56 protein-coding genes and 2 pseudogenes (1 of these 58 running past the window's edge) are annotated in these 57,671 nt (G+C 41.1%); 10 read left to right on the plus strand and 48 right to left on the minus strand.

Translation table 11 applies throughout. From position 1 onward, the window contains the following. Positions 1-461 precede the first annotated feature (461 nt). The 7 genes and pseudogenes from CUU66_RS02570 to CUU66_RS02600 all read right to left on the minus strand — a co-directional run bounded on the left by CUU66_RS02570 (position 462) and on the right by CUU66_RS02600 (position 7,612). The gene (locus CUU66_RS02570) at positions 462-1,358 is read right to left on the minus strand and encodes a sulfite exporter TauE/SafE family protein (RefSeq protein WP_101640122.1); all 897 of its coding nucleotides are present in this window, start codon (positions 1,356-1,358) and stop codon (positions 462-464) included. Positions 1,359-1,874: 516 nt separating this feature from the next. After that, positions 1,875-2,246, minus strand: a pseudogene (locus CUU66_RS02575) (PEP-utilizing enzyme); the annotation flags it as partial. 333 nt (positions 2,247-2,579) lie between these two features. Next, complete coding sequence (locus CUU66_RS02580) at positions 2,580-3,146, minus strand: DUF4256 domain-containing protein (protein WP_101640123.1); 567 nt, start codon at positions 3,144-3,146, stop codon at positions 2,580-2,582. 188 nt (positions 3,147-3,334) lie between these two features. After that, positions 3,335-4,405 (minus strand): copper resistance D family protein, encoded by a 1,071-nt coding sequence (locus tag CUU66_RS02585; protein WP_101640124.1) that lies wholly within the window; start codon positions 4,403-4,405, stop codon positions 3,335-3,337. Positions 4,406-4,408: 3 nt separating this feature from the next. Further along, entirely contained in the window at positions 4,409-4,957 is a 549-nt protein-coding gene (locus tag CUU66_RS02590) for a copper resistance CopC family protein (RefSeq protein WP_180955130.1), read from the minus strand. A gap of 170 nt (positions 4,958-5,127) precedes the next feature. After that, entirely contained in the window at positions 5,128-7,251 is a 2,124-nt protein-coding gene (locus CUU66_RS02595) for a heavy metal translocating P-type ATPase (protein ID WP_101640126.1), read from the minus strand. Continuing rightward, a complete protein-coding gene (locus tag CUU66_RS02600; protein ID WP_101640127.1) occupies positions 7,244-7,612 on the minus strand; it encodes an ArsR/SmtB family transcription factor in 369 nt (122 codons plus the stop codon). The genes CUU66_RS02595 and CUU66_RS02600 overlap by 8 nt, the downstream gene beginning before the upstream one ends. Positions 7,613-7,768: 156 nt before the next feature. Between CUU66_RS02600 and CUU66_RS02605 the strand changes: the two genes are divergently transcribed. Beyond that, positions 7,769-8,092 carry an ArsR/SmtB family transcription factor gene (locus CUU66_RS02605; RefSeq protein WP_257967876.1) on the plus strand — a complete coding sequence of 108 codons (324 nt, stop codon included), beginning with the start codon at positions 7,769-7,771 and terminating at the stop codon, positions 8,090-8,092. A 463-nt stretch (positions 8,093-8,555) separates the two neighbouring features. Here CUU66_RS02605 and CUU66_RS02610 read toward each other — a convergent pair whose 3' ends face one another. Next, positions 8,556-9,482 carry a cation diffusion facilitator family transporter gene (locus tag CUU66_RS02610; protein ID WP_101640129.1) on the minus strand — a complete coding sequence of 309 codons (927 nt, stop codon included), beginning with the start codon at positions 9,480-9,482 and terminating at the stop codon, positions 8,556-8,558. A gap of 309 nt (positions 9,483-9,791) precedes the next feature. Here CUU66_RS02610 and CUU66_RS02615 point away from each other — a divergent pair, with 309 nt between their 5' ends. Then, positions 9,792-11,477, plus strand: a complete 1,686-nt coding sequence (locus tag CUU66_RS02615) for a DUF2339 domain-containing protein (protein WP_180955131.1) — start codon at positions 9,792-9,794, stop codon at positions 11,475-11,477. Positions 11,478-11,523: 46 nt separating this feature from the next. On the opposite strand, the gene CUU66_RS02620 is transcribed toward CUU66_RS02615, so the two are convergent. Then, positions 11,524-11,868, minus strand: coding sequence for a YckD family protein (locus tag CUU66_RS02620; protein ID WP_180955132.1), 345 nt, complete (start codon positions 11,866-11,868; stop codon positions 11,524-11,526). Positions 11,869-12,114: 246 nt separating this feature from the next. Further along, positions 12,115-12,408 carry a hypothetical protein gene (locus CUU66_RS23735; RefSeq protein WP_180955133.1) on the minus strand — a complete coding sequence of 98 codons (294 nt, stop codon included), beginning with the start codon at positions 12,406-12,408 and terminating at the stop codon, positions 12,115-12,117. 87 nt (positions 12,409-12,495) lie between these two features. Between CUU66_RS23735 and CUU66_RS02625 the strand changes: the two genes are divergently transcribed. Beyond that, entirely contained in the window at positions 12,496-13,455 is a 960-nt protein-coding gene (locus CUU66_RS02625) for an MBL fold metallo-hydrolase (RefSeq protein WP_180955134.1), read from the plus strand. Positions 13,456-13,490: 35 nt separating this feature from the next. Here CUU66_RS02625 and CUU66_RS02630 read toward each other — a convergent pair whose 3' ends face one another. The 8 genes from CUU66_RS02630 to arcA all read right to left on the minus strand — a co-directional run bounded on the left by CUU66_RS02630 (position 13,491) and on the right by arcA (position 22,830). Further along, complete coding sequence (locus CUU66_RS02630; RefSeq protein WP_101640133.1) at positions 13,491-15,056, minus strand: fatty acid--CoA ligase; 1,566 nt, start codon at positions 15,054-15,056, stop codon at positions 13,491-13,493. A gap of 65 nt (positions 15,057-15,121) precedes the next feature. Continuing rightward, positions 15,122-16,279 (minus strand): thiolase family protein, encoded by a 1,158-nt coding sequence (locus CUU66_RS02635; protein WP_101640134.1) that lies wholly within the window; start codon positions 16,277-16,279, stop codon positions 15,122-15,124. A 17-nt stretch (positions 16,280-16,296) separates the two neighbouring features. After that, positions 16,297-17,439: an acyl-CoA dehydrogenase family protein gene (locus tag CUU66_RS02640; protein WP_101640135.1), complete on the minus strand. Its 1,143-nt coding sequence runs from the start codon at positions 17,437-17,439 to the stop codon at positions 16,297-16,299. Positions 17,440-17,473: 34 nt separating this feature from the next. After that, positions 17,474-18,241 (minus strand): 3-hydroxyacyl-CoA dehydrogenase, encoded by a 768-nt coding sequence (locus CUU66_RS02645; RefSeq protein ID WP_101640136.1) that lies wholly within the window; start codon positions 18,239-18,241, stop codon positions 17,474-17,476. An 890-nt stretch (positions 18,242-19,131) separates the two neighbouring features. Further along, entirely contained in the window at positions 19,132-20,049 is a 918-nt protein-coding gene (locus CUU66_RS02655) for a WD40/YVTN/BNR-like repeat-containing protein (protein WP_101640138.1), read from the minus strand. 134 nt (positions 20,050-20,183) lie between these two features. Continuing rightward, positions 20,184-21,041 carry a VOC family protein gene (locus tag CUU66_RS02660; RefSeq protein WP_101640139.1) on the minus strand — a complete coding sequence of 286 codons (858 nt, stop codon included), beginning with the start codon at positions 21,039-21,041 and terminating at the stop codon, positions 20,184-20,186. A gap of 105 nt (positions 21,042-21,146) precedes the next feature. Continuing rightward, a complete protein-coding gene (locus tag CUU66_RS02665; RefSeq protein ID WP_101640140.1) occupies positions 21,147-21,374 on the minus strand; it encodes a hypothetical protein in 228 nt (75 codons plus the stop codon). Positions 21,375-21,597: 223 nt separating this feature from the next. Beyond that, positions 21,598-22,830: an arginine deiminase gene (gene arcA / locus CUU66_RS02670; RefSeq protein WP_101640176.1), complete on the minus strand. Its 1,233-nt coding sequence runs from the start codon at positions 22,828-22,830 to the stop codon at positions 21,598-21,600. Between the two features lie 532 nt (positions 22,831-23,362). On the opposite strand from arcA, the gene CUU66_RS02675 reads away from it, so the two are divergent. Further along, positions 23,363-23,578, plus strand: coding sequence for a hypothetical protein (locus tag CUU66_RS02675; protein WP_101640141.1), 216 nt, complete (start codon positions 23,363-23,365; stop codon positions 23,576-23,578). A 58-nt stretch (positions 23,579-23,636) separates the two neighbouring features. Here the strand turns inward: CUU66_RS02675 and CUU66_RS02680 are convergent, their stop codons facing one another. From CUU66_RS02680 to CUU66_RS02710, 6 genes are all read right to left on the minus strand, one after another. Then, complete coding sequence (locus tag CUU66_RS02680; protein ID WP_101640142.1) at positions 23,637-25,277, minus strand: M4 family metallopeptidase; 1,641 nt, start codon at positions 25,275-25,277, stop codon at positions 23,637-23,639. A 517-nt stretch (positions 25,278-25,794) separates the two neighbouring features. After that, positions 25,795-26,652, minus strand: a complete 858-nt coding sequence (locus CUU66_RS02685) for a DUF421 domain-containing protein (protein WP_257967877.1) — start codon at positions 26,650-26,652, stop codon at positions 25,795-25,797. Positions 26,653-26,665: 13 nt separating this feature from the next. Beyond that, positions 26,666-26,860: a DUF1657 domain-containing protein gene (locus CUU66_RS02690; protein WP_101640143.1), complete on the minus strand. Its 195-nt coding sequence runs from the start codon at positions 26,858-26,860 to the stop codon at positions 26,666-26,668. A 551-nt stretch (positions 26,861-27,411) separates the two neighbouring features. Further along, positions 27,412-28,236 (minus strand): ammonia-dependent NAD(+) synthetase, encoded by an 825-nt coding sequence (gene nadE, locus CUU66_RS02700; protein WP_101640145.1) that lies wholly within the window; start codon positions 28,234-28,236, stop codon positions 27,412-27,414. Between the two features lie 436 nt (positions 28,237-28,672). After that, positions 28,673-29,335: a hypothetical protein gene (locus tag CUU66_RS02705; protein ID WP_101640146.1), complete on the minus strand. Its 663-nt coding sequence runs from the start codon at positions 29,333-29,335 to the stop codon at positions 28,673-28,675. Between the two features lie 66 nt (positions 29,336-29,401). Then, positions 29,402-29,839, minus strand: coding sequence for a hypothetical protein (locus CUU66_RS02710; RefSeq protein WP_101640147.1), 438 nt, complete (start codon positions 29,837-29,839; stop codon positions 29,402-29,404). A gap of 894 nt (positions 29,840-30,733) precedes the next feature. Between CUU66_RS02710 and CUU66_RS02720 the strand changes: the two are divergent. Further along, positions 30,734-31,899, plus strand: a pseudogene (locus tag CUU66_RS02720) (IS110 family transposase). Positions 31,900-32,753: 854 nt separating this feature from the next. On the opposite strand, the gene CUU66_RS02735 reads toward CUU66_RS02720, so the two are convergent. From CUU66_RS02735 to CUU66_RS02780, 11 genes are all read right to left on the minus strand, one after another. Continuing rightward, entirely contained in the window at positions 32,754-34,196 is a 1,443-nt protein-coding gene (locus CUU66_RS02735) for a nicotinate phosphoribosyltransferase (RefSeq protein WP_257967878.1), read from the minus strand. A gap of 406 nt (positions 34,197-34,602) precedes the next feature. Continuing rightward, complete coding sequence (locus tag CUU66_RS02740) at positions 34,603-35,070, minus strand: hypothetical protein (RefSeq protein WP_101640150.1); 468 nt, start codon at positions 35,068-35,070, stop codon at positions 34,603-34,605. A gap of 112 nt (positions 35,071-35,182) precedes the next feature. Then, a complete protein-coding gene (locus CUU66_RS23940; protein ID WP_162144758.1) occupies positions 35,183-35,323 on the minus strand; it encodes a hypothetical protein in 141 nt (46 codons plus the stop codon). After that, on the minus strand, positions 35,310-36,506 hold the full coding sequence (locus tag CUU66_RS02745) for a DUF4062 domain-containing protein (protein ID WP_101640151.1): 1,197 nt from the start codon (positions 36,504-36,506) through the stop codon (positions 35,310-35,312). Before CUU66_RS02745 ends, CUU66_RS23940 begins: the two co-directional genes overlap by 14 nt. A gap of 764 nt (positions 36,507-37,270) precedes the next feature. Continuing rightward, positions 37,271-37,456, minus strand: a complete 186-nt coding sequence (locus tag CUU66_RS02750) for a CsbD family protein (RefSeq protein WP_374702959.1) — start codon at positions 37,454-37,456, stop codon at positions 37,271-37,273. Between the two features lie 108 nt (positions 37,457-37,564). Then, positions 37,565-37,966, minus strand: a complete 402-nt coding sequence (locus CUU66_RS02755; RefSeq protein WP_101640153.1) for an anti-sigma regulatory factor — start codon at positions 37,964-37,966, stop codon at positions 37,565-37,567. Beyond that, positions 37,963-38,319 carry an STAS domain-containing protein gene (locus tag CUU66_RS02760; protein ID WP_101640154.1) on the minus strand — a complete coding sequence of 119 codons (357 nt, stop codon included), beginning with the start codon at positions 38,317-38,319 and terminating at the stop codon, positions 37,963-37,965. Before CUU66_RS02760 ends, CUU66_RS02755 begins: the two co-directional genes overlap by 4 nt. Positions 38,320-38,461: 142 nt before the next feature. Beyond that, the gene (locus CUU66_RS23945; RefSeq protein WP_180955135.1) at positions 38,462-38,623 is read right to left on the minus strand and encodes a hypothetical protein; all 162 of its coding nucleotides are present in this window, start codon (positions 38,621-38,623) and stop codon (positions 38,462-38,464) included. A 429-nt stretch (positions 38,624-39,052) separates the two neighbouring features. Continuing rightward, complete coding sequence (locus CUU66_RS02770; RefSeq protein WP_101640179.1) at positions 39,053-39,853, minus strand: DUF2935 domain-containing protein; 801 nt, start codon at positions 39,851-39,853, stop codon at positions 39,053-39,055. Between the two features lie 230 nt (positions 39,854-40,083). Next, on the minus strand, positions 40,084-40,890 hold the full coding sequence (locus CUU66_RS02775; RefSeq protein WP_101640155.1) for a chemotaxis protein: 807 nt from the start codon (positions 40,888-40,890) through the stop codon (positions 40,084-40,086). Between the two features lie 118 nt (positions 40,891-41,008). Beyond that, the gene (locus CUU66_RS02780) at positions 41,009-41,275 is read right to left on the minus strand and encodes a hypothetical protein (RefSeq protein ID WP_101640156.1); all 267 of its coding nucleotides are present in this window, start codon (positions 41,273-41,275) and stop codon (positions 41,009-41,011) included. Positions 41,276-41,539: 264 nt separating this feature from the next. Between CUU66_RS02780 and CUU66_RS02785 the strand changes: the two genes are divergently transcribed. Further along, positions 41,540-42,337: a VOC family protein gene (locus CUU66_RS02785; protein ID WP_180955136.1), complete on the plus strand. Its 798-nt coding sequence runs from the start codon at positions 41,540-41,542 to the stop codon at positions 42,335-42,337. A gap of 146 nt (positions 42,338-42,483) precedes the next feature. On the opposite strand, the gene CUU66_RS02790 is transcribed toward CUU66_RS02785, so the two are convergent. The 3 genes from CUU66_RS02790 to CUU66_RS02795 all read right to left on the minus strand — a co-directional run bounded on the left by CUU66_RS02790 (position 42,484) and on the right by CUU66_RS02795 (position 43,394). Next, positions 42,484-42,672, minus strand: a complete 189-nt coding sequence (locus CUU66_RS02790; protein WP_101640158.1) for a DUF378 domain-containing protein — start codon at positions 42,670-42,672, stop codon at positions 42,484-42,486. Positions 42,673-42,887: 215 nt separating this feature from the next. Further along, positions 42,888-43,022, minus strand: coding sequence for a hypothetical protein (locus CUU66_RS24670; RefSeq protein WP_257967879.1), 135 nt, complete (start codon positions 43,020-43,022; stop codon positions 42,888-42,890). Between the two features lie 129 nt (positions 43,023-43,151). Continuing rightward, positions 43,152-43,394 carry a YkuS family protein gene (locus CUU66_RS02795; protein WP_101640159.1) on the minus strand — a complete coding sequence of 81 codons (243 nt, stop codon included), beginning with the start codon at positions 43,392-43,394 and terminating at the stop codon, positions 43,152-43,154. A gap of 112 nt (positions 43,395-43,506) precedes the next feature. On the opposite strand from CUU66_RS02795, the gene CUU66_RS02800 reads away from it, so the two are divergent. Further along, positions 43,507-43,644 (plus strand): YuzL family protein, encoded by a 138-nt coding sequence (locus CUU66_RS02800; protein ID WP_101640160.1) that lies wholly within the window; start codon positions 43,507-43,509, stop codon positions 43,642-43,644. Positions 43,645-43,775: 131 nt separating this feature from the next. Continuing rightward, on the plus strand, positions 43,776-44,219 hold the full coding sequence (locus tag CUU66_RS02805; RefSeq protein ID WP_101640161.1) for a YueI family protein: 444 nt from the start codon (positions 43,776-43,778) through the stop codon (positions 44,217-44,219). Positions 44,220-44,540: 321 nt separating this feature from the next. Here CUU66_RS02805 and CUU66_RS02810 read toward each other — a convergent pair whose 3' ends face one another. Then, entirely contained in the window at positions 44,541-46,328 is a 1,788-nt protein-coding gene (locus CUU66_RS02810) for an ABC transporter ATP-binding protein (protein WP_101640162.1), read from the minus strand. Then, positions 46,325-48,064, minus strand: a complete 1,740-nt coding sequence (locus CUU66_RS02815; protein WP_101640163.1) for an ABC transporter ATP-binding protein — start codon at positions 48,062-48,064, stop codon at positions 46,325-46,327. The genes CUU66_RS02810 and CUU66_RS02815 overlap by 4 nt, the downstream gene beginning before the upstream one ends. 310 nt (positions 48,065-48,374) lie before the next feature. Between CUU66_RS02815 and CUU66_RS02820 the strand changes: the two genes are divergently transcribed. After that, the gene (locus CUU66_RS02820) at positions 48,375-50,354 is read left to right on the plus strand and encodes a S9 family peptidase (protein ID WP_101640164.1); all 1,980 of its coding nucleotides are present in this window, start codon (positions 48,375-48,377) and stop codon (positions 50,352-50,354) included. Between the two features lie 48 nt (positions 50,355-50,402). Here CUU66_RS02820 and pyrH read toward each other — a convergent pair whose 3' ends face one another. The 8 genes from pyrH to CUU66_RS23950 all read right to left on the minus strand — a co-directional run bounded on the left by pyrH (position 50,403) and on the right by CUU66_RS23950 (position 57,178). Then, positions 50,403-51,137, minus strand: coding sequence for a UMP kinase (pyrH, locus tag CUU66_RS02825; RefSeq protein ID WP_101640165.1), 735 nt, complete (start codon positions 51,135-51,137; stop codon positions 50,403-50,405). Between the two features lie 616 nt (positions 51,138-51,753). Beyond that, a complete protein-coding gene (locus CUU66_RS25185; RefSeq protein WP_101640166.1) occupies positions 51,754-53,145 on the minus strand; it encodes a TerD family protein in 1,392 nt (463 codons plus the stop codon). 121 nt (positions 53,146-53,266) lie between these two features. Then, positions 53,267-53,635, minus strand: a complete 369-nt coding sequence (locus tag CUU66_RS02835) for a VOC family protein (RefSeq protein ID WP_101640167.1) — start codon at positions 53,633-53,635, stop codon at positions 53,267-53,269. 34 nt (positions 53,636-53,669) lie between these two features. Further along, positions 53,670-54,650, minus strand: coding sequence for an ABC transporter permease (locus CUU66_RS02840; RefSeq protein ID WP_101640168.1), 981 nt, complete (start codon positions 54,648-54,650; stop codon positions 53,670-53,672). After that, on the minus strand, positions 54,643-55,545 hold the full coding sequence (locus CUU66_RS02845) for an ABC transporter ATP-binding protein (protein WP_101640169.1): 903 nt from the start codon (positions 55,543-55,545) through the stop codon (positions 54,643-54,645). The genes CUU66_RS02840 and CUU66_RS02845 overlap by 8 nt, the downstream gene beginning before the upstream one ends. A 16-nt stretch (positions 55,546-55,561) precedes the next feature. Next, the gene (locus tag CUU66_RS02850; RefSeq protein WP_101640180.1) at positions 55,562-56,347 is read right to left on the minus strand and encodes an SGNH/GDSL hydrolase family protein; all 786 of its coding nucleotides are present in this window, start codon (positions 56,345-56,347) and stop codon (positions 55,562-55,564) included. Between the two features lie 123 nt (positions 56,348-56,470). Continuing rightward, positions 56,471-56,902 carry a CBS domain-containing protein gene (locus CUU66_RS02855; RefSeq protein ID WP_101640170.1) on the minus strand — a complete coding sequence of 144 codons (432 nt, stop codon included), beginning with the start codon at positions 56,900-56,902 and terminating at the stop codon, positions 56,471-56,473. Between the two features lie 99 nt (positions 56,903-57,001). Further along, positions 57,002-57,178, minus strand: a complete 177-nt coding sequence (locus CUU66_RS23950; protein WP_180955137.1) for a hypothetical protein — start codon at positions 57,176-57,178, stop codon at positions 57,002-57,004. Positions 57,179-57,385: 207 nt separating this feature from the next. Between CUU66_RS23950 and CUU66_RS02860 the strand changes: the two genes are divergently transcribed. Continuing rightward, positions 57,386-57,671 carry the 5' portion of an NUDIX hydrolase gene (locus CUU66_RS02860; protein ID WP_101640171.1) on the plus strand. Its footprint extends 164 nt past the window's final position, so 286 of the gene's 450 nt are visible here — the first part of the coding sequence; it begins with the start codon at positions 57,386-57,388; its stop codon lies off the right edge, out of view.

Below are 57,671 nucleotides of genomic sequence, written 5' to 3' on the forward strand. Positions count from 1 at the left end.
TCACCTGATCGAAAAGCGGAGGACGGTGCTTTTCAAGAAAAGATCCATCCAAAAGCTGAATGATGATTTTTTTAATTAGAGGCAAAACGCTAAAAGAAAAGCAGACACCTGACCGGCATAAGACTAGCGGCAGTAAAAGGCCGATTTTGCCTTTTAATGGCGATTGGCTAGACCCGCGGTGTCAGTCCGGAGCTGGACAATACCCGCTGCTCCCGCAGGAGTCTCGCACCTTACGCTCCAATCGACCTGACGAACAATAGGGTGCCGTAAAAAACTTATTAAAAAAACAACAATCTTTTAGAAAAGAGCCTTTTAAAAACAGAATGAGCTGTCTACTTTATTATTGCCTTTTTGACTTTATCTAAGAATTAATTTTCATGGGAGTTGATTTTCCACTCTATTTTCCAATCAAAAAAGGTTCCAAGCACCTTTCTTTTTATTTAGATGAGGGGATAATTGTCTTAGCTAATTAATTTTACACTTCCTTTTTTAATCGTTTTGTTGTTTTTCATCCTTTGAACACCAAGTATAATAGCTGCTCCCCATCCTAGCACAATAAAACCATAAATAAGGAAATAGTGATCTTCATTTGAGATCCATGTATGTAAAATAGTTCGAGCATTAACTATAATAATAAATCCACCCACTAAAACACCCATTAGTTGAGCAGGAACCTTTCGGACGAGCCATGCTGCAAGTGGGGCAGCAAAAATTCCCCCTAGCATAAGGGCTCCAACCCAAAGCCAATTTACAGCTTCCCAGCCTAATGAAATAATAAACCCAACTGTTGCAGAAACAGCAATAGCAAATTCACTTGTATCAACGGTTCCAACAACTTTGCGTGCTGTCATTCCTTTTTTTGATAAAAGAACGGGCGTAGCAATGGGTCCCCAGCCTCCACCGCCTGTTGCATCCGCAAAACCGGCTATTAATCCTAAGGGTATAGATTGTTTAATTGATAGTGGTCTGGTTTCCTTTTCCTCATTCATCTGAAATTTAAATAGAAAACGGAAAATAACATAGAAACCAAGAAGTAAAAGAAAAATTGAAACATAGGGTTTAACGATATCACCTGGTAGATTACTTAAAAAACAAGCCCCTGTGAAAGCACCGATTGAGCCCGGAATAACAAGACGGTACACCATTCTTTTATCAACATTTCCAAATTTGATATGGGATACCCCCGATGCAGCGGTAGTTACAACTTCAGAAAGATGGACGGAGGCAGAGGCTACAGCTGGTGCAATGCCAAATGCCAATAATAGAGATGATGATGTGACGCCATACGCCATTCCTAAAGCACCATCAATTAGTTGGGCAAAAAAACCGACAAAGGCTAGAATAATTAATTTCTTCATATTTATCCCCCTTTATTAGAGAACTTCCTACAGGTATACACTAGCATTCCTAACATACAGGCTAATCCAACCTAATTTCTCTGTTAGGATTAATTTGTATACGTTTTCTTGTTATAGTTAGTTTAAACGCACTTTTCCTACCTGTCAACTTGGTTTTTAGGTGATTAATATTTTATTATAAAAACAGCTCATTCTTACTGCTAAGTGCTGGATTTAAATAAAGTTATGGCTGGTCCCTCAATCTGTATTTATAGTTTAATCCCAAAATGATATAGAAAAGCCGACTTCCACATTTGGCAAGTCGGACAAATTAATTTCAAATGCCCAAAACAGACAATCGAACACATCACCAAAAGAACTAACAAACTGTTATCCAAGTCTCCTATGTAAAAAGCAACGCAAAGAGTTGTTTTGCGTCGCTTAATTTATGAACGGAGATTTATTTGTATTGGCGTTGTCTTATGTTTTGATAACCACTGGAGCGATGCTTTAAATTAAAATTACACGTATCGATCGTTACACTAATTCGATAAACCCTTCTGTTCCATGCACGCGAATTCGTTGTCTATCTTTGATCAGTTTGGTAGCCTTTTCTACTCCGACAACTGCGGGCAATCCATATTCACGTGCGATAACTGCCCCATGTGCCATTAGTCCACCAACTTCAATGACTAATCCTTTTATGGATACAAACAATGGTGTCCAGCTAGGGTCAGTAAAGGAGGTGACTCATATATCTCCTACTTCCAAATCAGCATCTTCCATGTTTAAGATAACACGTTCTCTTCCCTCTATCACCCCAGAAGAAACAGGCAAACCTACAATCGCTTCGGCTGGGAGATTTTCACGTTTGTACTTTCCTGTAATGATTTCACCATCAGATGCTAACCTAAACCCCCTTCAACTAAACTATTTTCCAATAGTGAAACAAAGAAAAAAGGTGCTAATGCAAATTAAATACTCTCAACTAACGAGTGTGACTCCTTATAGTTCTAAGTAAGCAATTATTTCTTTTGAGAAATCTAATAGGGTGTCCAGTTAATTGCTCGATATCTGAGTTATCCACCATGTACTTTTAAGTTTTGTGAGGGAAAAATCCTCATCTTTTTTCATCAATAATTAGTAATTAAGAACAACTAATGTAATGTCCCTCTTAGTTTCAGGGTCGAGTTAAAGAATGAAAATGAAAGCCAAGCCAGGTAATAAATCCTTGTTCAAAATTTAGACCCTTAGCGAGCCGCGGAAACCTCTTGCAGCATAATAGGAGTCCGCTCCATTGTGGTACACAAATACAGTGTCATAGCGATAATCACAAAAGATGGCCCCGCCAAGTTTTCTAATCTTCACAGGCGTCTGCACCCAGCTGGATGTTTTCATATCGAAATTTTCAAGTTTCTGCAGCTCTCGGTATTGTTCTTCCGATAAAAGTTCAATTCCCATGGCAGCTGCCATATCAATAGCGCTATTTTCTGGTTTGTGTTTTTTTCTTGATTCCAGTGCTTTACGGTCGTAACAAACACTTCTCCGGCCTTTAGGACTTTCCGGTGAACAATCAAAAAACATGTATTCGCCCGTCGTTTTATCATACCCGACAACATCCGGTTCACCGCCAGTTCCCTCCATTTCGCTGAGCGAGCACAGTTTTTCAGGTTCCGCTTCGATATTAGCTTGGACTTTAGCCCATTCGAGACCTTTATGCCGGTGCATGTTCTTCTCAAAACGTGCCTTTAAAGTTCTGAGTAATTCTTCACGATGTTCTAATGACAACTCCTGATTTCTCTTAGTCATAATAGTTTCCTCCCTTGGTTTTCCTTATTATTTAATGGAAATTAAACGAATCCTTCATACAGTAACTTCAACAAATAGACGCGTTATCCTTCTCGGAAAAAACACCTTTATCAGGAAACCTGTCTTTAACAGTTTTAAGGATGTGCAACAGATAAAGCGGACTGCTGCCAGGCTAGTCCTCTTTATGACTACAGTTGCAGATTCATCATCAGCCCCAGATACAGCGAACCAATAAATCCCAGACCAAAAAGCAAGGCAAGAATTGGCTTATCCTGTTTTAGAAAACTAACCAGAATAAGTGCAATAAATACAATACTCATTACAGTTAAAAGCACCCCGCTTAATGACAAATCCAGTTGAATATCTAAAGGAATTGATAGTACATCTCCAGTTATCCATTTCAACCAAGGTGATACAGCTGATGTCAAAGTTGTTTCATGAGGGGGCGAAAGGGTACTCAACACTCCAGTAAGGGAGAAAACAATTAGAAGTAGTAGACCCTCCATCCTTACCCAAGGTAGCGGATTAAAGGTTGGGTCCTTAATTATCTTTCTTGAAAGAACGCCATTCAAGAAGGCAAATACTACTACAGCCGCAGCACTAATGTGCTTCAATAATAGGACTTGTCCGTAAGGAATTCCCCAGGAATTGAGATATTGCCCCGGTTCTATAATATATGTCATAAGGACAAAACCACTAGCCGCAGCCAGCAGAAAGCAAGTTAATGCAAAAAGATTAAACCACTTCAAGAACTCTGACCAATTATTTATATCCTTGGCAAACCATCCAACATGCAATAGAATCCCTACCCATAGTATGACAGTAAGAAAATGCATGGAGTGAAACACAAAACCTTCCTTAAAACTAAGAGAGGCAACGTGACTTGCTGAACCTACCGCACCAACTAAGAGAAGGAGCCAGAAGGCTTGAAGATATTTATTTCCTTCGACATATAAGGTCATCCAAAAGAAAGTGGCAACAAACCCCGATAAAAGCCACACCTTTCCTATTGTAAAGGTAGTGATAACAGAGAGGAGCATCGGGAGTAAGTCTGGACCCTCCGAGAAGTATGCTGCTGCTCCTATAACGGGGACTAGAGAACAAACAAATATTCCCAGCGTTGAGAGAAGCAGCAATGGTTTAGGAACTCGTGTAGACGGCTTCATGGATTCTGGTACAAACAACAGAATAATGTGACCAGCTAATATGGAGAAAAAAAGATAATTAAGGATTTCAGAAGTTGGAACAAGAATATTCATGGTTTATTTCTTCTTCCTGAAGAGGATTACCAGCCCTGCTATCAAAATAACCCCGAGGATCACCACTAATATAGTCCGGCCATCTGTCCCAGTGTTGTCTTTTGATGTCGTCGTATCTGCAGATTCACCTTTTGTGGGCTTTTCCTCTTTTTTAGGTTCTTTAACCTCGCTGGGAGCTGCCTCATGGTCATTATCCATTTTTTCTTCTTGTTCAACAGTAAAAGGTATATTCCCTTCAATTGGATGACCATCTTCTCCCACGATTCGCCAATTCATTTTATAAGTTCCGTTCTCTAAAGGAGCAGAAAGACTGCCGATTAATTGAAATTCAGATGCCCGGACTTTAGTGAAAGGAATCTCGGTATTATTCTTATATAGTTTTATAGTACTTAGATCCTCTATAGCCGTCTCAAAAACCAGTTGTACTTCCGTTAAATCCTCTTTCACCACTTCACCTGATTGAGGATTAGAAGAGACAAGCCCCGTATGTGCAGAGGTATAGGTTGGCACTATAAGAAAAATCGAAAGTATCAGGAAAATCATTTTTTTCATTATGTATCTCCTCTCATTTATTATCCCGTTCATAATATCACTCATTTATCCCTTATATTTTGGTTCAATGTGAACATTTTATTAAAATCCCAGGGAATCCGGTACTCAACAATCTGTTATGTATCTTTAAATGCTAAGAGGCTTTCAAAAGAAAGCCCCTTTTATATGTCCTATTTATCTCTTAGCCGTAATAATCGAAGACTGTTTAAGGTAACTATAAGGGTCGCTCCCATATCTGCAAAGATTGCAATCCACAAAGTCAGCCATCCTGGGATAACTAATAGAAGAGCCAACAGTTTAATCCCGATTGAAAAAGTAATATTCTGCTTGATTATCGCCAGTGCTTTTCGACTTAATCTGATGGTGAAAGGAAGTTTACTCAGATCATCCCCCATAAGAGCAACGTCCGCTGTCTCAAGAGCAGTGTCTGTACCGGCTCCGCCCATGGCAATTCCCACTGTCGATGCAGCCAAGGCTGGAGCATCATTCACTCCATCTCCCACCATTGCGACCCGCCCATAATCATTTCGTAAAGATTTTATGGCGTCAAGCTTATCCTGGGGCATTAATTCAGCCTGAATATCAGATACTCCAACCTTCTTACCAATAGCCTTTGCTGTACCGCTATTGTCCCCTGTAAGCATGATGGTCTTCTTCACCCCAAGTTCATGAAGCTCGGATACCACTCTCTGACTACTTTCTCTAACCTCGTCAGCAACCGCAATCAGTACTTTGATTTGAGTTAAGGAACCACATACCATAACAGTATTCCCCAGTATCTGTAATTCCTGAATTCTTTCTTCAATGGAATGTGGGAGAGCAACGGCCAAGTCGGCACTAAAGAATTTAGGACTGCCAATTAAGAGTAATTCACCATCAATTAATCCTTTTAAGCCCCTTCCTGTTATAGATGTAAATTCATCAACTTCTATATTCCGATAAGGAACACCTTCTTGCTCAGCTTTATTCATAATTGCAGAAGCAAGTGGATGTTGCGAACGGTATTCCATTGCAGCAATCTCAGATAATAAATGTCTCTCATCAGATTGAGGGGTAGTAACTTCAAAATGAGTCACGACTGGGACACCCTTAGTCAAAGTACCAGTTTTATCAAAGGCGATGGCCTTTAAGGATCCCATTTCTTCAAGGTATATTCCGCCTTTTATCAATACTCCTCTTTTCGCCGCATTACCAATAGCTGTCACTATAGAAACGGGTGTGGAAATGACCAGGGCACATGGACATCCAACAACCAGTACGGATAATCCCTGATAAACCCAAGTGTTCCATGAACCATCCAACAATAAAGGAGGGAGGACAGCAACCAGCAACGCAACAAACATAATAACTGGTGTATAATACTTAGCAAATTTTTCAATGAAGGCTTGAGAAGGAGCCCTTTCACCCTGAGCTTCTTCCACGAGGTGAATGATTTTAGCAATCGTAGTATCTTCCACTCGTTTTGTCACTTTTACTTCTAATAAACCTTCCTGATTGAGGGTGCCAGCAAACACTTCATCGTTAACTGTTTTCTCTGCGGGAACAGATTCACCTGTAATTGCAGCCTGATTCACAGCAGAAAGTCCGGTTAAAACAATCCCATCCATGGCAATTTTCTGCCCTGGTTTGACAATCATAATATCGCCTATAGTTATGTGATCAACCTTAACCATTATTTCCTTCCCGTTTCTTCGTACCAGGGCTTCCTTAGGAGCAATATCCATTAAAGAGCGGATAGACTGCCGGGCTTTTTCCATGGAGTAAGACTCTAATACCTCACTGATGGCAAAGAGATTCACTACAACAGCACCTTCACTCCACTCTCCGATAATTACGGCTCCAATGATAGCAATCGTCATTAACGTTTTCATGTCGAAGTCAAGTTGAATAAGATTCTTTAACCCGGCTTTAAATAGAGAATACCCTCCTATCAGCATGGCTGCTCCAAAAGTCAATTTAGCTTGAACACTGCCTTCGCCATACATATAGTGAGACAGGTACCCCATTAACACAAATGCAAGTGAGACCATCACAAGTGAATGTTTCTTAAGAAACGGTATTTTTTCCTCTTCAATCTCTTCTTTTTCCGGGACTACTTTGATATTTTCAAATGCACCCGCTTTTTCAATATCATTAATTTTTGTGTCTCCATATACAGTTACTTTTAGAGCACCAAAATTTACTTTCGCATCTATAACACCATCCAGGTGCTGCAAGTTCTTTTCGAACTTATTTGCACAGCCTGCTCAAGAAATATTAGATACCCGATATACTTGTTTTTTTGCTTCAGCCACGGTTTTTCACCTCCGTATGATGTGTAAAGGCAAGCTTGATCAGCTGCGTCACGTGGTCATCATCCAGTGAATAATAGACCAATTTGCCCCGTTTTTCATATTTGGCCAAACCGAGGTTATGAAGAAGTCGAAGATGATGAGATGTTGTTGCAGTAGTGGCTCCAACAATGTTTGCTACATCACACACACACAGTTCCTCCTCAAGAGTAAGAGCATATGCTATTTTTATCCGTGTTTCATCCGCTAACGCTTTAAAGATTGAAGCAACGTCCTTTATTGGCTGCTCCGTTAGCAGCGACTTAACTTTAGAAACTGTTGCTTCATGGACACAATTAATTTCACAAACATCCTTTGTCTTCACCATTTCCACCTCGATTTTATTCAAATGTTTATTTGACTATTAGTATATGTGCGGCTGCGAGAACGGTCAAATAAAAGTTTGAATTTTAATTGTTTTCTAGTATTTGTGTGCGAAATCTTGCTCCCTTATAATAAAATTAAAATATTGGAGGTTGAAATGATGCAGGACAACGAAAAAGAAGAATTAATGCACGATCTGGATAAGGAAACATTATTCTTAGTATCCCAAACCTTCAAAGCCCTATCGGATCCCACCCGCCTTCGAATTTTACATATGCTTTCCAAAGGTGAGCATTCAGTTAATGATATCGCAGAAAAGCTGAATCTGTTACAAAGTACCGTTTCGCACCAACTCCGTTTCCTAAAGAACCTTCGTCTTGTTAAAACTAGAAGGGAAGGTACGACTATCTTTTATTCACATGATGATGAACATGTAATGGATGTGCTGGAGCAGACCATTGAGCATTGCCAGCATACATAATAGAAAAAAGCAGAAGAAATATAGAAAATAACCATCCTCCAGCATGCTGACGAAAGACATTTACAAAGGGCTTATTGTTCACTCTTTTGCTTTTCATAATTGACCTGCTAAACCTCGGGATAAGATGAAACATAACTTGCTCGCGTGCGTTACTTCGGTTCTAGTCTTAACAGCAGCAGGCTGTGCAAAAAAGGTTTCTGAACCGTGAAGGAGCCGGTTATTGATAAGAAGCAACCACCTCCTGGGATTGTAGAGGGAAGCATGGAAGGAAAAATAACAGAGGGTAAACATAACTAAGCGGAAATAATTCATTCTCTTTTCGTTAAAAGACAGAATGAAATCAATCTTTCACATTTCCAAATGAATTGTCCTACGATGACTCTTTCCAAAGATGGAAAAAAGTTGAACCATATTTACTAAAAAGGACGATCATTCCTTGAAGCCGTCCTTTATCCTTTGAACTTTATATCCTGTCTGCTGGAGCAAGAGAACAGGCAAACGTTCCTTTTTCAATTTGAATGGTCGCGTGCTCGATTGCAAACCGATCATGCAACTCTTTTGTAGCACGTTGTATGATCTCGTCGTTGTCATCAATTTCTGTTCGTACAAGGTGAACTGTTAAGGCAACTTCAGTTGTGCTCATAGCCCATACATGCAGGTCGTGAACCTCGATAACGGAAGGGAGTCTTTCAAGATAGGTTTTTATTTTATTCAGGTCTATCCCTTCAGGAACAGCATCTAATGATAAATTCACTGATTCAAGGAGCAATCCCCAGGTTCCTAAGAGAATTACTACAGCTATACCAAGACTAACGATTGGGTCTAGCCACTGCCATCCTGTCCACATAATGATAAACCCAGCAATGACTACTCCAAGAGATACTAAAGCATCAGCAGCCATATGCATAAATGCCCCTCTAATGTTTAAATCATTCTTTCTTCCTGCCATAAACAAGAATGCCGTCAGACCATTGATCACAATACCTATAAGTGCAACAATTATGACAGTTTTACCGGCGACAGGGGCAGGAGATGAAAAGCGTTGAATTGCTTCCCAGGCAATGGCCCCTATAGCGACAAATAAGAAAATAGCATTAAACAGTGCTGCCATTATAGAACTTCTTTTTAATCCATATGTTCTCTTGTTAGTCGGTGCTTTTGTACCTAGCCATACAGCAATCCAGGCAAAGATCAAACCTAAAACATCACTAAGATTATGGCCGGCGTCAGCCAGCAGCGCAAGAGAATCTCCGAGAATTCCGTATATTACTTCAATGACAATAAAGATGGTGTTTAATCCAATTCCGAAAGCAAATGCAAACCCATAATTTGCAGGTTCATGATGGTGGTGACCACCATGACTATGGCCGTGACTGTGTGAATGCGCCATTTTCTCACCTCTTATATGAATATGTGTTCATATATGTATTTTATTAGATGATGACTAGTTTTGCCACTCTTTTTTTACCCTTCTGTGTATACTTAATTCTAAATTAGGGTACCCAAATTAAAAAAAGTCCTGAACGGACTGTTAAACTGCCTGGGCAGGCGCGGTTTCGCATACCTATTATTATTTTTCACCTGCTGATTTCTTATTTTTTTATTGGATAATTATAGTAATTTCACTTAAATTCCATATGTACCGATCCCTGTTTTTGTTATGATAAAGATACGATTCTCAGGTAGAAGGAGGGTATGTATGACTTTAGAAGGCAGGATTGAAGAATTAGAACGTAAGATTGAGAGGCTGGAGCATCAAGTATACATCCTATCTGGAAAAGGGGAACAGCCTATCACTAAGGCCACACCCATTATAAAACCAGCAGCCGATAAGCTTTGGCATGATAAGACCAAAGCTGCTGCAAAACAGCCAAGGCAACAGGTAAAACCTTCAGCATCGGTTTCGAACGAACCGGTAGATTATGAAAAGTTGCTTACTCAAGTCTGGCTTCCGAGAATTTTTATATTTGTTTTGTTAATTGGTTTGGTATGGGGATTTAAAGCAGCTTCTGATTACGGATTCATCAACCCTGCTGTTAAATGTATTGCAGGATTCTTAATTTCCTTCTTATTAATCTGGCTTGGCCTAAACCAATTGAAGCACCAGAGGGATAGACTCGGACAGGTCTTGCTCGGAGGGTCAATATCCTTATTGATGCTTACTACTTTTGCTATGACCAACCTGTATGGAATGGTATCCTCAAATACCGCATTCTTGTTACATGTAATTTGGATTATGCTGGGCATTTACTTCACCCAAAAGTTTCGATCAGAAGCACTTGCTATTCTCAATGTTATTGGAGGATTTCTAGTTCCTTTCCTTATTGGGAGCAGATCAGGAAATATAGTGTTATTCACAGCTTATGAAACTCTCCTTTATCTCACCTTCCTGTATTTGTCGATCTCATTCAAATATGTGAAACTATACTTTACGTCTGCCATTTTACTTAATTTAGTACTAGCCTTTTACAGTATGATCGCCCTATTTGCTGGTGCAGAGCATGCGATTCTGACGTGTGCCATTATGATACAGCATGCCTTTTTAGCTGCGGCCTTTTTATCGCACAATGAATTTATGAAGCAGCAGGCTGGAACTGTCTTTGCCAGCTTCGCTGTCACTTATGCCTGGGTTCGTTTTGGATTCAGTGAACAAGGAATCACAGTTTTCCTTGTACTAGCTATGGCTGTTTATATAGGCGTGTCCATATATGCATATTATAAAAAGCTCCAGTATCAATGGACTGTCTCTTCCATTCTTTCGATACTAGCATTATTTTTCTTGATTTACCACGTCTTTGCTGAACCATTTATACCGTTAGTTCTATTGATGGAGGGAACATTGGCCGTATATCTGGGGCAGAAGCTTCGAACAAGGCTTCATCAAATTACAGGATATATCATATTTTTCATTGGTACATTCATGACTTTAACTGCAGACATCCCTGAAGTCTTATCAATAGAAACGATGTCATGGATTGCGTTTTTCTCCGCCTTTTTGTTTCTCTGGAGTGCCGTTGTTAGAGACCAGCCATTAAAACAAGATGATAAACAGGTTCTTTCTGTTGCGGCTGCGCTAGTTTTGACACTACTAGGGCTTTACTTTTTAACCATGGAAACGATTCTGCTAACACAAGATCTAACCATTAATTCACAGCACCTGATCCTTTCCGCTGTATGGTGTTTATATGCTCTGGCGGTAATTGCCTACGGTTTCTTAAAAGGCTTGAAGATAGCCAGGTATACGGGGATCGGCCTTTTACTTCTGACTTTATTGAAGCTCCTCTTCTTCGATATTCCAAGTGTCTCAATGCTTGTTCGTGCTATTTTATTTATGGGATTGGGCTCAATCGGTTTACTGGTTTCTAGAATTTTTTATAAAAAGTAAAGAAAGGCACGGCTTTCTGCCGTGCCTTCCCTTATTGACGTTATAGTCAATTTTGCTGATCCGGATGATGATGCTTCCAATTGTTCTTTTCGGACATATGCCTTGGCATAAATCCTTCTTTTTCAAGCATGCTGTAATGTTCGTCCATACGATTGATGATTCGTTGCCCTTTTTCCTCAGTCAGCACTCCAAATTCGATGTACTTTGAGATTAAGCGTTTCTTTTCAGTCAAAATATTTTTGTGGATGACCGACAGTTCTTCCTTCTGCTGCTGAGTCAGCTTCACCTCATCTGTATTCACTATTTCTGTTTCTGCATTTACAGTTGTAAGACCACCTGTCCCTAAAAGAACGAGAACAGCCATGATTAAAATGTGCTTCACTTTTTTCATAAAATATTCCTCCTTTGGAAGTAGTATGAGAAAAAAGTTCCACATTATTCGTCTAATCATGGATTTCCTGAAAACTTATTCGGGTGAATCATTGGTATACCAATAATAGATTAAGCAATCGTCCAGCTTGAATATCTAACTTTATTACCACTTTACCCTGCGAACAAATTCTCATTCTTCCAAAATGTTTGGAGGAAATTAGTATACTTATATTGAAAAAGATATAGAAGTGAAAAAGACACTCTATTATCGAGTGCCTTCTTTATCTATAGGATAATTATCTGAATCGGGGGAAACCATTCCACCAGCGCCTGCGGTAAGTACATCCGGATCAGCATTTTTGGGCTGATTTGGAAGAGATCCTTTGTCATATGGCCGGCTGTTTAGATTGCCTGAAGTCTCCCCAGTCCCTGTTTCAGTTATTGCAGCTACTTGAAATCCGGTGTCTTTTAAATGTTCCTTCAATTGTGTGAAAACATCTACTTTACCTTCTTGAAAGGAACTTTCATCATACTTTATTTCAACTTGAATGGATTTCATGCTGTCGCCTCCTTATATATATTTGTATTCTTCATTTTCCCTTTCCGTATGGAAGTGAAACACACATTATACAAAGCGGGTGAATTTATGATTAATAGAGAATTGGTAGAATCCAGTCATTTTACTATTGATAAACTGGGGGAAGGAATTTTTGCAGCAATAGCGAAAGGCGGCGGTGGAGCAGTTTCGAATGCCGGTATTATTGATTTAGGAGATAAGACGCTGATCTTTGATACGTTTAATTCCCATCATGCTGCCCTTGATTTAGCCGAAACTGCCGAAAAACTTACAAACAAGCCCGTCTCGTTTGTCATTAATAGCCATTGGCACGGAGATCATATCAGAGGGAATCAATGCTTTCGTGGAGCACCCATCATAGCTTCACTGGCTACGAGAACTAAAATGATTGAAACTCATCCTGAGAGAATTTCTGATCAAAAGGCAAAAATTCCACAGCTGCTGGCTCACATTGAAAAGCTGGAAAAGGAATGTAAAACAGAGCAAGATTCAGCTAAGGCTAAAAAATTGCGTATTCAGCTGGATTTTTTAAAAGAGATTGAAAGCTCACTTCCTAAACTTGAGTTTACCCCGCCAAACATAACATTTGAACAGAGAATGATTTTTTCCGGTGAATCAAAGACCGCTATTCTGCAAACGTATGGCGGCGGTCATACGGTATGTGATGCCTTTCTCTATCTGCCTGACGAAAAAATCCTCTTTGCAGGAGATTTAGTACAGGTTCAAAATCATCCATTACTTTCCGACGGCAGCCCCGATGTTTGGCTGGCCATTCTTCAGAAACTTAGGAATTTAGAAGTTCACCATGTGGTCCCAGGACATGGTCCAGTTGGTACCTCCTCAGCTATTGAAAATATCAGGCATTACATAGCATCCGCATTTGAATTAGCAGTATTTTCAGCTGAAAAGGGTAAAGACCTGCAGTGTGTTGAAATTCCTGGTCCCTTTCAAGACTGGGAGGCTGGAGACCTATTCTACAAGAACCTTGAATTCTTACAGCGGAAAAACCTCCATCATGGTCTAAGATAATAGAGCAGCCCTTCTTCGGAAGGGCTGCAGCAATGTTAGTACCTGTCAGAATAGATGGTTTCAAGTTCTTTCCGCAGCTGGAATTTGAGAACCTTTCCGCTGGCATTACGCGGCAGGACATCTACAAACACATACCTTCTCGGCCTTTTAAAATTTGCCAGCCTGCTGCTGCTTTTACAGAATTCATCTAATTCTTCCTCTGTAAGGGCGTCATTCTTCTTCACAACAATCGCTGTTACCGATTCACCCCAGCGGTCATGCGGTTCTCCAATAACGGCTGCATCCAATACACCTTCATGCTCATATAAAGTGTCTTCAACTTCACGGGGATAAATATTCTCGCCTCCGCTGATGATCATGTCATCGACTCTATCCTTTACATAGAGGAAGCCATCTTCATCCAGGTAACCGATATCTCCAGAATGATACCAGCCCTTATACAAAGCCTTTTGTGCAGCTTCTTCCCTTTTGTAGTATCCCTTCATCATACACGGGCCTTGAACAATAATTTCCCCTGGTTCATATGGAGGCAGAATGTCATCCGGCTCAGAAGGCCCTTCTTCATTCGGCTTCACAATCCGTATGTCATGATTTAAGGCAGCCTGGCCTGCAGAACCTGCTTTTCGTATTTGGTCGTCGTTCGACAGAAACGTGATGGCTGGCCCCATTTCTGTCATCCCGTATGCCTGCACAAGATCGGCACCGAGCTTTTCCCGGCAGGTTCTTACAAGAGCGGGTGCCATAGGGGCCGCACCATACAGCCCCAGCCTGAGGGATGAAACATCATATTCACTTAAGTTTTCTTGAAGCATCATATTCCACATGGTAGGAGCTGCAAATAAGATTGATATTTTTTCCGATTCAATCAATTGAAGGACTTTCCTGGGATTAAATTGATGCAGCACGACACTGCTTGCTCCTGCATGCACCCTCGGCAGAAAGGCACAATGCAGCTCAGCGCAGTGAAACATAGGTGCCGTTATTAATCCCCGATCCTTGGAAGTTATGCCAGTAGCTGTAATACATAATAAACTTTGTTCAGCCATATCCCGATGAGAATGCATCACACCCTTTGGTCTCCCTGTCGTACCACTGGTATACATAATTGCGTATAGGTCCGTTTCATTCACTTCAATGGAAACAGGAGCGCTTGGCGCTAAAGCCTTTTTGTCGTAGTAATTCTGTGCGAATGCTGGTGTCCGTTCGTCTATGAACCAGAATGAAATATGGGGGAACCTATTTTCAATAGAAGCAATGACTGGTTGTGTTGCCTCTTCAAATAACACGATTTTAGGCTGGGCATCCTCTAAAATAAAGGCTGTTTCTTCTGAGGTGAGGCGAAAGTTAATCGGGTTAAACACGGCACCGATCTTAGCGCAGGCAAAATAAGCAGTTGCCAGCTCCCCTGTGTTAAATAGATAGGTAGAAATTAGATCGCCCTTTTTTACCCCGGCAGCAAGGAATGCATTGGCTAATGCATCTACTTCATCCTGCCATTCTTTATAGGTCAGCCGTTTATTTTTTCGCACATCATACAGCGCTTCCCGGTGAGGGTATTTCTTTACGGTTAAGTCAAAAATATGTCCGATCGTAACTCCCATACTCATAACCTCCCAAAATGTTTTATGGTAAAACTGGTATACCTAAAACGCCAGACAAGCTCCTCTTATTCTCCCACTATTCTTTCAATGATGGTGGCATTTGCCATCCCATGCCCCTCGCACATCGTCTGAAGGCCGTACTTACCGTTTATCCGCTCCAATTCATGGATCATGGAAACCATAAGTCTGGCACCGCTCGCACCCAGTGGATGTCCAAGCGCTATTGCCCCGCCATTGGGATTAAGTCTGCGGGGATCAGCACCTGTTTCCTCGAGCCAGGCCATAGGAACGGATGCAAAAGCTTCATTGACTTCAAAAACATCGATATCTGAAAGAGAAAGGCCGGACTTTTCAAGTGCTTTTTTGGTAGCCGGTATCGGCCCGGTCAGCATCATAGTGGGATCTGAACCAACTACAACCCGGGTATGAATTTTAAATCTCGGTTTAAGTCCCAGTTCCTCCGCTTTTTCTCGGGACATGATCAATAAGCAGGCTGCACCATCACTTATTTGAGAGGAATTTCCAGCCGTAACCACACCCTCTTCCATGAAAGCTGGTCTTAAGCTGGCTAATGCCTGTAAAGAGCTATCCTTCCTTGGCCCGGAGTCCTCCCGGATGATTTCGCCGGTTCCATCCTCGAGCTTTATTTCAATCGGGAATGTCTCTTTCTCAAAATATCCCTGTTCCTGAGCGTGCAGCGCCTTCTGGTGGCTGTGAAGGGCAAAGATATCCAGTTCTTCCCTTGAAAAGTCATAGTGGTCGGCAATCCTTTCAGCGGAAAGCCCCTGATGAATCACTTCATATTTTTCCGTATACGCGGATGAGGGCCTGGCTCCCTGGTAATTGGAACCAATCGGAATACGTGACATACTTTCTACCCCACCGGCAATCACTATATCCATATCACCTGAAAGAATGGCCTGTGCCGCAAAATGGACCGCCTGCTGGCTGGACCCGCACTGCCTGTCAATAGTGGTTCCAGGAACTTCAATCGGCAGGCCTGCCATCAGGGAGGCGACCCGGGCTATGTCACCCGCCTGTTCTCCTACCTGGGAAACGCAGCCCATGATCACATCTTCAACCAATGATGGATCAATCTGTGTACGGTGAATCAACTCCTTCAGAGTAAGCGCTAACAATTCATCCGGACGTATATCCTTAAGGGACCCTTTTTTTCTGCCAACAGGTGTCCTGACTCCTTCTACAATTACGGCTTCCCTCATAGTTATTCCCCCTATATCTATAAACCTAGATTTTTAGCAATAATGAGCTTCATGATTTCATTGGTTCCTGCATAAATACATGCTGCCGGTATGTCACGATACCTTCTGGCAATCTCATATTCTTCCATGTAGCCATATCCGCCGTGGAGCTGCATACATACGGAGGCCGTCTGCTTCGCCATTTCTGTTAATTTCCATTTAGCCATAGAAACCTTTGTTACAATATTTTCTCCCTTCAGATGATCGGCAATTAAAGAATCTAAAAAGGTACGGCCGATTTCAATTTCAGTGGCCATCTCAGCAATTTTAAACTGATTATGCTGAAAGGAACTGATTTTCTTGCCAAAAGCTTCCCGGGATTTTACATAATCAATGGTCATCCGCAGCATTTCTTCAGATGCCGTTTGTGCCGCAATGGCGACAACCAGCCTCTCCTGCTGTAATTTCTCCATCATATAAGAAAAACCCATTCCCTCTTGGCCAATTAAATGGTTCACAGGAACCCTGCATTCTTCGAAAATTAATTCTGCCGTATCCTGCGAATGTAGTCCTATCTTGTTTAGCTTCCTCCCCCTTGTAAAGCCCTCCTGATTTCTTTCGACTGCGATCAGGCTGATTCCTTTATGACGTGGAACGGCATGAGTATCTGTCTTACAGGCTACGATTACCAGATCAGCATGGATTCCATTCGTAATAAACGTTTTTTGTCCATTCAGAACATAATAATCTCCATCTCTTTTTGCGGTCGCAGCTATCCCGGCAAGGTCAGATCCAGCTCCGGGCTCAGTCATCGCAATCGCTGTGATGATATCTCCGGAAAGGCATCCTGGCAGCCACCTTTGCTTCTGCTCCTCGGTCCCATAGGCAGTTATATACGGAACTACAATATCGTTATGTAAACTGATTCCTACGAGTCCCGAACCCACCCGTTCCAGTTCTTCATTGATCACCACTGAATAACCCCAGTCCGTCCCGCTCCCCCCGTATCTTTCTTCAACATCTGGACAAAGAAAGCCCTCGCTGCCAAGCTTTAACCAGAAGTCCCTTGGGATCATCCTGTTTTCCTCCCAGGTCCTGTAAAAAGGAAGGGCTTCTTTTTCTAAAAATTTCCGGAATGAACGCCTGAACATTTGATGTTCATCATGAATGTACGGATGCATAGAGAGTAGTCTCCTTCTTTTAAGTTTTGATTCTTTAATATGGCTGCATACGGATTGCTCCGTCCAATCTTATAACCTCTCCGTTCAACATCGTGTTTTCTATGATAGATTCTACCATTTTTGCAAACTCAGAAGGCCGGCCGAGCCGTGATGGAAAAGGAACCGTCTTTCCTAACGATTCTCTAGCTTCCTCAGGCAGTGTTTCAAACATTGGGGTATAAAATAAGCCTGGAGCTATAGCCATCACTCTAATACCGGCAGACGCAAATTCCCTGGCAAGCGGAAGAGTCATGCCTACTATACCGCCTTTTGAAGCACTGTAAGCGGCTTGTCCCACCTGGCCTTCGAAGGCTGCCACTGATGCGGTATTAATAATGACACCTCTTTCCTGTTCATCGTTTGGCTCGTTTTCTGCCATACATGCAGCAGCCAGTCTCAGCACATTAAAGCTTCCTATTAAATTAACCTGAATCACTTTTGAAAAGGATTCTAAATCATGTATCCCTTTTTTACCTAGTACCTTTCTTCCGATGACAATGCCTGCACAATTGACAACTGTATTTATACTGCCAAACGCAGTGATTGCTGTGTTTAAGGACGATGTTACCTGTTCTTCACAAGTAACGTCGGTCTCCAGGTACAATACACGTTCTCCTAATTCCTCAGCCAGCTTTTCGCCGCGTTCCTTTGAGCGATCAAGGATGACAGCCTTTCCTCCTTGAGCCGCTAAATGTTTTACAGCCGCTTCTCCTAACCCGGAAGCTCCGCCTGTAACAACAGCGACACAATCTTGAATATTCATAGAATCCTCCTCCGACTACTAACTTTTTAAAAATGTGCGAGTGAAGACAATATAGGCAGGATGTAATTCGTTATATGATTCATATGTATGGGGTACTTTGAGAACTATGCCTCTATGATGCGGAAAAATCGCTGGGTAGATCTAAGGTGAGGGAAAAACTAGTAAATTTCTGAAAAGTCTTACTATTATAGTACCAAATTTGAAGATCTTTAGGCTACTTTTTGGTTATAGAATCCATGTCTTGTGTTCAGCCCGAATTTTAAAATCTCTTTTTACTGTACTGATATACGCGAATCGCCCCAGCCTGGCGTGATCATGTTTCCTGTACGGTACAGCCCAGCCCTTGGGATGGCCGTGCCCAAAATCAATCCAAGCCAGCCATTATCCGGAGGAATTCCGTACGTCAATCATCCAACAGCATAATCAGTAAGAGAAAAGCATAAGGGCTGGTGGATAAGCATAAAGCTCCATACATAAGCATAGGAAGAAGGCAGATAATCATAAACATGGTAAACCTAAGCATAAAACTAAGAAACATAAGCATAAGCCTTTAACTTATAAGCATATCTCCTTAAAAGGTAAGCATAAACCCTATTTTGTGTTTCTAAATCCTTTACATTTAATAAAAACTTCTTCCAAAAATCCTGTTTTTCCAGAGCTGGGAGTCAGTTTGAAAAAAAGGTACCAAATTCTGCATCCATCCACAAAAAATACTTGTTATTAGATAAAAATGAACCATAAATTCCCCGTGCTTTTTCGCAGTCGTGCGGCATCATATATTCAAACGCCAGTGGAAAAAAAATAAATCCGCTTTCCTTTTTAAAAAACGGACTTCTCGTAACTAAAACCATGTATTTTCTCCACATTCTGAACAGTCCCAATTAGAACTGTCATTCGAGCTTATTTCTTTTTTTCTTGGTACTAGTGATTTTATCCCAGGTTTTGCCGCTGTTTTTTGAAACAAAGATTTCATTTTTATAAGTAGCTGCTGCTATTTCTTTGTTATTCTTTGGATGGATTGATAGGTAAAGGATCGGGTTGTTTGCAGAAACGGCAGGAAGAGCCGATAGGTCCGTTTTGCTCTTTGTTTTTAAATCTAGAACATGCAGAGCCTGCTTGTCCTCCACTAATTCAGAGTAAATGATCGTATCCATTCCGAATATCATTGCAGTTACAGGACCTGCTGTCGGAAACAAAGTGAAGCTGTCACCATAATCGCTGGATAAAAATATCCCTTCCTTTGCATACAAAGCAAAGCTGCTGCCCTGTTCAGGGTGTACAGCCATTCCGCCAAGCTGCCTGGATGTAAGTCCTTTAAGCTTACTTTTGATCCAGGTCTTTCCTTTATCCTTTGTATAAAGTATACCGCCTTCCTTTTGGCTCAACATATATAAAACCTGATTATTATATCCGGCTCCAAGCTGTGGGAAAGACTGGTCTTCAGTGGAAGGTATTGTCTTTAAGCTTCTTCCCTCATCTTTACCTTTTACAATACCTAACGCTTTCTTGCTCTCAGCGCTTGAATTTCCGCTGGCATAAAACCCATCGGAAACTGCTTGAAAAGATAGATAATCGTTTTTATTCCTCGTTGCTGCATACCATGCTGAATCTTGATATTTATGTATTCCATTTACGGAAGCTGCATAGAGAATTCCTTTATCCCCTATATAACCCAGTCCTCTAATTTCCTTGATCGCACTCGAGCTTTCCTTTTTAAAATAGGGCTGAGTGCTTGTCTTATTCTGGCACCCTGCCAGAATCAACAGCAAGCAAAAGAGCATAACAATGGCTATCTTACTAAATTTCATGGTGTATCCTCCTATTTGTGACGGTCCCTTAATCATACTATAACTCTTATCTCCTATCATCCTTTCATCCTAATAGGGGGGGAGATCATGTTTAAAATAAAATAGCACCAGCCATGGATGCTGGTGAAAAGAAATTACCCTGCTAGAATTAATACTACATTACCCGACGGGTCAGCCGTTCTGATAAAACCATCTTCCATGACATATTCGGCACCAATTGAATGAAGTCTAGCTGCCATTTCATCAAGATCTGAGTTTCCGGCAACTTCTATCGTATAGTGTTTTAGTCCAAGAGAATCCAGGGGCGGGTGGGGCGCGCCAATACCAGCCCAGACGTTCAAGCCCAGGTGGTGGTGATACCCTCCCGCTGAAACAAATAGCGCAGATTCAGCCATTTTAATGGTTTTCTCGAAGCCGATTCCATCGATATAAAAGTTCTCGGCTGCTATAAGATTATCAACATGTAAATGGATATGGCCGATTACTGTTTCATCCGGAAGTCCCGCCCATCCTCCATTTGATGCCTCTGCCAGCACTCCTTCAGCATCCATAGCCATCGTAATGGCCTTATATTCACCGTTTTGTGTCTTTTCCCATTGCTCCCGTGGACGATCTGCATATATTTCAATCCCGTTTCCATCTGGATCAGCCAGATAAACTGCTTCACTAAAGCCGTGGTCAGAAGCACCCTGCAAGGGATATCCCACTTGAAGCAGGTGGAGTAAAGACTGCCCCAGGCTTGCACGGTTTGGCACAAGAATCGCAAAGTGATAGAGCCCTGTGGTCCTTTCGGGTTTCACCTTTGCATCCTCCCTTTCTTCGAGGATGACTAAAGGTGTTTTTCCATTTGCAGTTAAAGACACTGTACTTCCATCCCGTACCAGCTCCTTAAATCCTATTTTATTCAAATAAAAATCGCATGACTCCTCTAAATTTGAAACTATTAAATGTACAAGGCCTATATGTGTTTTAGGATCCATAATTTTCACCACTGCAATCCCCCTTCAATGTAATGAGCAAAGTTACATTTGTGATACATTTTTTCACTACTCTAACTTGTTTCAACTATCCGACGAGCTGCTCAAGATAGACAGACCCTAATTCACGCTATTGTTAAAAATACTTAATACCTTCTGGACATAGTCTCCAACCGGGTAATCTTGGTTCGTTTTTTCGTGAACCTGAAAGAGTTTTTCCTTAACTACCTCAATAGCCCGATAAATATTAGAAGTGATATATTTTTTCATTAAGATTTTCGGGAGTGCGGCTCCTCCAGCTCCGGTCCTTACAGTAACCAGCCCTGCTTTTTTCAGCATGCCTAACATTCTTATACTCCCAGCTATCCATTCGGACGCACTAAACCAGTTATTTTCCAGAAAAATTAGAGATAGGATAGGAACAGATACACAAAAAACGGCTGCTTATCGTCAACTTGGTACCTCGCTCGCTAACCCATCAGTTGTAACCATTATAGTTACAACTTTGCTGAAATGTCAAAGCTTTTACCAGCACCAAAAAGACCCATATTCGATATGGGTCCTGCTTTTTTCATAAGTCTTCCCTGTATAGGGGCATGCTCATACAGCGTGGGCCGCCACGCCCGCGGGCAAGCTCAGAGCTTAAAACTTCTATTACTTCTAATCCATAGGATCGGAGAGTTTCATTTGACATATAATTCCGGTCATACGTAACCACAACTCCCGGAGCTATGGCGAGGGTATTTGACCCATCATTCCACTGTTCCCTTGCTGCAGCAATCGGGTCTCCACCGCCGCAGGGAATGAGAACAAGATCCTTTACCTGCAGCACTTCCTTTAGAACGTCTAACAAATTATCCCGCCGTGTAACCTTTAATCCGCTATCATTTTCCGGTTCGATCATGTAAATATCCATTTTCCCCTCTGGACCTAGAATAGCAGGGTGTATGGTAAATTTATCTTTGTCGACCATGGTGAAAACCGTATCCAGATGCATGAATGCCCTAGTTTTTGGGATTTCAATTGCAACGACCTTTTGTACCGCCCTATTCCTGGAAAATAAGCTCTGCGCTATTTCTTCGATGGCTTTACGTGAAGTCCGGTCGCTGATCCCAATCGCTACTACTTCTTTACTCAGGACAAGCATATCGCCGCCTTCAAGAGAATGCACTCTGTCTCTGTTGTACCAAACAGGAACATGGGAGGAACTAAATCGAGGGTGGTATTTCATAATATAGTGCATAAATAAAGACTCTCTCTGTCTCGCTGCCCGATTCATTTTATTGATGGAAATACCGTTGCCAATTACGGCTGCCGGATCTCTGGTAAAGTATAAATTAGGCATAGGATCAAGACAAAACGGATATGTTTCATCCAGCCTATCATATAAAGATCTTTGGATTTTACCTTCTACGGCCGTCTTTAACATTCCATTCATTACCTGCCGGATAAGCCTTTCCGGAGACAAATCCTCCAAATAATCCCTCATCTGAAAATGTGCTGTCCCGTTACCAGCACAGCTCTCTTTTACAATATCCTCTATGAATTCCAATCGAATCTGTTGATCTTTGACTGCTGCAGCAGCTAGTTCATCTAAATAAACGACTTCAACGCCTCTTTGCTTAAGGGCATCTGCAAAGAAATCATGTTCCTTTTGAATAGCCGGTAAATAGGGAATATCGTCGAATAACAATTTTTCCAGATAATCCGGAATCAAATATTCAATTTCCCCTCCTGGACGCTGAAGCAGAACCGTTTTCAGCGTTCCAATCTCCGAAGTTATGTTTAATGGATGCCGCTTCATTGAACAATCCGCTAATGCAGCTCTCTCTATCTCTCTATCTTCAGACGTAACATTCAGCAAGTTGCTCATGTACAATTTCCCTCACTTTACATTAATGGGTGTATTACCAAGTACCCTATGCTTGAAGGTTTGTAACCTTGGGTGATACCGGCCATGTATTTTAAGAGATGCTGATGTCAGGCGGCGGTTGCTAGAAGATTGTCAATACTATGAACTAAGGGGGAGGGATTTGGAAAAAGATTGAGGACCAAATTTATGGATTGCGGGCAGAGGTTTGGCACTTGGGAGTGGATTTTTCTGACCTGTTGGCCTTGCCGTTCTCCAGTTTCTTATAGCTGCTATTAGAAAGAATAATCTCAGCTAAAAAGTGTATATTTTTCCTTGAAATAAGTTCGAAAGTAACCATGATTGCCCTTCCTCAAAGACATTATATATTCGTAAATTGTTTGGTATCAATAAAAAGCTACAGTAGCACCAACCCATACATAAATTACTCCATCGGTAGCACTATATGGAATGGAGGTGTATCCGAATGGAACCGAAAAACCCTGGAAGCCCAGATCTTCCTGACTTTGACCAGCTAAATGACCGCATTATTGCCGAGAGAAGGACTTCAGGCCCGATGCTGGTCATCAAAACCAATCTCGACCCTGACAATTCTACAGAGGATAACCCATATTATCAAAACAGGGAACTTACAGAAACAAAGGAGTTCAGGAAGTATTTCGAAGACGATAGTTACGAATAACAGGCAAAAAACCTGCCGCTTAAGATAAGCAGCAGGTTTTCACTTTACCTATATTTATTTATTTAACGCCTACAGCATCAAATGCTTTATTAACCGTATTAACTTCCCCGCTTGCAGAACCGTATAAGTCTGCAGCCGCCTGAACTAAATCAGCCCGTGCTTTAGAGAAGGTTTCAGAAGCAGTAAAATAAGTGGTATTTGCCCGGTAGAAAATTCTACCGAGTTTCTCGACGCCGACTCCCTGTACGGATACCCCGTAATGGGTCCCGCCAGCAGCAATCAGGTAAGCTGCCTTGTTAATGATTCCGCTGTTGGTGTGTACCCCGCCGTTATCGGAAGTGCCTGTATAACGTTTTGAATAATGATCTGGATCTCCATATTTAGCTGGGTCGGACATAGAACGAAGTGCATCACCACCTTTAGATGGCGTATAGATATCTTCCCCTATATCATAATCCGCTTTGGAAGACTGTGTCCCAAACTCTACAACCGTTCCAAAAATATCAGAAACGGCTTCATTAAGGGCACCTGATTCGTTTTGATAAATCAGATCAGATTCAGTATCTGTGACCGCATGGGTCAATTCATGTGCAACCACATCAAGTCCGCCGGACAACGGGATAAAAGTCGTACCATCGCCATCTCCATAGACCATCTGAATCCCATTCCAGAATGCATTATTATAATTTCTTCCATAGTGTACAGATGACTTTAATGCCCCTCCCTTATTATCATAAGAGTTTCTGTTATAAGTATTTTTATAGAAATCATAAGTTACTCCTGCATAGGAATGGGCATCTACAGCGGCTCCGTCATACTTTGCATTGAATTGGTTATCAAGATCACCCCATAAAGAACCTGGTGTTCTCTGCGCATTTTTTGAATCGTACGTATATATTCCCCCGCCCCGGGTGTTATCCTGGAGATAATAAGTGCCGCCGGAATATGTAGTATTTAGGAAAACACCGCTATTACCTAAAACTCCTGTTCCGCTTCCAACAGAGTTTGTACCGGTTACTGGTTTTGCAGCGGCCTGGTGGATTTTATTAAACTTATTTAGAATCTGCCCGTTTTCTGCCGAAATAAAGTAATAATAATTGCCTGGTTCTGGATCTAAGAAGTTCAGATTAACTTGATAAGCATATTCCGTTTTATCCCCGTTAGAATAGACCACAAGCTTCGCGTCAGGCTGTTTCTCGTATACTGGCCTGAGTCCTAAATCCTGCTGGGCGGCCTGAATAGCATCGCCGGCTTTGATTCCTTTTGCGGATTTTCCTTTCAGTTTCGTTTCTAAATCAGTAACTACCTCTCCAGAGAAAACGGTAAGAACACCATCGTCCGCAACGGTCGCAGTCTGCATAGCCCCCCAAACCGGAACACCTTTAAATGTCTGCTGTAGCCGAAGTGCAGTTCCCAGACGATCCTTCTTCTCTTTAATCACTACAAAAGACTCTTCTGCAGCATTCTTTCCATATTTATATTGATCTTTATTTTTATTTAAATAGGAAAATACCACTTCGTTTGCTCTCTTACTGGATGGCTCTGTTAATTGACCAGATTTAAATTCTAGTGAATTCTTCGACTCATTATACTTCTCGACGCTTAATACATTTTTTGCTGCAAAAGCTTCCCCCTGTCCCAAACCGGTAACCAAAAGCCCCATAGATAAAACTGAACTCAACATAACCCTCTTCTTCATCCAAACCCCTCCATTGGTTAGACAAAAATCACATACAATGAAATGTATTAAAAACCTTTACGTATATGTTAGGTCTATTGATGCTATTTTCCTAACCTTTATAAAAAGTGCTTTTCCAGTGATTAGTGTCATGTTCAAATCCTTAAAATTGAGGCAATAATAGTGTCAGGTATACAGCTTCACCTCCGGAAAAATTAGTGAGAATTAGTCTGTATACTAAATATTACAAATATTCCAAATATTTAATATAGTCCGATACGATCATTTTTGTTTTACGGACGGGTTTGGATGCATTAAAATCCACGGACTGGAATATAGCTGGTTTTTAATCCGTGACTCTTATGAAGTTGAAAGTAATTCACTTGGCCCCTAAAAACGAGTCCTCAAGAATTCAGCTCTAAAGGGTTTTACTCTGCCATGAGGGTGAAATATAGAGTCTCCCTTTTCTTTTGTTCCTTCAGTCTAAGCCAAAAAAACTCCTGATCAAAAACCCCCGAATCTATTATCCGAGGGTTTCTCACGCACGCAAATACGGCTCAATATTTTGTTGAATAACTTTCATTTTGTCTGCGTTCTGGGTAAAGATTTGTTTGTTTTCTGCTTCCTGTGTTTGATAGGAGAGCATTTCCAGTTCTGCCTGTGTGCGTTTTATAAGAGCAAGAAGCAGCTGGCGCTCATTAGGATGAGACGGTTTTGTTTGATCGTCATATAAATCGGCAGATAGGTCACCGTACGTATTGACTTGGGCAAAGAATACTTGATCGATGGTGGTTCCGAGTTTTTTCAGCTCGGTTTTGACCCACTGAATGTTTTTTCCGGTTTTCGCAAGCGCTTCATATATAACCTGTCCATCCATGATGATGGTTTGCGGTTCTTTCTCATTCGGAAGGAAAAGATTAAGATCTTTCGCTGTAAGGGGCTGATTTTCTTTTTTTAGAAGGACGCTTAACTTCCCTTTCGGCTCTAGGATAGCATATTCCACATCCTTTATTTCAAATACGCCTTTATCCCGCAGTAAGGCAGCTAAATCTTCAATAGTGTATTTTTCTTTTTTTAAGCCCTTTTCTCTGATTTTGCCATCTTGAATAAAAACTGTATCTCTGCCTTCTATGACCGCCCGAAATTTTCTGCTTTTTAAGGTTAGAATATCCGAAATATAGGATATCGCACTAAAAACGAGAATGCCTGCGACGCCATGCATGATGTGCATATCTTCCCCCAGGATTACTTCTCCCGCAATGTCCCCCAGGGTGATTCCCGTGATGTATTCAAAAAAGGAGAGCTGGGAAATATGCTTTTTTCCAAGAATTTTAGTTACGACAAATAGTACGACAATAAAAATTAACGACCGGTACATTACGTCAAAAACGGTCACCGGAAACCCTCCTTCAGCTTGTTTTGTTCCGTTCTAAGGCGTATATTCTTTTTTGGATATCATGTTTAATCTGTCCAGCCTGTACCATTGCCTCATGCAATGCAATCTGTGCCTCCTCTTCCCTAGAACTGAGTGCAAAGATAGAAAGCTGTGCTTCTATACCTTTGATGGCAGCAAGTGTTTTTTTAATCTCGTTTAGTTCCGTCAACTTTTACTTCCCCTTTGAACTTTTTTGGGTTCCATTCCATCTTCTTAGTCTCTCAATTAACTAGGCGCTTATGTATGAAAATAATAAAAACAAACCCTTCTTCAGATTGAAGGGGAGGCTTAATGATATGCCGACTTTATGTTCTCATACAGTTAGTATGTTGGGTGATTACTGAAGGGCGCTGAGAAAGTTCTGATTCTCCGAATAGATCCATCAATCTAGAGAAGAGACAAACACCCTGTACTTTAAAGTGATTCAAAATTATTCCATCAAAAAAGATATTAAACGGTTTCCGAGTCTGTTCTATTATCCACAGCTGTAACCGCTATATGAACTGGTGATATATCAAGAATATATTGAAGAGGGACAGGCAGAAAAAGACCAATGGACAAGCCCTGAAAACCTCTTGACGTCCATGATTGTTCACCTTTTTCTTCTCCCTTACTTTTCCTTCATGCTGCATCCTTTATTTAAATATAAATACCGTAAAGATAGACAATATATAAAAAGCGGATCCCTTCATATGGATCCGCTTTTTATCTTATTATGAATTATTTCCACCAATCATCATATACGCTGATTGCATCATGACGCTTATGCTCGGAACGCAGGAAGTGACTTTCAATCTTTTCTTTCTCAGTCTGAGTCACTTCTTTTCCTTCTAGATAATCGTCAATTGCCTCATAGCTGACACCCAGTGCCGTTTCATCAGGCAGCTGGGGTTTATTTTCTTCAAGATCTGCGGTCGGCTTCTTTTTATAGAGATGCTCTGGACAGCCGAGGACCTTCAGCATTTCGCGACCCTGCCTCTTATTTAGGCGGTATAGCGGCATTAAGTCACACGCGCCATCACCATGTTTGGTATAAAAACCTGTGATCGCTTCTGCAGCATGATCGGTCCCCAAAACAATTCCACTTTCTGCAGCCGCTATACTATATTGTGCCTTCATCCGCTCCCTCGCCTTTTCATTGCCTTTCTGGAAGTCGGTCAGTTCAATTCCCGCTTGTTTTAAGGCAGAAACACTGGCGTCTACAGCACCTTTAATATTAACTGTGTAGACCTTTGCAGGCTTCATGAAATTAATCGCATCCTGTGCATCAGATTCATCCATCTGCTCTCCATAAGGAAGACGAACGGCAATGAACGAATATTTATCCTCACCAATTTCTTCATTTAATTCATCCACTGCCATCTGGGCCAGTTTACCGGCAAGTGTAGAATCCTGCCCGCCTGAGATACCAAGAACCATAGATTTAAGGAAAGAATATTTTGATAAGTATTCTTTCATAAAATCAATACTTCTCCTTATTTCTTCCTGGGGGTCAATGGTCGGTTTTACTTTTAACTCCTTAATAACACGTGCTTGCAAGTCCACAAAAATCCTCTCCTAACATGATCTGCTTACTGCTATATCGATAGTATACCTCTAAGTTTACCATTAATAAAAATATCTGTTACTTTTGATTCCCTGAAAAACCCTTGCTAAACCATACAAGAGAATTTAGAGCTGGCCTCTAAAACTGAGATATGGCACAACTAGAGTAGTCTGAATAATACTACAAAAAAATAGCTGCCATGCTCATATTTTTCTAGTTTTAGGGCATAATGCTAGAAAATATACTAGGAGGAGCTTTTATGTACTTTTGTTTATCATGCGGATTGGTATTATTCGAGGAGGAGGCGGTCTCGCGGGAGGATCAAGTGAAACTGTGCCTAGATTGCTATACGGAATACGAAGAGGATGCCTTTCCGTTCTTTTATGATTGAAAGCAAGGCTAAGAGGATGGCTTGCAAGCCCACCCAGGCTTAAGTCATCCTCTTTTGTTAGGATCATACATTTTCACTGATGAAGGAATCACTCTATTTCTGCTGGATTTCTTACGTTCTTTTGTATTTTTCTTTTCCCCTTCAGTCTTTTTCTTCTCACCGTCTGCCCTCTTCTTTTTATCTTTTTTACCGTCTGTCAGCCCTTCCAATTTCTTAACTGCTATATCGAATTCCTTCTCTGTCATTTGTTTTGTCGCTAACATTGAACATAGTAGGGCATACGCTATTGCAGTTGTATCAACCTGGACGTTTAAGTTTACATCCACATCGGAATTTCCACTATGGCTGACTTGTGATTGGGCATTGGTGTGAATGTCCTGGATGAACTCTGCCTGCTGGCTGTTATCGTTGTCACTGTCTTGTCGGTTCCTGCTATCTGTTACCTGATCCAATCTGTTCTCTGAACTGCTTTTCTGATCCTGGCTGGTATTAATTTCGAAGTTTATCCGGTTTTGGCTTACATTGGCACTGTTTCCATGATCGTCTGGCCTGTGGTCATCTGGTACATTGTCGTCTGGATGGTGATGTTGAATTTCGCCAAAACGATTCTTGCCCCAGCCCTCGCCATGAGTACCGTGAGAAAATCTTCCGTAGTTCGCTGGTCTTCTGAACGGAAAGAAGAATCCTCTCTGGTTATAGTTTTCCATAACCTTCTCTCCCATTATATAGTGGTTTAGGCGGGATAAGGTAGCCCTCTCCCGCCTGAAGTAAGATTAGTCCTGCTCTTGATCCTGATTTTGATCCTGGTCTTGATCTGATTCTGCATCAGAATCTGCTCTAGACCTTACCCTTGAATTAGAATCGGAATCCACATTGATATCTATGCAGAAATCAACTCGAGCGTTACCGCTGTTCACAACTTTTGAATCAGCATCTGAATTACTTTTGTTGTTATTTACAAGGTCATTTTCATTATCGTTGTCATTATCATTATCGTTTCGAACATCAACATCGTTACGGACGTCTGTTTCAACATCGGAGCGGTTACTTAAATCGTTATCTAATTCAAATTCAACATCCGAATCTGCATCAGACCGGCTGTTAGAATCGGAGCCGCCGCTGTTTCCACCATACCCATTTCCACTGCCATATCCTCGGTTGTTATTCCTGCTGCCCCAGCCGTTTCTTCCATTGTTAAACCAAATTGACATTTTGCTGCCTCCCTTCGCTCTATCTAAGACTAATGTATTCATTTCCACTAAAAAGGAATGGACAATTTTCCTAGGTCAGGTATGGAATTTAGGTTTTTTTTTCATATCAATAGCCCCAATTTCATTATTTAGCGTTTTCCACTTTTGAAAGAACGTTTTATCTAAGTACTAAAGGGTACATAAATATAGACATACTTAAGGAGGGGTTTAGCATGACCACAAACAATAACAACCAGAATGATTCAGCCGAACAAAAAAAGAAGGAAGAGCACAACCAGGATGTCAGCCCTCAGCGGGATCCTGATAAAAATGATAAAAACGCTCACTAACAACACTATAAAAAAGCTTGGACCTCCGCTGAACGGGGGTCCAAGCTTTCTTTATAATATGCTGCCGCTGAACTTATGTTCGTTGCTCTCGCTTGGATAAGCAAAGGCTATTTTAGACAGCATGAACCTGAGAACTGGAGCCCAAGCTGATTTTACTGTACTGCTGCGGATCTTAAATTCATTTCTCTCGCTGAAAGCATAAGCCCTTTCACATGAGCATACCTCCAAAAAAACACAAACTCCAACGGATAAGCATACAAATCACCAGGATCACCCTAAAAACCTAAAAACATAAGCCAATAAATTCAAAATGATTAACAGAACAAAACATACTAAGATTAGTAGTGCAGACCAAGGCATTGGTTAGCACTACTATTTTTTATATAGTAGAAGTGGAGAAGAGGTCGGGGTACTTTTTGGGTCTGAGAATCCGTCAACAAAACTGACCTACTTCACTTATCTTATTTGAATCAGGTTTGAGTATGTTGGATCCTTGAGATCGTGTATAAGAAATTGGAATCGATAAGAGTATGGTGAAGCGTCCAATACGTTTAGGGGGATCAGTATGAAACATGTAATTGCATTTGATGTAAGTATGGGAAAGAGTTATATGGTCATTTATAATGCACTAAAAAAATGTGTTTTTGAAGGCGAAATAAAACACACCAGACCAGATTTTGAAAGATTAAAGGGCATGATAAATGAGCTGATACAAGCTTATAATGAACAGCCACATATTGTGTTTGAATCAACAGGGGTTTATTCGAGGCAACTGGAGCGTTTCATGGCTGAAAACACCTTCGTATACTGTGTATTGAATCCACTGGAAGCAAAGCTCCAATGTGACTCCTTGCGGATTCATAAAACAGATAAAAGTGATGCCCATCAGCTGGCTCTCACCCACTTTTCAGCGGAAAGAATAGAGAAGGTCGGTACGGATGATCTATTCCAGCAGCTGAAGTCGCTTTCCCGATTTTATAGTGAACTTGACGATGAACTTACCGTAACCCGTGGCCGGATGCATAAAGTAATCCAGTTGACCTTTCCGGAATTAGAAAAGTTATTTACAAGCAAATCAGGTCTATTTCTAAATGTTGTCCAATTGTTTCCGCATCCGGATCTTGTCCAGGGACTCTCAAGAACGGTAATCAAGAATAGAATCCGTGCAAATACTAATAAAAAAATATCAACTACAATGGCTGAGAAGAAAGCGATGCAACTAATGGAAGCAGCTGATCAGTCCTACCCTGCCGTTTCTTTAAAGGATGTCTTGTGCGAACAGTTGCGCTCATATGCCAGGCGTTACCAGGAACTCCTTCTCTTGAAGAATCAGTGTATCGAAGATATGGTTAGGCTGGTTGAAGATCGCAAAGAGTATAAGATACTTCTTAGTATCCCGGGGATAGGCCCCAATACAGCCGTAAGTATGTTAGCTGAAATTGGTGACATTAGCCGTTTCAAAAATAATAAGCAGTTAAACGCCTATACTGGCATTGATATCCGCCGTTATCAATCCGGAAAAACTTTCTTCAAGGATAAGATCAATAAACGAGGAAATAACGTTTTGGCAACAATCATTTTGTGGAGTACTACGACAAATTAAAAACGCAACCTTATAACAAATGTCATAAAGTTGCGTCCATCGCCTGTGTGAATAAGCTTTTGAAGAACATCTTCTATCTTATTACACACAATATGAACTATGACTACAGGTTGGCCACCAAATCATAGTTTTTTACATAATACCATAAAGAATTGGTCTAGTAAAAAAAAGCATTTTTAACTAGGCCTATTTGGCGTTCAAATTAATAAAGAATCGCCTCTTTGACTCATCAATAGTAAATAGAATACCGAGTAATCATATAAAAAGTATTGACTAATCGTAAGAAAAAGTACCAAGAATACAATTAGGATATACCTATAAAAAAGCTTGGACCTCCGCTGAACAGTGGGCCAAGCTTTCAATAATGTGCCGCCGCCGATCTTATGTTCGTTTTCTCTTGCTGGAATAAGCATAAGCCCTTCCAGATAAGCATAAACCTCTCCAAATAAGCATAAAATCCAACGGATAAGCATACAAGTCACCAGGATCAGCATAAAACTTAAATACAAAGCATAAAGAAGGAAAACTTAAGCATACAAGCCATAAACATAAGCATAAAATCAGGAAACATAAGCATAAGACCTTTCAAGGGAACGAAAAATCGACCAAAACCCTTACAACCCGTTTAAAACTCAATATTCCACTGCCCTTTTTAATAGCCGGAATAAAAAAATAATATAATTTGGCTATTTATCCTGATAAATAAGCTAATTTTTCACGAAAAACACTCTCTGGGAGGCAGGAACTCCAAAAGGTGCGTATGAAGGCACCGCTTTCCGCTTTTCTGTCTATCTGTCCAGCTGCGGACTGACACTTCGGTCATAGGCCGTTCGCCATCAAAAGGCAAAAGCGGCCTTTCACGGCCGCTCTTCTTATCCCTTTCAGGTGTCTGACTTTCTAACCATTTTCGTTTTAGAACGGGTTTCTTCATCACGGTTCTTTTTAGAAAGAGTTCCTTGAAAGTCACCATTCTCCGCTTTTCTTATTTCATAGCCTCTACTTTATTTCGTACTTTTTCTATGCTGGCCATTTTGTTATCCCAGCATTTTTGGCTTAAATCGACCGGATATTCCTGCGGATTCATAGTCCTGAGGTATTCTTCCCACAGATATCCTAAATTTTTTTGAGAGAAAGATTGGATTTCTTGGATATCCGGCAGCTCGTACACGTATTCTCCATCCACAAAGATATCGTGATGGAGCTGTTTGGCTTCAAAATCTTCTACATACTTAGAGATATACGTATGGACCGGATGGAACATTTTAATCCGCTCTTCTTGTTCTGGTTTTTCAGTGGATAATGTAATATAATCGCCTTCTGATTTTCTAGTTTTCCGGTTGATAATTCTGTATACATCCTTAATTCCCGGAGTGGTTACTTTTTCGGGATTAGAAGAAATCTTGATTGTGTCGGTCATCCTGCCTTCGTTCTCAATGGAAACGAGCTTGTATACAGCACCAAGGGCAGCTTGTTCAAACGAGGTGATGAGCTTTGTGCCGATACCCCAGATATCGATTTTTGCCCCCTGGGCTTTAAGGTTAATGATTGTATATTCATCAAGATCACTTGAAGCAACAATTTTTGTATTCTTGAAACCAGCGTCATCCAGCATCTTCCGTGCTTCTTTTGATAAATACGCCATGTCTCCGCTATCTAGTCTGATCGCCTTAAAGTTGATTTTATCCCCTAATTCTTTTGCTACTTTAATTGCATTGGGTACACCAGATCTCAGGGTATCATAGGTATCAACCAAGAACACACAATCTTTATGGCGCTGGGCATATTTATAAAAAGCGGTATAATCGTCCTGGTATGCCTGGACCATCGCATGTGCATGAGTACCCGAAACAGGGATTCCAAACAGCTTTCCTGCCTTTACATTGCTTGTACCATTAAATCCGCCGATAAATGCAGCGCGGGTTCCCCATAATGCAGCATCAAATTCATGTGCTCTTCTTGTGCCGAATTCTAATAAAACTTCATCGCCTGCAACATGCTTGATTCTCGCCGCTTTTGTGGCTATTAATGTTTGGTAGTTCACAATATTTAACAATGCTGTTTCGATTAATTGGGCTTCAGCCAGCGGAGCCTCAATGCGGAGCATTGGTTCGTTTCCAAAGACTAATTCTCCTTCTGCCATAGACCGCAGATTCCCTGTAAAACGGATGCTTTTAAGATAATCCAGAAAATTCTCTTCATAACCTAAACTTCGTAAGTATTCAAGATCGCTTTCTGAGAATCTAAATTCCTTTAAGAACTCAACGATCTTTTCCAGTCCGGCAAAAACACCAAAGCCATTCCCAAATGGCAGTTTACGGAAGTATAAATCAAATACTGCTCTTTTATTATGAATCCCATCTGCCCAATAGGTCTCTGCCATATTGATTTGATATAAATCGGTATGTAAAGCAAAACTATTATCCAAATTCAGACACCGCCTGTTCTTTCAATAAATACTGGTTCTCTCTGTACTTACCCAAGCCATTTTCTGCTAATCCTTTTCAGAGTCAAATTCAGTTTCTTTCACTTAGGCCTTTTTTCAAAACTTGAGAACATGTTTTAACTTAATCTAATTAAAAGATTTGTCCAAGGTATTCTTACAAATTGTTCCCAGTAATGCACCCAGAGATTCATAATCCTTTCTATATATAAACCACCTGCAGCCTAAACGATCGCCTGTTTTTGAAAATTGAAAAAGAATATCCTATTCAGTTATAGCAGAAAGAAGGCAAAGACAAAAATTATTAGCCCTGAGTTCATTCCTACAAATAAAAAAAACGTCCTCAAGTTAGGCGGGGTAAGAATATCCTCATGACAGCAGGAACATGCGCTTATTCCTTATTCGTTCCGACCTGCAGCTCCCTCTGTGCCAGCGTGAACCTTCCCATTACACTGCTTCCATACTCATCAACAATAGTGAAACTCCAGTGTTTGGTAATAGCCGTTTCGATGTCGCGGAGCCATGCTTTTCTCAATTTGACACTTTCCAGTGAGTCTTCTTTAAAGATTAAGTCCACTCCATCTATGAGTCCATATCGTAATTGCAAAAAATTCTTTAACCCTCTAATGGTCAAAAATTTAAATTCGTAGCCCTGTTCCACCGCAGTAATGCAATCACTTTTGTGTTCAGAAGCATATTGAAACAAGTATGCGGCATCATTTTCGTCAGCTCCCAGGCTGGTAATATGCGTCATGTTATTTTGCATTAAAGATCGTGAAAGCGATTGCTTAGAAATCCCCTTTGATAAAATACTTTCTATTTTGAGCCCCACTGGAAGCGGCAAACGTATGGTCCCCATACTCTTTCTCCTTTTATAGATTATGAATCTAGAAATCTCTTTATATGTAATAGGTTTAGACAACAAAAAAACCCGCAAGGCAGCTGTACTCTGTTTTGTAACGGAGTCCTAGTCAGCTGCGGTGAGCAGGCTTGTTTAAGGCACCTAACAATCTCTGGCTATTTTTCACCAAACTATCCAGCTTTTGATCTGAAGCTGCCCTCGATAATTTTTTCGGTGTAGAAGCCACTAAGACGGATTTATTCTTTTTCAATATCCAACCCTCCAATTAAATCGGCTGCAAAATCTAAATAAATTCTCTCCTTCAGTATAGCAGAAAAAATCTCTTCTTGAAGAGCAGCCACTTCATTTGAAGACCAAAATTCTCGGAATGGGAAATGAGCGCACATGACCATTTCTCCAATTCTTTTCGTAAGATAAAGCTGGTGTTTCTCTTCATTAAAAAATAAATATTCTACTTCTCCGTCCAGGATATATGTTTTTGAAACATACGCATCCTCATCGTTCAGGAAAAACTCCTGCTTTGGTGTTATATTTCCATAGTGGGCCATGTACACCAGCTTGTTCCCTTTTCTTTTATATAAAGAAATGGCAGTACAATCACTAAAGGAAGCAATTTCCTCCCTTACATAATACCCTTTTCGATTATAAATATTCGCACCTTTCAGAACTTGTGACAATTCTTTTAAAATAATATCGAGCTGGGGAATTCCTCCTTTAAAAGACCGGATAAGCTGAAAAGAATAATCTTTGTACTTTTTCAGTTTAGGGGCAAGGTTCAGGCTTTCCTTTGTTTCATCTTCATTCTTTAAATATTCTATGCCCTTATGAAGGTAATTACTTAAGTAAATATTGACAGTCCTGCACAAATCATCAGCATTCGCGAGAACGATGTCATACAAAAATGGACAGTTTTGATCGACATCATATAAAAACGCCCACACAAAGGGATCTACGTCTTTTATTCTCTTATACAGGTATTCCCGGGTCAGCTGTATTTCTTTTATAAGTGGTTCTACAATATCATAAATATGACCGGGAAATCTGTAGAATTGTGACCGGAATTTATAAAGTTCCTCCGCTATTAACTGCTTTAAATCACTAAAATATAAGTTTTTAATCCAATCATTTACAAAAGGAAGTATTAATTTTTTTTCTTTTTTCGCATAGTGGAATTCGACATATGTGGCTGTAACCCGGGGATCCTTCTCTGTAAAGCTTCCGCTCTTTTCTGAAAGAAACAGGAGGAAAATATCACATTCTTTAACTTTATTTATGCACGTTTCAATTTTGTCCTGACCCCATACACCAAAATTCTCCTCAAATAGCAAAGGAAAATGACCAGCATTTGCCAGAGACTCCGCTAACTTCCTTCTTAATGGCTTTAGTTCATTTTCATAGGCTGAACTAATAAATATTTTAGTTCCTGTCTGCATAACTCCACCTCCACATTTTTCCACTTGGACGGTCTTACACGAAAGAACACAGGAGTAAAGCAAAGCTGGACTGAGCAGGGATAAAATTACTTTTTATTATTCTATTAAAGTTATGATTTCTCCTTGTTCCGGATGCACCTTTTATGTATTTTTCTGTAAAATGAGCTAAAGTGACTATGTTTTTCAGTCATATTAAGGCTAAAACAAGAGGTTTGTACCTCTCAAGCCCTACTCCCATAATTTTCATAAATTACTTTTATAGTAAAAGTTTTTAGATATCCATATACGTAATTAAAGGGATATACTTATTTACGGAATGCAGTTTGGAATATTGAATGTATGTTAGATGAGGCGATTTAATTGTTATGTAATAAAAAAAGAGCAATTTCAGCTGTGTGAAAGACTATCTACTCATTAAAATGCTATGTATGTTTGTATTCCAGAGGTATCAGCCTTCGAGTTAAATCAAGCTATTATTATAAATAAAGGCTGTTTTCGCAAACTTTATTGTTATTGAACAAGTGAGTTGATTGGAACGTGAGGATGCTCGCCGGCTGTGGGGAGTGCTTTTCTCCCCATAGACAGATTGGCATGACTCGAGAATCTAAAGCCCTGTAGCTGGATCCAGGAGTCTAGCACCTTACGTTCCAATCGACCTGTTTAACGTAGGTTCACAGATCTAATAAAAAACAATAATCTTTTAGAAAAGAGCCTAAATAAAAGACCCTGAAGAAATGATCTTCAGGGCCAGTGTAATCCTAAATTTATTTATCTGTAAATGTGTTTTTCAGATCCCCGACAGTATCCTGCAGGGTACCCTTAGCTTTATGTGCTTTTCCTTCTGCCTGCATATCTCGGTCGTTGGTCGCATTGCCGACCTGGTCCTTGAATTCACCTTTTACCTTGCTCACTGCGCCTTTTAATTTATCCGAAGTTCCACTCATATTCATTCTCCTCCTTTTAAATTGTATATTACTAAATACCCTTATCAGAGAGGATAAAACATGTCTATAACATAGAAAAAAAAGAGCATGGGTCCATGCTCTTACAACGAGATATTACTTTAGCCACTTGATAGCTGTAATTTTAGTGCCTTCCCCAACGACGGAATCGATCGTAAAATCATCCATCAGCCTTTTCACCCCTGGAACTCCTGCTCCCAGTCCGCCTGAGGTGGTATATCCGTCTTCTAAGGCAAGCTTAATGTCCTTAATCCCCGGTCCTTTATCAACGGCAGTGATTCTCAAACCGGTTTTGTTTTGTTCTTCTATATGTTCTAGAATAATATTCCCTGGAAGAGCATATAAATATATGTTTCTTGCTAATTCAGATATTGCTGTAGTAATTCTCGCTTGATCGACTATGCTGAATGAAAGTTTTCTCGCAGCATCCCTGCCCGCCTGGCGGGCAGCCACAATATCCCACTCGCATATGATAGGAATATTCATATGTGAGGTCATTGTACACCACTTTGATTTAAGATCTGAATACCCTTTTCTAAGTCGATGGCAGTATTTGCCTCGTTTAAATCAATACCAAGCTCAATCAAGGTAATAGCGACGGATGGCTGAATTCCGGTCAATACTACCTGGCTTCCCATTAAACCGGACATACTTACTATGTCACCAAGGACCTTAGCAATAAATGAATCAATCATATCTAAAGAAGTCAGATCAATCACTACTCCGCCAGCGGTTGTCTGATGAATTTTTTCGAGAAGATCTTCCTGTAATTGTAACGCGCTTTGATCATCCAATTCAATTTGAATTGAAACAAGCAAAAGATTATTAAGCTTTAATATAGGAATTCTCATACGTGTTCCCCCTCGCTTACACTAGTCCATTTTACTACACTTTTTGCAAGCTAAGTAAGATCGTACCAAATTTTTTTTATCTCGGATACAAGAGTTTGTATATTACCATAAATTCCCTTTCACAAGTTTAAACAAACGTACATTATGTATTGGTTTTAATTACTTGATGCTGTATTTTTTTATGAGTCAGTTCTTTTGAAACAACTTCTTTAAAGTCATCGTTTTTGGGGACAAATTTTGAATTCTGAAGGACTGCATCATCCAGATTGTTAGTTGGTGCGGCTTGCCCATTCCATCGTTCCATATATGTTCTTCCCTCCCTTTTTGTTCAGTATTAAACAAGACCTTAAAAAAATACACTCCTTTTTTGAAAATGTTTCTAAAACCGGATAACGTGCCGCCAACAGAAGAAACTATGAAAAAGGAGTGCACACTGTTTATGTTTGATTTCCCGCTCATACAAACTAATTTTTGGGATGGTGTGATAGCCGTTCCTATTGTCATGGTCATAACTCAAGTATGCAAAATGGTATGAAAGGTTCCTAAGTATTTGATTCCCTATTTTACTCTCGTGATTAGCCTCGCGAGATTGTTGTTCTTTAGTCGTCCTAATCATTTTTAGGGAGCCTTGTTTATGGGCTATTCTTATGGATATAGAGCAATCGGTACTCACTCATCGCTGAAAAATAGCAGAGGCCTTTCGAAATGATAGCATTACACTTCTAAAACTTGACTAGTTTCTGGCCCGAGGCTTACCAGGGTTGCACTCAGGCTCCTCTAATTTTGCGGACTCTGCGAGTTTGGACAAATAATAACATTCTTCCCGTGCCATATGGTCAGCCATTAATACTGAAAATGTACCCAGTACATAATCAGAAAGCCTCAGTTCTTCTACTTCCTCTAGAAACATTTTAAAAATCTCAATTTCTAGCTTTACATCTTTATTCATTTTTTCTAGAGCAGGAAAGCTGGTAATATTCGCCCTTAGATAGCCTGTCAGCTCGATAGCCTTAAGATAAAATTGTTCGAATGTCTTTTCAAATAGAGCGGTCTTATACTTTAGATCTTTTTCTGTCGAATCTAAAGTATCATGGATACCCCCGGCATGGCCCGAGGCATCCAGCAGCCAAAGCAGATGATGATGAAGTTCGTGAAAAACAGGCGGCTTCTCGTCTCTTTCTAAGAACCTAATTATTAAAAGGTACTCTTCTAATTCATTAACCATATGGTTGATAAAAGTCGGAGTCAAATGTATCGTAATTCTCCCTAAAACATGGCGGCGGATTATAGAGAGCTTGAACTCGCGAAAATTCAGGGACAGCTCTTTAGCCATCTTCGTAAAAGGAACCACCTCTTCAGGTTCCAGGTTTTTGGCAGCATTCAGCAAGTCGTCATATCTCTTCTTAAAAAATTCAGCCTTTACAATGTCCTCTTTCTCCTTTGGTGCCAATGATTCTAAAATAAACCTGCTATGGTCACCCAGAACTTGCAGCCAAAAGGTATGTTCAAACACAGCTTCTTTTAAGTTGCTCACACGTTCTCCCTCCATTCTAGCCCTGCTTCCTTATATTCTATAGATGCACAAGCAGGAATATTTCTAAAAACAAAGCTTGTGTGGAGAAACCTGTATGTATCATGTGAGCAAGTTCAGCTGCTTTAAGAGCAAAAATGATAACAACCTGAGCAGCTTATGATCAGCTCCTTCTAATTGACAGCATTAATGTGAGGGCAGTAAAATAGCCCGCATTTGCGGGCCTTAGGCAGTTATAGTTGGTTTATGTGCTTCCAAGTACAGAAAAGTCCATTTATGATTCTGTCCACTATAGTCTTTTCTGTAAAATAGCCTCCGTGTGACAGTGGATTCCAGCTTGTCAGCATATTCCCTGAATTGATTTGTATGTCTTCCGTTACTGCTTTTTGATAGCTTTCATTAAGTCCCTTTAACGGGAAAGACAAAATATCGTCTCTATCATAAAAATTAATCCATTCACCTGATAGATCCGGGTACCACTTTTTTTGCTGTGGCGGAGGAATTATCACCGGTCTATTAAAATCCGAATATCGAAGGCTCCAAAGTGGCAGAGACGTGCCCATTGAATAAAATAACGACAGTGTTTCCCCTCTTTCTAATGGAGTTTGCAGGCTTGGATTTGAAGTGAGGTTATATTGGAGATCGTAGAAGTAATTGCTTGCGATCACCGTACCAAGACTGTGGGAAATCACACATAGAACGGAATCCTCTCCTGCTTTTGCTGCCAGCCATTGTAATGATTCCCTGACCTTTTCGTGGACTCGGTAATAATTATGGGTGTTTGATTCCACAGGCTGATAGGCGATGGCATCCCCAAGATAGGATATGATGAATCTCCTAAGCTCCTGGAAATGTAAGTCATATGCCTTTACTGAGCTTTCGAATAATTCCTCCTCCCGTTTTTTAAACACATCGGCCCAAAAGATAGGTTTAATAACCAGCTGCTGTGACTCATTCGTGATATGTCTTGTTTTTTGGTAAAAGTCATATTGAAGCTGCTTGGCTATTTCTTCTGCGTACTCCTCTAATTGATTTCCCATTCCATGAATGATGGCAACCGCTATTTTTTTTCATTCAAGTCCTCCAGCAAAATGATAATGATAGGTATTCACATTATCTAAAAAAAATAATAACCTGGCAAATGCCAGGTTAAAAGTTTTACTGTTGTATCGTTTTATTGTAATAATGCACTCCATATTGCGAGCCTTCATCCACCATTTTATTATCTTCAATATCATGAGGGTCAGGAAGTCCAGCCTTTTCAACCGGCAGACTATGATTTTGTGACTTTGAAAGCATTCCACGAATTTTACTGTTCATATCCTGAGCTTTTAGTTTAAATTTAACCCGTTTTTCTTTATCCATCAGGAAATAGGCTGCCACCCCAGCGGCAAGAGCCGGTACCAATACATTTTGCTTTCTCATGCTATCTTCCCCTTCCTACTTTTAGCTTATATATATCTGTCTCTTCTTTCTATTTTCCCCATTTGACGGTCTTCAAACTTTTTCATAATGTTTCTTATAAAGACATCAAGAATCAATCCGGATAATACAATGTTTCAATAAGCTTTAGAGGCACAGCGTTAATGATCGCAGCCGGTTTGTGTCACAAGTTCTTTCTTTTTTCTTTTGCGCCCATTACATGTAAAATTAAATAAATCCTACAAAAAAGATGAAGGGAGAATGCAGATGATCAGCCTGGATCATATAGTTCATGCCGTACATAATAGGAAATCAGCAGAGAGCTCCTTTATCCGACAAGGATTTCATGTCTTTGAAGGAGGAAAACATGAAGATTGGGGAACAAGTAACAGTTTATCTTATTTTGGCAGCAGCTATATAGAGTTTATATCGATCGACCAGGCAGAAAAGGCGGCTATCAGCGAGAACCCTCTAATTATGCAGTTGACTAAGAAAGCTGACGAGGGAGTTTATCAGACTGCCCTAAGAACCGATAATATTGAAGGCGACGCTGTAACCCTAAGTAAGCTTGGGCTGCAAGTAACCGGCCCTTTTTTGGGCAGCAGAAAAACTGAAGAAGGAAGCACGCTTTCTTGGAAAATGATGTTTGTGTCCTCTCCACACTCTACATTTGAACTGCCATTTTTTATTGAGTGGAATCAGCCAGCACATTTGAGAATTGACCGGATGAGGAATGAAGGGATTATTAAAGACCACACGAATGGCGCCCGGCAGATCAGTAGTGTCTTTTATGCAGTGAAAGATATAGGATCCGTGCTGCCAAACTGGAATAAATGGTTCAACACTAAGAAAATAAAGGCATATACGAACAGCCAGGAATTGAATGCCATTTGTACAGAAGTAAAAATAAGCGATGCAAGCTTTACTTTCTTTGAACCTAAAGGGGAAGGCATGATCAAGGAAATTATTAAACATCAAGGGGAAGGCCCTTTCGGAGCTGAATTTAAAGGGGCGAATGGAAGTTCCGTTGTTCATGTTCTAAGCGGGGGATATTACAGCTATTAGAAAAAGTGCCAGGATTATGATGATAATCCTGGCACTCTCTGTTATGCTGCGATTATGCTAGTCGGATGGCTGCCTTCATTCTATAAAGGCTCTATCTTAGTAAGCCAAACATTCTTCGCTAAAAGAAGCCACCGTTCTCCGCTTTTCTACTTCCCGGTAAACCTCAAATATATATGATAGAGAGCCGATAAGCCTACCAGCCAATAAATCGTATCTACAAATGAAGGCATTGTACTGAATATTTCTGTAACTAGATTAAAACCAATTGCTTCAAACAGCCAGTTAAGACCGCCTATGACTAATAGAACCCAGGAAAGATTGTATAAAAATCTCATGAAGTAACCTCCTTATACGGAAATTGAGAGCGCTTTCCGTATATTGTATTCTTCATGATTTAAGTTTGACAGCCTATAATGAGTACATAGAAAATAGGGGGTGCGGACAAGCATTTCTATCGAGACATAACGGGACATATCTACATTGTCAGGAAATTTGCCTGAGAAGTTTTTTGGGGAAAACAGGGGATGGGCGCCCATTCCCTGTTTCTTTGTTATTTCTCGTTACGGAATGTTCTTTTCGATGAAGCTGGACCCATTGCGTCAGATAATGTATCAATTTTTCGTTTATCTCCAGTCTGGTATCTTCCGTCCTGCATCCTATTGTTCCCACCCTGATTTTTGGCCATGTCTTTCACCTCTTTTCCTTTAATTCGATGATTTATTTAGAAAAAAAGACTAAAGAATGTTGTTCTTTAGCCTTCCCCATTTTTACTCATATCCAGTCCATCTTACAGGCGATCTACCTACAGACATGATCAGCTAAGTCTATTCTCAACATGGCTGCACACTTCATCCGCAGTGAGGCCATTTGCCTCAATAACTGACCCCTGGATTGCAGCATCTGACATTCCCATAACATTGGAATCAAGCCCGGTAATTACACAGGCATCGCAGCCTTGTGCATCAGATTCCTGCTTTAATTCCACTACTTCATGGCCGCGGCTGCGCAATGCTTCAGATACATTCGTTAAAGATTCTTCTACTCCAATTCTTGCCATGATAACACCTCCTTACGTATGTAAATTGTCCCAATATACCTTAAACTATTCCTGCTAATTATAAAGTCCGATTGCTCTGGAGACAGTAAGGGTATGGAGGTGGATATATCATATGAACAAAATTAAGCAAGACGCTTCTACAGCCGGTCTTAGTTCATCAAAAGTAAAAGGTCAGGGAACCACCAATCAAGAGACTGGATCCATTGAGATGGGTTCATCCAGGAAAAAACAAAAAACACATTCTAAATAAATAAAGCTGGCTCTGCGGCTGGCTGTTGATGATCAGCCGCTGCCTGCCCATTTATAAACTGCTTTCTCCTATAAATACGGTATACATATACTATATAGATTGAAAAAGTGAGAACCGAGGAGGAATTATAATTGTCTAAGGAAAATGTAGATGATTATTTACAACAGGGGATATACGGACAAAAGGAGCTTAAACCTGAGGAAAAGCGAAAATTCCTGGGCACCTATAGAGAGAGAGTGATTGTTGCCCTTCTGGTCGGCCAGGTCGCGGAAAATCAAGTATATACAGATATTGAAGCTGCGATTAAGAAGTATCCTCAGTCTTCCCTTTTATTGAATGGGGAAATCTCATATTCCCACTTAAGTAAATATGTTAAACTCGCCAATCAGCACCATATTCCCTATAAAGTCGTTTCAAACCTTGAAACGGATACGGACATCGGGCTTGTCCTTGCTTCTAAAAATGCGATTGATATAAAGGACATTTATGTAAACAAGCATAAACCAGCTGTATTCCAACCATCGAAGAAGCAAAAAGGAAAGGGCATATTTTCAATTTTCCGCAGAAATAAATGAGGAAAATAACGCGACTGGTTCTGTAGAGTTTTACCATAGTTCGATGGACTTCGGACTTCCCATATTGTTAAACAGATTGTTCGCACCCTTTGTATTGCGGGGCGATTCGGGGAGTTTTTTTTACTGCGGAAAAACCACTCAGATTTCTGGTAAGTTAGCCAAATCTTATTGGAATCCGTGACTATTTGTTTGATGGCCAAAGACAATAATAACGGATAGTCAAGGTATGTATGGGGCGAAAAATATCCAGCAAAAATTGAAAAGGACCACATCGGGTCCTTTTTCGTTCATAGGTAAAAATATCATGGCAGCAATGATCATTTACATGGTATGTGAATAAATATGTTCGCCGATCTCTGCTTCGCGCTTGAATAACCGAGAATATACTCCATCCTCAGAATCAAGCAGGAACTCGTGGCTTCCTTCATTCACTACAAGACCATTTTCCATAACAATGATCCGGTTAGCGGATAATACAGTAGAAAGACGATGGGAGATGATGATGACCGTCTGTTTCTGCCTTCTCTCTGCAATAGCTTTATTGATTTGTGTTTCAGTTATTGGGTCTAACGCGGAACTTGCCTCATCCAATAATAGGAAAGGTGAATTTTTAACTAAGGCCCTTGCAAGGGACAACCTTTGTTTCTGCCCTCCTGACAGAAGGCTCCCCCTCTCTCCGACTCCTGTATCCAATCCAAGCGGAAGGGATCGGTAAAATTCCTGTAAACCGCTGTCATAGAGAGCGTCAATTAACTCTTGATCTGTTGCCTCTTTATTGGCGATTCTTAGATTTTCTGCCAGAGTCCCATTTCTCAGCTGAATGTCCTGAGACACAATCGCAAATTGGGAACGGAGCCAGCCGGCATTCAATTCTGTTATCTCCATACCGTCCAGAAGTATCTTCCCTTGATCCGGTTCGTATAGGCGCAGGATTAAATCGACAATGGTTGATTTCCCGGAACCACTTGGGCCGACCAGAGCAACCGCTTCCCCCGGAGACACTCTAAATGAGATGTTCTTTAACACTGGCTGATTTTTTCCAGGATAAGTGAATTGTATGTTCTTGAATTCTAAAGTACCAGCAAGATCTTGAATGGTTCTGCCTTCTGAGGTTTCAGCGCCTGAAACTTTTTCTGAAAGTAAATGTTCAGAACGGTCAAGTGCTGGGCCGGTTCTCCGAACAGAGAGCCAGTTTCTTAGCAGCCTTTGTATTTCGTTGGCAGCAATTGTCACGAGTCCGCCGGCAGTAAGCATCTGGCCGCTTGTGAGCTCTTTGTCCCAGATGAGAAAAACACTAATGGCATAAACGGCTGCTAAAACAAAGCCATTAAAGCTCCCAATTACTACAACCGATTTCATTCTGGCAATTAATTCTTGTCTTGCTTCAATTACAAATGACTTCCTGATTTCTGCTACACTATCAATTTCTGCTTCGGACACTCCCAAAACGCGTGACAAGTGAATGCCCGTTACAGATTCCCGCAGTCGTTCGAGATACCTTGAAGCCTCCCTTCTGGCATTGGCAGAGGCACTTCTCATCTTTGAACCGACAGCATTTGAAGTGTAGTAAAAGAGCACACCGAGCACTACACTTGCAATCATTAAATAAGGATGAATCCATAGTAATACTAAGCTGTACAGGATGACTCCCTGAACAGCTGCCATAAACGTGGAACCTTCCCACGCCAGGAAATTATGAAGGGTATCAGGATCATCTGAAACCCTGGCAAGCAGTTCTCCTGTCTGGCTGTTATGAAAGAACGAGAAAGGCAGGATTTGAAGATGGGTGAATAACCGCAGCTTCTGCCAGTTGGTTACGGACTTTGCTACATGATGGCAGAAATATTCATCAATGACCATCAGAGTCAGATCGATAATCCCTGCGAATACCAAAAGCCACATCAATCCCCATAATAAGCTGTTCGATTCATTCGGAATAATGGAGTCAACAAGCCAGCTTAACGCAAGGGTTGGGATCAATGCGGAGAAAACCTGGCTTATAGCAATAACCGTGGCGTCTGCAAATACCCATTTTTTGTGAGGCTTTAAGAACCGAAGGACTCTTTTTCCATCCCCGGACTTTTTTGGACCGGCTGCTATTTGGCTCATACTGCACTCTCCTTTTCAAGCTCACTGTACTGGGCCATATATAATTGATAATACTGCCCTCTTAACGCAAGCAATTCTTCATGTGTACCTTCCTCAGCAGCGATCCCTTTATCAAGCAGAATGATTTTATCTGCATTCCTGACAGTAACCAGCCTGTGCGCAATCGTAATGGTGGTTCTTCCTGGTATTAATTCTTCTAATGAAGCCTGAACCTTTTCTTCTGTTTCTCCATCGAGTGAGGAAGTTGCTTCATCAAAGATCAAGATAGGAGGATGTCTTAGTATTGCACGGGCAAGGGCCACCCTCTGTCTTTGCCCGCCTGACAGTTTAAGACCTCTTTCCCCTACAATAGTTTCATAGCCATCGGTGAGCGATGAGATAAGTTCAGTCAATCCTGCTGCCTTGCATGCGTCATCAAGTTCACCTTGAACTGCATCGGGCCGTCCGTACAGGAGATTCTTTCGAAGGGTGCTGTTCAGGAGGAAAGTTTCCTGAGAGACGACTCCCACCTGCTTCCTAAAGGAATTCCGGTTATATTCATTCAAATGTTTATCGTCAATATATACACGGCCTTTATCCGGATCAAAAAGACCAAGAAGTACTTGGACGAGGGTGCTTTTCCCTCCTCCGCTGGTTCCTACTATACCTATATGGGTGCCGGATTCCATGTGAAGATTGACTCCCTTTAAGACATAATCCTCTTTCCCAGGATACTTAAACCAGATATCCTTCATCGCAATACTGCCTTTAACCTGACCAATGTCTGGCAGATTATCTTTATGCTCCTGCGGCAGATCAAAATACTCATAAATCCGTTGAAGCGCAGGAATAGCCTGTTGAATAATCAAAGCGTTTTCTGCAAGTGAACGGACCGGCATGAACATGATCGGAATAAAACTAAGAGCCGCCACAAGGGTTCCGATTGAAATTTTATCCTGCCAGACGGATAAGCCTCCGATGAGCATAACCACACCGGGGGTAGCAATATTAAAAAGATTCCCGAGCCGCCAGTTTACTTTTCCAATCAAAGCAAGACGGATAGAAAAGTTCTTCCATTTTGAGAGTTTGTCTTCCTGGGTCCGGATCTCCGTATCTTGGGTCTGGAAAGTTCGGACAAGCCGGATGGATTCAATGCTTTCCTGAAGATGGCTGTACATATCAGCACTCATATCCCTTTGGATTGCCCCCATTTTCCGGACCTTCGTACCAATTTTAAAGGAAGGATAAAGATAGATGGCAAATACCCCCACCATGACAACCGCCGCCGGCCAATATAAGGAAATGACAGCAGAAAAGGCAGCAATCGCACTAATTAATTGCTGTACAAATCTAGGAATGACCGTATTATTTAAATTCTGAACAGATTCTACATCATGTGTCAGTCTATAAAGCATATCACCCCTGGGGGCGGTCGTAAAAAAAGACATCGGCGTCTTATGCAAACGTCTAAATGCCCTCAGCTGCATATCTGTAATTACATCAAGTCCTATTCTCACCTGTAATAATTCCTGCAGAGATTCAAAAACAACTTTAATTAGGAAGGATAACATCACTCCGGCAATCATCCAGCCAATAATCCGGCCAGAAGTGTCTGATACAAGTCCATCTACTATTCTCCCTGTCAGAACGGGCGGGAAAATGGTGAATACACCTCCGACTAATGAACAGGCAAATGCAATCAGCAGTCCTCTCCAGTATGGTTTAAAATGCATGAGTGTTTCCTTTAATAACTTCATATCTCTAGGCCCCCTTTTCAAGCAACAGCCTATATTTTAGCATATTTTTAAATATTTTCACTATTAAATTAGTCGAAAAGTTTTAACTTTTTTGCCAATTCCATCTTCTTATCCTAAGAAAGCGCAGTTAAAAAGACCCAGCCTTTTGTTTTTCTGACAGGCATAAGTGTGGCTTGCATCATTTATACCTTGTTTACGGGAGGCCGTAATACTGGTCATTTTTACATGCGAAAATGGGATTAACAAAGTATTATAACTATTTTAATGATATGCTGTAATAGAAAATTAAGGAGGAAAGGATGCGGAATTTATGAAAGGCATTTCAGCAGGAGATCTTTATCAATTGTATTCAGTAACAGATCCACAACTATCACCTGATGGCGGTAGAGCCGCTTTTGTACAAACGATCGCCGACAAAGACCATTCATACATATCTAATATTTTTATGCTTGATTTAACTGTTCATACTTCGAATCAGTGGACTTTTGGCACGCACAAAAATTTCTCCCCTCGCTGGTCACCGGACGGCAGTAAATTAGCATTCCTTTCGACCAGATCAGGCAAAACCCAAATATATGTTATGGATAAAAATGGAGGGGAAGCAGAATGTCTTACATCTCTCACTAATGGGGCCAGCCAGATTATTTGGTCTCCCTGTTCTTCAAAACTTCTTTTCTCCAGCGGTGTTTCATCAGGTGAGCCTTATTTAGCCGCCGAACAAAACAAAAGCGAAGAAGAAAAAACGGATAGACATGCGGTCTATAATAAGGTCCGCTATAAATCAGATTCGTCCGGCTATCTAAAGGACACCTATCAGCAGCTATTTATCTTAGACATAGAAACAAAAGAGCTCAACAAGCTTACCGAAGGAGAGTGGGATTATCTCCCCTCTGACTGGTCACCTGACGGAACCGCTATTGTTTATTCAGCAAGCGAAGATGAAGACCGTGACTATTCTATTATCTCTGATGTTTTTATACTTCATCTCGAGACGAAAGAAAAAACAAGGGTGACAGGCGGCACAGGCTATTTTTCCGATGCCAAGTGGTCGCCCGACGGTAGATATATCTCATTGATAGGTCATGAAAAAGAATATAAAGGGGCCTCTCTTCCAAGAATTTGGCTCTATGATACCGAAGCAGGCTCACTCGGTTGCCTCACGTCCGGATGGGACGCTTATATAGGCGATGTGGCTATTGGAGATTTTCATGTAGGAACCTCAAATACGAGGCTACAGTGGACATCTGATTCCATAGGGTTTTATTTTGTTATCAGTGATCATGGAAGTACAGGGGTTTATTACGGAACCGTTGAAGGAGCGATGTACCCTTCACGGCTGGAGTCTGAACATATTTATGGCCTTACAATCCATCCCGATACCCACCAGGCAGTTTTGGCAATCAGCCATCCAACGAATCCAGGAGATTTATATTCCTTGAATCTTAGCGATGGAACTCTGGAGCAATTAACTCATGTTAACCAGTCATATCTCAATCATATTACTCTGACACCTGCTGAACCGATTTCCTGGGAAGCTGAAGATGGAAAAAACCTTCACGGCTGGATTATAAAGCCGCTGAATTACGAACCGGAGCAGAAATATCCGCTCATACTAGAAATACATGGAGGGCCCCATGCCATGTATGCGAACACCTATTACCATGAATTTCAGACTCTGTCTGCACAAGGTTTTACCGTCCTTTATACAAACCCGCGAGGCAGTCATGGGTATGGCCAGGAATTTGTTGATGCGGTGCGCGGCGATTATGGAGGAAGCGATTATACAGACCTTATGTCTGCCGTCGATTATGCTTTATCAGCCTGCCCATTTGTAGACCAAGAAAGGCTTGGAGTGACAGGCGGCAGTTATGGGGGCTTTATGACCAATTGGATCATCGGCCGAACGAACCGTTTTAAAGCTGCTGTCACACAGCGCTGCATCAGTAACTGGCTCAGTTTTTACGGAGTAAGCGATATTGGCTATTATTTTACCGAGTGGGAGCTAAAAGGAAATGTAATCGATGACCCTGAACTGCTGTGGAATTTTTCTCCTCTTAAGTATGTTTCGAAAATAGAGACCCCGCTGCTTCTGCTTCACGGCGAAAGAGATTTCCGGTGTCCCATTGAACAGGCAGAGCAGTTTTTTGTTGCTTTAAAAAGACAAAAGAAAGAGGCGGTCTTAGTCTCCTATCCCGGCGAAAATCATGAAATCACACGAAGTGGAAAGCCTTTAGCCCGCATCAATCATACTGAACAAATCAAGGACTGGTTCCTTAAATATTTAAATTAAGCAGGTACAGCGATTACAGAAGTAATCGCTGTACCTGCTTAAACTTCCTTATGTAAGCTGTGTCCTCTCCCCGTTTATTAATGTACCAACACTTTCACCCTCACATAATTTTTTAATTGATTCCTTTTGGTCAAAGTTAAAAATATGCACAGGTAAATGAAAGTCTCTTGCCAGCAGCAGAGATGACTGATCCATGACTTCTATGTTATTTTTCACAACGTCATTATAATTCAATGTCTTATACTTCTTCGCATCGGGATTATTAAAGGGATCACTCGTAAATACACCATCCACACCCTGCTTAGCTACTAATATAGCGTCACTTTCCATTTCAATAGCCCTTTGGACACTCGGGTAATCCGTCGTTACAAAAGGCTGGCCATTCCCTCCTGCAAATATTACGATATACCCTTTATTTAAATGGTGTACGGCCCGCAGCCGGATATACGGTTCAGCAACTGTTGAAGCAGGAATGGAAGTCATTACCCGAACCTCTTTATCTGTCTTACTTTTTAAGACCCCCCTCAGCATTAAACTATTAATGATGGTGCCCAGTGTACCAATATTGTCAGCTTCCACCCGGTCTATTCCCCATTGGCCGGCAAGCTTCCCCCTAAAGATGTTCCCGCCCCCTACAACAAGAGATACTTCGACTCCGAGATCAACTGCCGATACGATCTCCTTCCCTATATGATCAAGCTTAGCCGGATCAAAGCTGTTGCCATTTTGATCAGCTAATGCTCCACCACTCAATTTAACTAGAATTCTTTTATACTTCGCCATCTTTAAAACTCCCCCTTAAAAAAAGCTCTGTTTAACATGGCTGTTGGTTGCAGCTAGCAGGCACTCGTTTTCCGCGGGGCGGACCGGGAGCCTCCTCGGCGTTGACGCCTGTGGGGTCTCCCTTGATAGAAAGGCGCAGGACGGTGACTTTCAAGGTAGTTCTTTTATAAGAACTGAGGTGAAGAGTCTGGTTAAAAGCCACATCTAAGAGAAAGTCAGACACCTGACAGGCATAAGATGAGCGCCATCAAAAGGCTGCTTTTGCCTTTTGATGGCGATTGGCTTATGACCGAAGGTGTCAGTCCGGAGCTGGACAATACCTGCTTTTCCCGCAGGAGTCTCGCATATCCGTTCCAATCAACATCGTGCAAAAATTAACAATGACCTTTAACATAGCCTAAAAAAAGAAGCAAATGCTAAATGCATTTGCTTCTTTCAGATAAATATTGGAAGTGAATACGCGGATTGGGTAGACAACACTTTAATCATACCATTCACTTCCTTTCAAAATTTTTCCTAAAACTCATTATATAGGCAGGCAAGGGGAAAGTACACCACTTTTTTCAGATGTTGATTGTTTTCGTAACGATCAATAAGACGGACATTCTGATCTTTCTTAATACAGAAATTCAGAAGGATTAAGATTTAACATTCTGCAGATGTCCGATACCATCTGCTGTTCTTCATAAGAGAAGTCCCCATCGGCATAACCGACAGCCACACAATATCTTACAACCAATTTAGCAAGATCGGGCTTGCTCCTAAGCTTATGCAGCTTCCCTAATGCTTCTTCTTTTCCGCGATAATGGTCACGGGTCATATTGCCGACAAAATAATCAAATTTTGATAAGGCCTTGCCCGGACCGAATGAACTTAACTCAGGGCTTTGGGTAATAAATTCTTGTACTTTTTGCTTTTCAGCATGCTCAAGCCTTCCATCAGCCATAGCTACCAGAGCAAGGCCGGCTACAATACCATCAAGTGATTCTGCCGTTTTATACTGCTGAATAACATTCTTTGCCTGGTTTTTTAGAGTATCCGTGATACGTGAAATTTCCGATTGGCCCGGTTCCCAGGAATGATTGCAATTCACGCAAGTCAGCTTTAATTTATTTCCTCCGATAAAACCGCCCAAGAGACCTATTGGTCCAAGTACCAGTCCTCCTATAGCCGCCTTGCCAAGCCCAAATCCTTTTTTGCCGGTCATTATATTCTGTGATCCGCATCTAGAGCAGGTAAATCCTGAACCAGAGGAATGTGAAGGTCCAGTACCTTGCATTGGATTATGTACAGAACCACCCATAGGCCGTCCGGCAGGCATGGTATTATTGTAGGACTGTTGAGGAGTGAAGCTTCTTTGAGGCTGTTCCTGCTGATAGGACGGTGCAGGATTTGATCCAAACGCATTCCCTGTTACAGCAGACGGAGAGGGCTGCGGGCTCTCTACTTCAATCCCGAAATTATGGCAAAGAGCAGCAAGACCTCCGCTGAATCCGCTTCCAGTAGCAGAAAATTTCCATTCTCCCTTATAACGGTATAGTTCTGCCACTACAACAGCCGTTTCTACCGAAAAATCCCGTCCTAAATTATACTGCACCAATACTTGCCCGGAAGGTTCATCCAAAGCCCTTACATAGGCGTTTTGTACCTGGCCGAAGTTCTGCCGTCTGCTTTCTCCTTCATGAATGGTGATCGTAAAAGCAATCCGGTGTACATGCTGAGGGACACGTCTTAGGTCTATACGTATCTGCTCATCATCCTGCACTCCCTGGCCGCTTCTATTATCCCCGCTATATATAACAGACCCTTGTCCGCCCTGAGGATTATTATAAAAGACAAAATCCTGCTCACCTGTGACCTTGCCATTCTCTGCTAAAAGAAAAACAGAAGCGTCCAGGTCCATCCCGCTTTGAGAAGGATCCCACCCAAGACCTACAAGAAGGTTATTAAGTCCAGGTTGTCCTTTAGTCAGATCCACCTTCTGGCCCTTGCTTAAAGAAACAGCCATATTATCCAGCTCCCTTTGCTATTCAAAATGAAATCATGATTACGTTCTTTTTTATTATGTCTTCACACTTTTTACGTAATAGAAGTTAAAAAGTTTCATAATTTTTATGATTCATTAAAGGTCATGCTTCCTTATATTCCAGAAATTCTATCCTGTTTCCAAAAGGGTCATTTACAAAAAATCTTCTTCTGCCCTCAATGGGCTTATCTGCTATTATTTGAATGCCGCTTTCAACCAAGTGCTGTTCAAGATCATCTAAGTTCGTTACAATCAGAGCGGGATGGGCTTTCTTAGCCGGATTAAAAGGTTCCTCAATCCCAATATGGATTTCCTGGTTTCCACACCGGAACCAGCAGCCTGCAGGGCTTAGCGTTTCCGGTTTTGGCAGTTCTTCCATCCCTAGTATTCCGTTAAAAAAACGTCTTGCTTCTTGTTCACAGCCAGCCGGAGCGGCCAACTGAAAATGATCGATTCCTTCAAAATTAAACATATCTCAGTACTCCCCTTTTGTTTATTTATATAGTTTAATAAATATCCTTTTTTGTAAATACAGTGAAAGATATAACCAGGGCAAGCAGCCACCAGACAGTGAGGACCAGGAGTGAAAAGGATAGAGTCATTCCTTCGATAGGCGGCGGGCTGCCATTTAAATAATCAGTAAGCCTCATGTTTAACATGAAAAAATACTTGGCCGATGTCCATGACGAAACCATATTGCTCAGGATTGCACCGGCAATCAATAAGGCCAGAATAATCCCCATTCCAGCAGCAGTGCTTCGAATCAGTACGGAAACCATAAAAGAAAGAGTACCTACAACAACAGCTGCAAACCAGACAACCCCAAAATCCATTAATATAAATTGCCACTGAGGAATAATGCTTGCCCCAGAAGAATCGAATCCCGCTTCTGTGATCCTGAAACCTGAAAAAGCCGGGGCCGTCCAGCCCTTATATCCAAACACCACTCCAGAGATCAAATAAGAAACCAACCCCATCATCGCAATGATTAAGGATATGGCCAGAAGCAGAGTGATATACTTGCTTAAAAGGATTTTCCATCGCTTTACAGGGCGGGTGAGGAGCAGTTTTATGGATCCCATGCTGAACTCCGACGAAACTAAATCACTGGCTATTACCATGATCATAAGCGGCAGAAGCAGATCTATCGAGTTCTCCATAAATTCTTTGGTAAAGCTCGGAGCCCCCGGTTCGGCTGGATTAATATCATTATCTAAATAATATTGCTGCTGTTTAACCCGCACCTCCAGCTCCTTTTTAAAATCATCCGGAATCCGGCTGTTGGCCAGCCTGTTCTGGGTATCGATAATCTGCTGCTGAAGAGTGGTTCTCCAATCAGTTGTGCCAAGTTTCTTCAACTGTGTCTGCACCGTTTGATATTGAGCATATGTAAACAGAACCACTAGGATGGCTAAGATTCCTCCGACCACAATCAGCCTTTTTCTTGCGAGTAGCTTGAGCATTTCATTTTGAATAAGATTATTCAATTCGATCACCGCCCGTAAGTTCTAAGAATAAATCTTCAAGAGCAGGAAGCCGGCGGTTCATTTCAATAATCCGGACTCCTGAATTTACCAGCTCACGGCTCCACAGGCCTGCTTTATCGCTGTCAAATTCAGTTATGAGGCTGTCTTCCGCCTCTTGCACCTCTGTAAAAGTTCCAAGGATCTCTTTTGCCTGCTGGAAGGGTTCCACCCTCCATATCATCCTTTCCTGTGATGAAAGCAGTGCCTGTACAGTATCAGTCTGGATTACAGCTCCTTTTGATATAATGGCGACCCTGTCACATAGCAATTGAATCTCACTTAATAAATGACTGGATACGAGAACACTCAACCCTTCATTTTTAGCTAATTCCCTGATAAACTGCCTCATCTCCCGGATTCCAGCTGGATCCAGGCCATTTGTCGGTTCATCAAGGATTAACACTTTTGGTTTTCCAAGCAGTGCCTGTGCTATTCCAAGTCTCTGCCTCATTCCGAGAGAATACGTCTTGACTTTGTCATGGATTCTTTCACTCAGTCCGACAAGATCGATGACTTCTCTTAATCTTTCATTTCGGAACCCAGGAATCATCCTTGCAAAGTGTACTAAATTGTCATATCCCGATAAAAAGGGATACAGCTCCGGGTTTTCCACAATGCATCCTAAGTGCATCATGGCTTTTGTAAAATCAGTCTGAAGGTCATATCCGCAAATGCTGATACTTCCGGAAGTGGGCCTGATTAATCCTGTCAGCATCCGGATTGTAGTTGTTTTTCCGGCTCCGTTGGGACCAAGAAATCCAAAGACTTCGCCTTCATAGAGTTCAATATCTATCCCCTTGATAATTTCCTTCTTTCCTATTCTTTTCTTTAAGTCTTTCACCGAGAGTGTGATCAAAGCCCTTTCTTCCCCCTTACCATGTAAGCAATGCTGCCACTCGTTCTGCAATCAAACGGTATCCCTTAGCATTTGGATGAAAATGATCTGAATAAAGATAATCATTCACTTTTAGTTCAAACAAATCAAAAGTAGGAACAAAAACGGTTTTTGGCTTCTTTGCCGCAGTTTCTGCACTATTAAAATTCCACTCTCTAACAACCTGAGACGTTTCTTTACCATTATCAAGTTCAATAAAAGGGTTATACAACCCGACAAGAAAAATGACAGCCTCTTTATTCGATGACCTGACTCGCGATAAAATAGCATCCAGGTTTCTCAGATATTTTTTCTGAATGGATTTGATGGCTGCAGGCTGGAAATCTGCCAGGGTCTGGCCGCCCTGAAACAAATCGTTACCTCCAATTGTGATTAAAATATAGTCTGCTTCCTTCAGCTGTCTTGTGACAGAATAGGTTTTAACTTGAGCGAGCAGCTGATCGGATTCCTGTCCGCTAATTCCAAGGTTTTGTACGATAACCGGCTTGTCAGATTTGGCTTTCATCTCATCTGTCAGATAGCCGATATACCCTTTGCCCGTCTCATCCCCCATTCCTCTCGTTAACGAGTCGCCAATGGCTACCACTTTAAGGTCCTTTTCATTATTGACAACTGAACTCTTTTTACTATTGCGGCTGGTATCCTTTATGTCTCCAGCCTTCACATTAAGATTATTTTGGACAGCATAGACAAACCCACCCAGCCATACAAGGAGCAGGACCGCTGAAATGGCTGTAATGATAATGGATAATGATTTTCTCAGAATAAGCACCTCACTTAAGTAAATCTCTTACTTCCATTAAATCACAAACCCAATCAGAAAAAAAAATTTAAACAATATACAAATAAAAAAAGCTAACCCTCCTCGGGCTAACTTATTTTCACACTAATGTAAATTGTTTCCGGGTCCCTCCGATATTTCTGATAATGCATAACCTGCCTGTGATTGTGTCTCATTATCGACAGCAATATCTTTGAGAGAAATGATCCCCGCTAGCTTTCCTCCTTGAATAACAGGGAGCCGTTTGACCTGTTTTTCAGCCATTAATCTAGCAGCGTCCTCAATGCTCATATCAGGATCAGCCGTGTACAAGTCCGTACTCATAATATCCGTAACCTTAGTAGACCCCGGATGCTTTTCTGCTACGCCTCTTACAACAATGTCGCGGTCAGTAATCACTCCCACAAGGCGGTCTTCCTCTAATATGGGAATAATTCCGACATCCTGATTCTTCATTTTGACTGCAACCTCAAAAACATTATCAAGAGTTGTACAGTAATCAACAGTAGAAGACATATAATCTTTTACAGATTTCATAGAATACCTCCAATCTTCATTTCCATGTTAGTGTTGCCGCTGACTTTGTTATTATTCCCCACTAATCTCCTAAGAAACCCTTATTTTTAACATGTGAAGCTAAATCGCTTTATCTTTATTCATTAAGGCTATCACCTTTTCTTTGGGCTTCCAGCAATCAAACTGATACTTTGGATTTGTTTCAAAACCCAGCCTGGAGCAAAGGTAGCGCATTCCTCCAGCTTCCTTAACAGATTTAAAATGAATGCATGACGCACAACAATGATATTTTTTCATAGTTCCTCTCCGTACCGGTTTTTTACCTCTATTGTCCTTTAACCCATGCCTGATATCAACAAAAGCTTTTTTACCCTCGCTACGGAATCTCGCCTTACCTTAGTTTCCAGTTACATGCGCGGGTCTGCCGGAGCTAAATTTCTCTTCCCGTAAAACCCCGGCTACATTAAAATGGAATTTGATCTTATCTTGAAGGAGCCTGAGTGAATGAAAACGAAAGTATTAGCCTACATAATCCGTAAAAAAAATGAAAACTTTGAACTCTTGATACATTGTCATCGCGATTTTCCTGATGCCGGGCTGCAGGTACCTGCTGGGACGGTGGAAGAAAATGAAGTGCTGGAAGCTGCCCTTTTTAGGGAAATAGAAGAGGAATCCGGACTCAATGATGTCAAACTCCTGCAAAAACTCGATCATTATGTTTTTACAAATCCTGAGAATAATGAAGACCACGATCGCCATGTTTTTGTGCTGAAAGCAGCCGATGATACAA

The organism is Peribacillus deserti (genome assembly GCF_002863585.1).
Taxonomy (GTDB): Bacteria; Bacillota; Bacilli; order Bacillales; family DSM-1321; genus Paraperibacillus; species Paraperibacillus deserti_A.

Excerpts from the sequence above, each read along its gene's own strand:
- CUU66_RS02790 (WP_101640158.1), bottom strand. The coding sequence starts at position 42,672 with ATGAGATTTTTATACAATCTTTCCTGGGTTCTATTAGTCATAGGCGGT.
- CUU66_RS02835 (WP_101640167.1), bottom strand. The coding sequence starts at position 53,635 with ATGTTTAATTTTGAAGGAATCGATCATTTTCAGTTGGCCGCTCCGGCT.
- CUU66_RS02815 (WP_101640163.1), bottom strand. The coding sequence starts at position 48,064 with ATGAAGTTATTAAAGGAAACACTCATGCATTTTAAACCATACTGGAGA.
- CUU66_RS02755 (WP_101640153.1), bottom strand. The coding sequence starts at position 37,966 with ATGACCTCACATATGAATATTCCTATCATATGCGAGTGGGATATTGTG.
- CUU66_RS02750 (WP_374702959.1), bottom strand. The coding sequence starts at position 37,456 with ATGAATATGAGTGGAACTTCGGATAAATTAAAAGGCGCAGTGAGCAAG.
- CUU66_RS02620 (WP_180955132.1), bottom strand. The coding sequence starts at position 11,868 with ATGAAAAAAGTGAAGCACATTTTAATCATGGCTGTTCTCGTTCTTTTA.
- CUU66_RS02635 (WP_101640134.1), bottom strand. The coding sequence starts at position 16,279 with ATGAGGGAAGCCGTAATTGTAGAAGGAGTCAGGACACCTGTTGGCAGA.
- CUU66_RS02745 (WP_101640151.1), bottom strand. The coding sequence starts at position 36,506 with ATGCAGACAGGAACTAAAATATTTATTAGTTCAGCCTATGAAAATGAA.
- CUU66_RS02820 (WP_101640164.1), top strand. The coding sequence starts at position 48,375 with ATGAAAGGCATTTCAGCAGGAGATCTTTATCAATTGTATTCAGTAACA.
- CUU66_RS02625 (WP_180955134.1), top strand. The coding sequence starts at position 12,496 with ATGATTAATAGAGAATTGGTAGAATCCAGTCATTTTACTATTGATAAA.
- CUU66_RS02590 (WP_180955130.1), bottom strand. The coding sequence starts at position 4,957 with ATGAAAAAAATGATTTTCCTGATACTTTCGATTTTTCTTATAGTGCCA.
- CUU66_RS02775 (WP_101640155.1), bottom strand. The coding sequence starts at position 40,890 with ATGGGAAATCAATTAGAGGAGTACGCAGAAGAAATAGCCAAGCAGCTT.
- CUU66_RS25185 (WP_101640166.1), bottom strand. The coding sequence starts at position 53,145 with ATGGCTGTTTCTTTAAGCAAGGGCCAGAAGGTGGATCTGACTAAAGGA.
- CUU66_RS23950 (WP_180955137.1), bottom strand. The coding sequence starts at position 57,178 with ATGAAAAAATATCATTGTTGTGCGTCATGCATTCATTTTAAATCTGTT.
- pyrH (WP_101640165.1), bottom strand. The coding sequence starts at position 51,137 with ATGGCGAAGTATAAAAGAATTCTAGTTAAATTGAGTGGTGGAGCATTA.
- CUU66_RS24670 (WP_257967879.1), bottom strand. The coding sequence starts at position 43,022 with ATGGCCAAAAATCAGGGTGGGAACAATAGGATGCAGGACGGAAGATAC.
- CUU66_RS02680 (WP_101640142.1), bottom strand. The coding sequence starts at position 25,277 with ATGAAGAAGAGGGTTATGTTGAGTTCAGTTTTATCTATGGGGCTTTTG.
- CUU66_RS02610 (WP_101640129.1), bottom strand. The coding sequence starts at position 9,482 with ATGGCGCATTCACACAGTCACGGCCATAGTCATGGTGGTCACCACCAT.
- CUU66_RS02615 (WP_180955131.1), top strand. The coding sequence starts at position 9,792 with ATGACTTTAGAAGGCAGGATTGAAGAATTAGAACGTAAGATTGAGAGG.
- CUU66_RS02640 (WP_101640135.1), bottom strand. The coding sequence starts at position 17,439 with ATGCATCCGTACATTCATGATGAACATCAAATGTTCAGGCGTTCATTC.
- CUU66_RS02780 (WP_101640156.1), bottom strand. The coding sequence starts at position 41,275 with ATGAGAAAGCAAAATGTATTGGTACCGGCTCTTGCCGCTGGGGTGGCA.
- arcA (WP_101640176.1), bottom strand. The coding sequence starts at position 22,830 with ATGAAGCGGCATCCATTAAACATAACTTCGGAGATTGGAACGCTGAAA.
- CUU66_RS02800 (WP_101640160.1), top strand. The coding sequence starts at position 43,507 with ATGAACAAAATTAAGCAAGACGCTTCTACAGCCGGTCTTAGTTCATCA.
- CUU66_RS02710 (WP_101640147.1), bottom strand. The coding sequence starts at position 29,839 with ATGTCAATTTGGTTTAACAATGGAAGAAACGGCTGGGGCAGCAGGAAT.
- CUU66_RS23945 (WP_180955135.1), bottom strand. The coding sequence starts at position 38,623 with ATGGAACGATGGAATGGGCAAGCCGCACCAACTAACAATCTGGATGAT.
- CUU66_RS02605 (WP_257967876.1), top strand. The coding sequence starts at position 7,769 with ATGATGCAGGACAACGAAAAAGAAGAATTAATGCACGATCTGGATAAG.
- CUU66_RS02855 (WP_101640170.1), bottom strand. The coding sequence starts at position 56,902 with ATGAAATCTGTAAAAGATTATATGTCTTCTACTGTTGATTACTGTACA.
- CUU66_RS02795 (WP_101640159.1), bottom strand. The coding sequence starts at position 43,394 with ATGGCAAGAATTGGAGTAGAAGAATCTTTAACGAATGTATCTGAAGCA.
- CUU66_RS02785 (WP_180955136.1), top strand. The coding sequence starts at position 41,540 with ATGATCAGCCTGGATCATATAGTTCATGCCGTACATAATAGGAAATCA.
- CUU66_RS02760 (WP_101640154.1), bottom strand. The coding sequence starts at position 38,319 with ATGAGAATTCCTATATTAAAGCTTAATAATCTTTTGCTTGTTTCAATT.
- CUU66_RS02645 (WP_101640136.1), bottom strand. The coding sequence starts at position 18,241 with ATGAATATTCAAGATTGTGTCGCTGTTGTTACAGGCGGAGCTTCCGGG.
- CUU66_RS02675 (WP_101640141.1), top strand. The coding sequence starts at position 23,363 with ATGGAACCGAAAAACCCTGGAAGCCCAGATCTTCCTGACTTTGACCAG.
- CUU66_RS02810 (WP_101640162.1), bottom strand. The coding sequence starts at position 46,328 with ATGAGCCAAATAGCAGCCGGTCCAAAAAAGTCCGGGGATGGAAAAAGA.
- CUU66_RS02580 (WP_101640123.1), bottom strand. The coding sequence starts at position 3,146 with ATGACTAAGAGAAATCAGGAGTTGTCATTAGAACATCGTGAAGAATTA.
- CUU66_RS02705 (WP_101640146.1), bottom strand. The coding sequence starts at position 29,335 with ATGGAAAACTATAACCAGAGAGGATTCTTCTTTCCGTTCAGAAGACCA.
- CUU66_RS02570 (WP_101640122.1), bottom strand. The coding sequence starts at position 1,358 with ATGAAGAAATTAATTATTCTAGCCTTTGTCGGTTTTTTTGCCCAACTA.
- CUU66_RS23735 (WP_180955133.1), bottom strand. The coding sequence starts at position 12,408 with ATGAAATCCATTCAAGTTGAAATAAAGTATGATGAAAGTTCCTTTCAA.
- CUU66_RS02585 (WP_101640124.1), bottom strand. The coding sequence starts at position 4,405 with ATGAATATTCTTGTTCCAACTTCTGAAATCCTTAATTATCTTTTTTTC.
- CUU66_RS02665 (WP_101640140.1), bottom strand. The coding sequence starts at position 21,374 with ATGTTAGGCATGCTGAAAAAAGCAGGGCTGGTTACTGTAAGGACCGGA.
- CUU66_RS02655 (WP_101640138.1), bottom strand. The coding sequence starts at position 20,049 with ATGAAATTTAGTAAGATAGCCATTGTTATGCTCTTTTGCTTGCTGTTG.
- CUU66_RS02630 (WP_101640133.1), bottom strand. The coding sequence starts at position 15,056 with ATGGGAGTTACGATCGGACATATTTTTGACTTAACCGTAAAGAAATAC.
- CUU66_RS02740 (WP_101640150.1), bottom strand. The coding sequence starts at position 35,070 with ATGGGGACCATACGTTTGCCGCTTCCAGTGGGGCTCAAAATAGAAAGT.